The sequence below is a fragment of the Cellulomonas sp. URHE0023 genome, assembly GCF_000688475.1.
Classification (GTDB): Bacteria; Actinomycetota; Actinomycetes; order Actinomycetales; family Cellulomonadaceae; genus Cellulomonas.
Map to the genome: position 1 here is coordinate 1 of NZ_JIAN01000007.1, position 57,671 is coordinate 57,671.

Consider the following 57,671-nt stretch of genomic DNA (forward strand, 5'->3'; position numbering starts at 1 on the left):
TCATATCCGGTATTAGCCACCGTTTCCCGTGGTTATCCCAGAGTGAAGGGCAGGTTGCTCACGTGTTACTCACCCGTTCGCCACTGATCAGACCAGCAAGCTGGTCATCACCGTTCGACTTGCATGTGTTAAGCACGCCGCCAGCGTTCGTCCTGAGCCAGAATCAAACTCTCCGTAAATGTCAACTGGCACCCCACCACCAAAGCAGCAGGGCAACCGACAAAACGAAACGGCTCCACCGGTTCAACCCGGCAAGCCAATCAGATTCGGCTGTTCATGGCATCGCCTTCCACGGAGGTAGAAGAACGACACCGATCTCAACCAAGACCCACCACCACACGCACCCCGAACCAAAGGCCCGAAACACACGAGATAGCGAGCCATATGGCATCGACTATTTGGCACACTGTTGAGTTCTCAAGGAACAGACGCGCATCTCCTCAGGATCTTTCGACCCGTCCGAGAGGCTTTGTCGTTCTGAATCTTACATGGCTCTTCGGCCGCATTCCGCCACCCTCTCGGGCAGCTCGTGCGGGCCTGGAGCCCGTCCCTCGGACGAGTTCGGGCGCGCCTAGCGCGACGAAACCGTTCGAGGGGTGGCCACCCTTGGGGACCAGCCACCGTGGTTCGATCCGCGGTGTCCGTTCCTCCCTCTCGGGGCGACATCGAGAACATTACGCGCGTGTTGCGCCAGGAGGCAAATCCCTGGGCGGTGACGCCGGTCACCACGGCCTCCGATCGAGGTAGACGCCCTGGTCAGATGCACAACAGGACCCCCGAGACGCGCTCGGGGGTCCTGTCGGCGGTGCGGGTCACGCCTGGGCGTCGACCACCGCCAGCGTGCGCTTTCCGCGGCGGAGGACCGCGAAGCGGCCGTGCAGGAGGTCGTCGGCGGTCAGGACCGCGTCCTCAGTGGCGACCCGAACGTTGTTCACGGACGCTCCGCCCTCTGCGATCGCTCGTCGGGCGGCCCCCTTGCTGGTCACGACGCCCGACGCGGCAAGCAGGTCCGCCACGGAGTCGCCGGCCCTGCCCGGTGCGGACGGCAGCTCGGCGACCGCGGCGGCAAGCGTTGCGAGCGAGAGGTCCCCGAGCGAACCACGGCCGAACAGCGCCTGGCTCGCCGCGACGACCTGGTCGGCAGCGGCAGGCCCGTGCACGAGGGCGGTCACCTCGTACGCCAGCGTTCGCTGGGCCTCCCTCGCCGCCGGCGCTGAGGCGACGGCGGCCGCCAGCTCATCGATCCGTGCACGCGACAGGAACGTGAAGACCTTGAGGTACCCGACCACGTCCGCGTCGTCGGCGTTCAACCAGAACTGGAAGAACGCGTACGGGCTCGTCATCTCCGCGTCGAGCCAGACGGTCCCCGACTCCGTCTTCCCGAACTTCGTGCCGTCGGCCTTGGTGATCAGGGGCGTCGTGAGTGCATGCGCCGACACCCCCTCGGCCTTGCGGATGAGCTCGACGCCCGACAGGAGGTTGCCCCACTGGTCGCTGCCGCCCGTCTGGAGGCTGATCCCGTGCCGGCGGTAGAGCTCCAGGAAGTCCATCCCCTGCAGGATCTGGTAGCTGAACTCGGTGAAGCTGATGCCCTGCTCGCTGTTCAGGCGTCGAGCCACGGTGTCCTTGGCCAGCATCGTGCCCAGGCGGTAGTGCTTTCCGACGTCGCGCAGGAAGTCGATCGCGGACATCGGCGCGGTCCAGTCCAGGTTGTTGACCATCGTCGCGGCGTTGGGTCCGTCGAAGCGCAGGAGCGGCTCGATCTGGCGCCGGATCCGATCGACCCACCCGGACACGACCGAGGGGTCGTTGAGGGTGCGCTCCCCCGCCATCTTCGGGTCGCCGATCAGGCCGGTCGCGCCGCCCACCAGGGCGAACGGCACGTGGCCGGCGTCCTGCAGCCGGCGCACGGTGAGGATCTGGACGAGGTTGCCGATGTGCAGGCTGGGCGCTGTGGGGTCGAACCCGCAGTACAGCGACACGGGTCCGGCGGACAGGGCGGCGCGCAGTGCATCGATGTCGGTGGCTTGGGCGATCAGCCCTCTCCACTCGAGGTCGTCGAGGACGTGGTTCATGTGCAGGTCTCCAGGAAAGAGGTAGGCGGGCGCAGCGCCCGGTGGACACGGCGTCAGACGGCCGACGTCGTCGCCCTCAGGAGGCGTCTACCGACGTCGGCGGCCGATATGCCGGCCTGTACGCGGAGACCGTGCGCTCGTCGGTGAGCCAGTAGCGCCAAGGGAACCGGTTCCCCTCGCCGCCTGCACCCGAGACCCCGACGCGCGGACCCGACTTGTGCGTAGGCAGAACCGCAACCTGGTGGCGGTGCAGGACGACATCGCCACCTGCCTCGGTCACGTCCGCACCATTGGCACGCATGTCCAGGCCGAGCGCGACCGCGAGCCGCGCCGGCCCGCGCGCGAGCTGACGCTGAGAGTCGACGACACCGACCGACTCGCGCCGCCTCCAGGCCAGGTCGACACCGTCGACGATCTCTCCCGCGCGCAGCAGCACCGCGGCAGGGCTGCCCGTGGGCTCGGCGACGATGTTCAGGCAGTGGTGCAGGCCGAGGTGCCGGTAGACGTACAGCCGTCCGGGCTCCGCGAACATCACCGCGTTGCGCGACGTACGGCCGCGGTACGCGTGCGAGCCCGGGTCCTCGGCGCCGGCGTAGGCCTCGACCTCGGTGATCCGGAGAGTGACGTCGCCCTCCGAGGAGCGCGACGTCAGGTAGGCGCCGAGCAGGTCGCGGGCGACGGCATGGACCTCGCGGCTGAACCAGACCCGCGCCGGAACCACGAGGAACGCGCGCGGGTCGGAGGCATCCGGCGGCTCGGGGCGGCGTGCGGGCGGTGTGCTCACACGCCCATCTTGCCGTACGGCGCCGGGCTGCCGCTGTCCGAGACCACCCCTCCGAAGGCGTCGAGCCGCACATCGGCGCGCTCGCGCGTGCGCTCCCTGGCGAAGTGCGCCGCCTCGTCGGTCATCCAGGTCAGCCAGTGCTCCCGGGCGTCGGCGCCGTCCCGGGCGAGCCCGCGTTCGAGCCGCAGGTCCGCGGGGGCCTCGACCCAGACGCGCAGCACGGCGATCGCGTCGGCGGCCCGGCGGGCCGAGCCGCACCCCTCCAGGACGAGCACCTCCGGGACCTGGACGTCGACCCACTCGGCGAAGGCACCGGTAGGCCAGTCGTATCGCTGGTACCGCCCCGGGCGGCCGCGTCGCAACGGCTCGAGGACCTGGGCGGACAGGCGCGGCCACAAAGAGCCCTCCAGCCCCGACCAGCCCGCGTAGAGATCGTCGAGGTGCACGACCTCTGCCGTCGCACCCAGTGCTGCGGCATCGCGGGCCACGACGTCGGCGGTGGTCGTCTTGCCCGAGCCGGCCGGACCATCGATCACCACGAGCCGGACCGGGCCCAGACGTGGGGACGCAGCAAGCGCGCGCGACGCGATGCTCACCGGCTGGTCAGGCGGTCCACGTCCGCAGCTCGCCGGCCCGTTCACGTGCCCGGACGAGCTGTTCGGCGACTCTGGCTGGTGCCGTGCCTCCGACGGCGGACCGCGACGCCAGGGAGCCTTCGACCGTGAGCACCGACCGCACCTCGGGCGTCAGGTGCTCCGAGATCGCCGCCAGCTCGTCGTCGGACAGGTCCCAGAGCTCGATCGGAGGCTGGTGCTCCTCACATGCCCGCACGCAGGCCCCCGCGACCTCGTGCGCGACCCGGAACGGCACCCCGTTGCGCACCAGCCACTCCGCGATGTCCGTCGCGAGCGAGAAGCCTTGCGGCGCCAGCGAGGCGAGACGGTCCGTGTCGAACTCGAGGGTGGCGACCATCCCCGCGAACGCGGGCAGCAGGATGGACAGCTGGTCGATCTGGTCGAACACCGGCTCCTTGTCCTCCTGCAGGTCACGGTTGTACGCGAGCGGGAGACCCTTGAGCGTGGTGAGCAGGCCCGTCAGGTCGCCGATGAGTCGGCCGGCCTTCCCCCGCGCCAGCTCGGCGATGTCGGGGTTCTTCTTCTGCGGCATGATGCTCGACCCCGTGGAGTACGAGTCGTGCAGCTTCACGAAGCCGAACTCCTTGGTCGCCCAGAGGATGACCTCCTCCGCGAGCCGCGAGATGTCCACGGCCGCCATCGCGGCGACGAAGGCGAACTCGGCCACGACGTCACGCGAGGCGGTGCCGTCGATCGAGTTCTCGACCGGTCCGTCGAAACCAAGGTCGGCGGCGACCGCGGCCGGGTCCAGGCCGAGCGACGACCCGGCGAGGGCGCCCGAGCCGTAGGGCGACCGGGCCGCGCGCGAGTCCCAGTCCTGCCAGCGCTCGACGTCTCGCAGCAGCGGCCACACGTGCGCGAGCAGGTGGTGCGCGAGCAGGACCGGCTGCGCGTGCTGCAGGTGGGTGCGTCCGGGCATCGGGGCGTCGCCTGCCGCGGATGCCTGCTCGACCAGCGCGTCCGCGACGTCCAGCAGCAGGCCACCGACGAGACGCGCCTGCTCGCGCAGGTACATGCGCACGAGCGTGGCGATCTGGTCGTTGCGGGAGCGTCCGGCCCGGAGCTTGCCGCCCAGGTCGGCGCCCGCACGCTCGATCAGGCCGCGCTCCAGAGCGGTGTGCACGTCCTCGTCGGCGATCACCGGCAGGAAGTCACCGTTGCGCACGTCGACCGCGAGCCGCTCGAGGGCATTCGTCATCCCCGTCAGCTCGTCGTCGGTCAGCAGACCTGCAGAGTGCAGGACCCGTGCGTGCGCGATCGAGCCCGCGATGTCCTGCTGCGCGAGCCGCCAGTCGAAGTGCGTCGACTGCGACAGCGCCTGGAGCGCTTCCGACGGGCCTCCGGCGAACCTGCCGCCCCACAGCGCCGCGGACGGCGTCGAGACGACACCGTCCGCCCGCTTCGCGACCTCGTCAGGCACCGATCCCGCCCTGCGAGCCGAGGTCCACGCCGTTGCCGAACCGCACGTCCCGCGCCGCGGCGAGCTTCGAGCTCAGACCGTAGATCTCGATGAAGCCCTTGGCGGCCGCCTGGTCGAACGTGTCGCCCGTGTCGTAGGTCGCCAGGTTGAAGTCGTACAGGCTGGCGTCCGACCGGCGGCCCGTCACCGTCGCGCGGCCACCGTGCAGGACGATCCGCACGTCGCCGGAGACGTAGCGCTGCGTGTCGTCGACGAAGACGTCGAGCGACTTCTTCAGCGGGGAGAACCACTGGCCGTCGTAGACCAGCTCGGTCCAGCGCTGCTCGACACCGCGCTTGAAACGGGCCTGCTCGCGCTCGACCGTGACGTTCTCGAGCTCCTGGTGCGCCGCGATGAGGGCGATGGCACCCGGTGCCTCGTACACCTCGCGGGACTTGATGCCGACGAGCCGGTCCTCGACGATGTCGATCCGGCCGATGCCCTGGGCGCCCGCGCGGCGGTTCATCTCCTGGATCGCCTGCAGCGGGGTGACGGGCACACCGTCGAGGGCGACGGGGACGCCGGCCTCGAACGTGATGATGACCTCGTCGGCGACCGGCGGGAACGTCGGGTCGTCGGTGTACGTGTAGACGTCCTTGGTGGGCCCGTTCCAGATGTCCTCGAGGAAGCCGGTCTCGACCGCGCGACCCCAGACGTTCTGGTCGATCGAGAACGGGTTGTGCTTGGTCGTCTCGATGGGCAGCGCGTTGCGGGAGGCGAACTCGATCGCCTTGTCGCGGGTCAGTGCCAGGTCGCGAACCGGCGCCAGGCACGTCAGGTCAGGTGCGAGCGACGTGATGCCGACCTCGAAGCGAACCTGGTCGTTGCCCTTGCCGGTGCAGCCATGGGCCACCGTCGTCGCGCCGAACTGGCGGGCGGCGCGGACCAGGTGCTTGACGATCACCGGGCGGGACAACGCCGAGACCAGCGGGTAGCGGTCCAGGTAGAGGGCGTTGGCCTTCAGGGCCGGCATGCAGTACTCGGTCGCGAACTCGTCCCGGGCGTCGGCCACGTAGGCCTCGACGGCGCCGCAGTCGAGCGCACGCTGACGGATGACGTTCAGGTCCTCACCACCCTGGCCTACGTCCACGGCGACCGCGATCACCTCGGCGCCGGTGGCCTCGGCGATCCAGCCGATGCCGACGGAGGTGTCCAGGCCGCCCGAGTAGGCGAGGACGACGCGCTGAGTCATGGAAGGTCTCTCTTCTTGGTGAAGTGGTCGAAGGTCAGTCTGCCGGTCGCGCGCGCGGGGCGGCATCCGGTCGTGCATCTGTGGCGAGGGCAAGGAAACGAGCAGCAAGGGCCGCGCCCGTGTCCCCTTCACGGGCGATCACCAGGACGGTGTCGTCGCCCGCGATCGTGCCGAGGACTGCAGGCAGGATCGAGTGGTCGATCGCGGACGCGAGGAACTGTGCGGCTCCCGGCGGGGTACGCAGGACGACGAGGTTGCCGGACGCCTCCGCCGTCACCAGCAGCTCCGCGCACAGGCGGGCGAGCCGGGACGCGAGCATCTCCTCATCGGGACCCGTCGACGGGGTCGTCCGACCGCCCCCCTCGACCGGGACGGCATAGGCCAGGGCACCCGAGGGAGTACGGATCTTCACGGCCCGCAGCTCGACGAGGTCCCGGCTCAACGTCGCCTGCGTGACGGTGACGCCCTCCTCCGCGAGCAGCTCCGCGAGCTGCTGCTGCGAGTGCACGAGGCCGCGGGTCAGGAGCGACGTGACCAGCGCGTGGCGAGCCGCCTTGGTGTGCGGGACCGACGACGTGACGCTCATGCCTGCTCCAGCAGCCACGTGAGCAGCGCCTTCTGCGCGTGGAGCCGGTTCTCGGCCTCGTCCCAGACCACCGACTGCGGCCCGTCCAGCACCTCGCTCGTGATCTCCATGCCACGGTAGGCCGGCAGGCAGTGCAGGACGATCGCGTCGGCTGCCGCCAGGGCCATGGCCGCCGAGTCGAGCCGGTACGGCACGAACGGTGTCTCACGCTCGGCGGCCTGCGCCTCCTGGCCCATCGACACCCAGGTGTCCGTCGCGACGACGTCTGCGCCGGTCACGGCCTCGGCGAGATCATGCGTCACCGTGACGGAGCCGCCCGTGGACGCGGCGATCCGGGCTGCGTCGGCAAGGACCGCCGGATCGGGCAGGAAGCCGTCGGGTGTCCCGACCCGCACGCGCAGGCCTGCGGTCGCGCCACCCAGCAGGTACGAGTGCGACATGTTGTTCGCACCGTCGCCGAGGTAGGCGAGCGTCTGACCCGCGAGCGCGTCGACGCCGCCGCGGTGCTGCGCGATCGTCATGAGGTCAGCCAGGATCTGGCACGGGTGGAACTCGTCGGTGAGGGCGTTGACCACCGGGACACCCGAGAACGCGGCCATCTGGTCGAGCCGCTCCTGGGCGTGCGTCCGCCAGACGATCGCGGCGACCTGCCGGCCGAGCACGCGCGCCGTGTCGGCGATGGACTCACGCTGGCCGATCTTCGCCAGGTTGCCGTCGACGCTCAGGGGAAAACCGCCGAGCTCGGCGATGCCCGCGGTGAACGAGACCTGCGTGCGCAAGGTCGGCTTGTCGAAGATGACCGCCACCGGCTTGGGACCGGTCAGCGGCGTGCGCACGAAGTGGTCCTCCCTGAAGGCGAGCGCGAGCCGCAGGATGTCCTGCTGCTCCGCGGGCGTCAGGTCGTCGTCACGCAGGAACGAGCGGGTCATGACGCCAGCTCCAGACCTGCGAGGAAGTCGACGAACTGGCCCGCCTGCTCGTCGGTCAGCACGAACGGCGGTGCGAGCCGGATCGTGGACGGGTTGACGGCGTTGACGATGAAGCCGGCCGCCAGAGCGCGCGCGGCAACCTCCGACGACACAGGGGACGCAAGCTGGACACCGATCAGGAGTCCGGCGCCCCGGACGCCGACGACCAGCGGGTTACCCGTTGCGGCCAGGCGAGCACGGAACCGCTCCCCCAGGTCGCTGACGTGGTTCAGCAGCCCGTCGCGCTCGATGACCCCGATCGTCGCGAGACCCGCCGCTGACGCCACGGGGTTGCCGCCGAACGTGGAGCCGTGCTGACCACGGCCCAGGAGGGCTGACGTCTGCGGGCCGAACGCGATGAGCGCGCCGACCGGGAAACCGCCTCCGAGGCCCTTGGCGACCGTCACGGCGTCAGGGACGACGCCCCCGCCGAGGTCCGGGTGGTGGTGCGCCATCCACCTGCCGGTGCGCCCCATGCCGGTCTGGACCTCGTCCAGGATCAGAAGAGCGCCGTGCTCAGCCGTCAGCCTGCGCGCGAGCGCGAGGTAGCCCGGCGGCAGAGGCAGCACGCCCGCCTCCCCCTGGATGGGCTCCACGACGACCGCGGCGACCTGGTCGCCGTTCGCCGCGAAAGCGGCCTCGAGCGCCTCGGAGTCCCCGAAGGGCACGAACTCGACGCCTCCGGGCAGCGGCTCGAACGGCTCGCGGTAGGACGCCTTGTGCGTCAGGGCGAGCGCTCCCATCGACCGGCCGTGGAACGACCCTTCGAGTGCGATGATCCGGGGACGACCCGTCCGGCGGGCCAGCTTGAACGCGGCCTCGTTGGCCTCCGTCCCGGAGTTGGTCAAGAAGACGTGCGATCCGTGCGGGGCGCCCGCGAGCGCGATCAGCCGCTCGGCGAACGCGATCTGCGTCGGGCTGCCGAAGAAGTTGGAGACGTGCCCGAGCGTTCCGAGCTGGGCGCTGATCGCGGCCGTGAGCGTCGGGTGCGCGTGCCCCAGAGAGTTGACCGCGATGCCACCGAGCAGGTCGAGGTAGCGCGTGCCGTCGGCGTCCCAGACATACGCACCCTCGCCGCGGACGAGAACCCGCTGCGGCGCGCCGAACGTGTCCATGACCGCGTGCGTGTAGCGGTCGGTCCAGTCGGCGACGGAGCCGTCGACGGCCGGCACGGGCAGGCTCGCGTCGGGCGAGACGTCGGCCCGGTGACGGGCGCGCTGCAGATCGGTCATCAGTGGACTTCCTGGTCGGGCCGGGACACGACGGGGATCGGCGCCGTGAACGGCGCGTCCACCGGCTCCTCGTCGGGCAGCACCATGGTGCCGATGCCGTCGGAGGTGAAGATCTCGACGAGGATCGAGTGAGGTTCGCGGCCGTCGATGACGTGCGCGCGGCCGACTCCGCCCTCGACGGCCCGCCAGCAGGCCTCCATCTTGGGCCGCATGCCGGCATCGAGGGTCGGCAGGATCGTCGCGAGCTCGGCAGCGCGAAGACGCCGGACGAGCGAGTCCCTGTCGGGCCAGCTCGTGTAGAGACCCTCGACGTCCGTCAGGACGATGAGCTTGCGTGCGCCGAGCGCGACCGCGAGCGCCGCGGCGGCGGTGTCTGCGTTGACGTTCAGGACCTGCGTGGGGTCGTCGAGGTCGGGTGCGACGGTGGACACCACCGGGATGCGGCCGGCGTCGAGCAGGTCGAGGACCGCTCCGGGGTTGACCTGCACCACGTCGCCCACCAGGCCCACGTCGATGCTCTCGCCGTCCACGACCACCGAGCGCCGACGTGCCTGGAACAGCCCGCCGTCCTCGCCCGACAGTCCTACCGCGTGCGGGCCGTGCGCGTTGAGCAGCCCCACGAGCTCGCGGGAGACCTGCCCCGTGAGCACCATGCGCACGACGTCCATGGCCTCGGGTGTGGTGACGCGCAGACCGCCACGGAACTCCGACTCGATGCCGAGCCGGTCGAGCATCGAGTTGATCTGCGGGCCCCCGCCGTGCACCACGACCGGGCGCAGGCCGACCTGGCGCAGGAACACCATGTCCTGCGCGAACGCGCGTTTCAGGTCCTCGTCGATCATGGCGTTGCCGCCGTACTTGACGACGACCAGCGCACCGGCGAACTTCTGCAACCACGGCAGCGCCTCGATCAGCACCTCCGCCTTCTGCTCGGCGCGCAGGTCGGTGCGGGTGTTGAAGACGAACTCGCTCATGTCGAGTACGCGCTGTTCTCGAGGACGTAGTCGTGCGTGAGGTCGTTGGTCCACACGGTGACCACCTCGGAGCCCGCGTGCAGGTCGATCAGCACGTGCACCTCGCGGCTGGCTGCGAGGTCGACGTCGGTCCGCGGCTGGTAGGCGCCGCCCGACTTGCAGACCTGGACGCCGTTGATGGTGACGTCCAGCTGGTCCGGGTCGTAGGGCGCGACGCTCTCCGGGACGGTCCCGACCTGCGCGAGCACGCGACCCCAGTTCGGGTCGTTGCCGAACATGGCCGCCTTGAACAGGTTGGACCGCGCCACCGCGCGCGCCACGGCCAGTCCCGCTGCCTCGGTCGACGCATTCATGACCGTGACGGCGATGTCGTGGCTCGCGCCCTCGGCGTCCGCGATCAGCGCGCGCGAGAGCTGCGCGCAGACCTGCGTCAACGCCGCCGTGAAGCCGGCCGGGTCGGGCACCGCACGGCTCGCACCCGACACGAGCAGCGTCACCGTGTCCGACGTGGACATGCAGCCGTCGGAGTCGATCCGGTCGAAGGTCTGGCTCACGGCGGACCGCAGCGCGGCCTGGGCCGTCTCCACGTCGATGACGGCATCGGTGGTGATCACGCACAGCATCGTCGCGAGGCCCGGTGCCAGCATGCCCGCCCCCTTGGCCATGCCTCCCACGGTCCACTCGCCCTGGTCGCCCGGGACGGTGAGATGAGCGGTCTTGGGGACCGTGTCGGTCGTCATGATCGCGACCGCCGCGTCGTACCCGCCCGTCCGGGACAGCGCCGAGACGGCCACGTCGACCCCGGCGAGCACCTTGCCGATCGGCAGCGGCTCGCCGATCAGGCCTGTCGAGCACACCACGACGTCGCCGGGCGAGAGCTCGAGGACCGCACCCACCTTCTCGGCCGTCCGGTGCACGTCGAGGAACCCGTCCGGTCCGGTGCACACGTTGGCACCGCCCGAGTTGAGCACGACCGCGCTGACCACGCCGTCGGCTACCGCCTGGCGCGACCAGACGACCGGTGCACCCACGACCCGGTTCGTGGTGAAGACCGCGGCGGCGACCTGCGAGGGGCCTTCGTTGACGACGAGTGCAAGGTCGGGACGCCCCGACGACTTCAGGCCTGCGGTGATGCCGGAGGCCCGGAAGCCGGCCGCGGCGGTGACGCCCGGGGACCGCTCAGCGAGCCCGTCGAGGGTCTCGATCGTCATGGTGCTACTCCGTCCAGAGGAAGTCCGAGGGTCTCAGGGAGTCCCAGTGCGAGGTTGAGCGACTGCAGGGCGCCCCCGGCGGTGCCCTTGACCAGGTTGTCGATCGCGGTGACCGTCACGACTCTGCCGACGCGCTCGTCGACCGCCACCTGCACGAGCGCGGTGTTGGCGCCGAGCGTCGCGGCGGTGGTCGGCCACTGGCCCTCGGGAAGCAGGTGCACGAACGGCTCGTCGGCGTAGGTCCGCTCCCAGGCCTCGCGGACCGTGGAGGGATCCGTGCCCGGGACGAGCCTCGCCGTGGCGGTCGCGAGGATGCCGCGGGACATCGGGACGAGCGTCGGGGTGAACGAGATGGTCACGTCGGACGCGCCCGCGGACCGCAGGTTCTGCCCGATCTCCGGGATGTGCCGGTGCGTACCGCCGACCGCGTACGGCTGGGCCGAGCCGAGCGCCTCGCTCGCGAGCAGGTGAGTCTTGAGGGACTTGCCGGCGCCGGAGTAGCCGTTGGCCAGGACCGCGACGAGGTCGGTCGGCTCGATCAGTCCTGCCGCGACTCCGGGTTGCAGGCCCAGCGAGACCGCGGTGACGTTGCATCCCGGGACCGCGATCCGGGTGGCGCCTGCGAGTACCGCACGCTGCGCCGACGCCGTCTGCTCGCCCGCGTGCAGCAGCTCGGGCAGTCCGTACGGCCAGGTCCCGGCGTGCGGGCTGCCGTAGTAGGTCTCCCAGTCGGCGGCGTCCGTGAGCCGGTGGTCGGCGCCGAGGTCGACGACGATCGCACGGTCGCCCCGGGCAGCCAGCTCGGCGGCGACCGCGCCACTTGCTCCGTGCGGGAGCGCGAGGACGACGACGTCGTGACCTGCGAGTGAGTCGACGCCCGTGGCCTCGAGCCTGCGGTCGGCGAGAGAGCGCAGGTGCGGCTGGTGCGCGCCGAGAAGTGTGCCTGCGTTGGAGTGCGCCGTGAGCGTGCCGATCCTCGCCTCAGGATGGGCAAGGAGCACCCGCAGCATCTCCCCGCCGGCGTAGCCGCTTGCGCCGGCGACCGCGACCGTGAACGTCATATGCATGAACATACACGGCGATGCACGAAGATACGAAGCCTTTCGGGAAGAACGCGCGAGCCAGTCGCGTTGCCCTCACGTGCGCGCAATCCAAGCGTCCGCCGCGGGCGGACCCGACGTCCTCACGCTCGTCGACCTCCCCGATCCCACGCCCGGACCCGACGAGGTCCTGGTCCGGGTCGCGGCAGCGGGCATCAACTACATCGACACCTATCGCCGTCGCGGCCTGTACTACTCGGTGTCGTTCCCGCACGTCGTCGGGTCCGAGGGCGCGGGCGAGGTCGTGGCCGTCGGTCCCGACGTCACCGAGGTCGCCGTCGGTGACCATGTCGCCTGGTCGTCCGCGCCCGGGTCGTATGCGGAGCTCGTCCTCGTCCGCGAGTCGCAGGTGCTGCCCGTACCGGTCGGGGTCGACCTGCACGTCGCCGCCGCGCTCCCTCTCCAGGGCATGACCGCGCACTACCTGGTTACCTCGGTGTTCGCCGTGGCGCCGGGCCACGACGTGCTGATCCACGCAGCCGCAGGCGGAGTCGGTCTGCTCCTGACCCAGCTTGCCGTGTCGCGGGGAGCCCGCGTCATCGCCACCGTGGGAACGGCTGACAAGGAGCGACTCGCCCGAGAGGCAGGTGCAGCGGAGGTCATCCGGTACCGCGAGCTGGACGACCTGACGCGTGACCTGCCGGCATCGGTCAGGGCACTCACCGACGGGCAAGGCGTGCACGTCGTCTACGACTCCGTCGGCAAGGACACCTTCGAGGCATCTCTCGCGTCGCTACGCCGCCGCGGGACCATGGTCCTGTTCGGCTCGTCGTCGGGAGCAGCCCCGCAGCTCGACCCGCAGCGGCTGAACAACCTCGGCTCCCTGTTCCTGACGAGACCCACCCTCGGCGACTACACGGCGACGCGCGACGAGCTGCTGTGGAGGTCCCGCGAGCTGTTCGACGCCGTCCTCACCGGCTCGCTGGACGTGCGGATCGGCGGGACGTTCCCCCTGGCCGAGGCGGCCGACGCCCACCGCGCGCTCGAGTCGCGCTCCACGACCGGAAAGGTCCTGCTGCTCCCATGACGACCTCAGCCCCAGACCAGGCCCGCACGCTCACCGTCGAGATCTGGTCCGACATCGCCTGCCCGTGGTGCTACATCGGCAAGAAGCGCTTCGAGACCGCGCTCGCCGACTTCCCGTTCCGGGACCACGTGGAGGTGAGGTGGCGCTCGTACGAGCTGTCGCCGACCACCCCTGCCGGACCCGGTCGGCCCGAGATCGACGCCCTGAGCGAGATGAAGGGCATCCCACGCTCGCAGGCCGAGCGCATGTTCGCCCAGGTCACGGCCGTCGCCGCGGGCGAGGGCCTCACCTACGACTTCGAGAGGACCCTGGCAGTCAACACGTTCGACGGGCACCGGCTGGTGCACCTGGCGGCGTCGGCGGGCCTGGCCGACGCCGTTCTCGAGGCGCTGTACTCGGCGCACTTCGAGCAGGGTGCGGATCTCGGTGAGGACGAGACCCTCGTGCGCGTCGTGGCCGACGCCGGCCTCGACGCGAACGAGGCACGCGCCGTGCTCGCCGGGAACGACCATGCGGACGCCGTCCGCCACGACGAGGCCGAGGCCCGCGCCATCGGCGTCACAGGTGTGCCGTTCTTCGTCGTCGACCGCCGGCTAGGCGTCTCGGGCGCGCAGCCGGCGGACGTGTTCACGCAGCTGCTCGCGGAGGGCTGGAAGGCTGCGAACCCGCTGGCCACGCTGGTCGGCGCCGACCCGTCCGCCCAAGCCTGCCTGGACGACACCTGCGCGATCTGAGCGGGTGTCGGACGGCCGCGCCATGATCAGGACATGACGACCGTCCTGCTCCTGCACCATGCCCAGGGCCTGACACCTGGCGTCGTCGCGTTCGCTGACGCTCTGCGTGAGGCCGGGCACACCGTCCACACCCCCGACGTCTACGACGGGCGCACCTTCGACGACCTCGACTCCGGCATCGCGTACGCGGGCGAGGTCGGCTTCGATGCCGTGATGCAGCGCGGCGTCCGAGCAGCCGAGGGTCTCCCTGCCAAGACCGTCTACGTCGGTCTCTCACTCGGCGTGATGGCTGCCCAGCAGCTCGCGCAGACCCGACCCGGCTGCGCCGGAGCCGTCTTCGTCGGGTCGTGCCTGCCGGTGTCCGAGTTCGGCGGCTGGCCCGATGGGGTGCCCGTGCAGGTGCACGGCAAGGACGCCGACCCGATCTTCGTCGACGAGGGCGACCTCGACGCAGCCCGCGTCCTGGTCGCGTCGGTGGAGGATGCCGAGCTGTTCCTCTACCCCGGCGACGAGCATCTGTTCCTCGACAGCAGCCTGCCGGACTATGACGCTGCGGCGACGGCCGAGCTGACGGCTCGAGTCCTCAGCTTCCTGGCGAGCCCCTAGACGTCCGCAGGGAGGAGGCCCAAGGGCCTCCCCCCTACGTGATGACGTCAGCGCGTGCGGACCGTCACCGGTGCGCTCGTGCTGGGCTTGACGTTCACCGGGTCGTTCGGGACGAACGTCGCCGTGTAGGTGTGCAAGCCCGTGGTGCCTGACGGGACCGTCCCGATCGCGACACCGAGCACCACGTCGAGCGTCCGGACCACCGTGACGCCCTCCTTGATCTGCACCTTGCCGGACGGCGTCCGCCCGTTGTCCTGCCCGACGTTCACCAGCAGGATCGACGGGACGAACAGGAACCCGGGCGTCGCCCTGAGCGACGTCGTCGTGGTGACCTGCTTGACCTCGACCGGAACCGGCGCGGACTGCGACCCCAGCACGGTCGGGTCACCGGCGAACCTCGCTACGACCGAGTAGCTGCCGGCGGGCGTGCTCGCCGGGAGCCGGTACGTCGCAGTCCCGCCGGTGAGCGGAACCGTGGCGAGCACCGTGGACCCCGAGACGAACTCGACGTTGCCACTGACTGGCACGTTTGCCGTGACGGTCGCCGTGAGGAGCACGCGGGTGCTCGAGCCGAACACCTGGCTGGCCGGCGACGCCGTGAGCGTCGTGGTCGAGGACGGCACGGCTGCCACCACCGTGAGTGGAAGCGTCACCGTGGTGCCGCTCGGCGTGGCCACGAGGGTGAGCGTGTGCGGGCCAGCCGCCGTGCCCACCGGTACGGTCACGGACACGCTCGCGTTCCCGTCGGTGACCGGCGCCGACCCGATCGACGAACCGTCGATCCGCACGTCGAGGCTCGTGTTCTGCGGTGCGCCGAGGCTGGTCAGGTCCAGCTTCGTGACCGGGAACGCCAGGGTGTCACCCGCCGTGACCGACGACGGCACCGTCGGGACACCGACCGCCTGCCGGGCGAAGTCGGGCGTCAGCCCGGGGTGCGCCTGCAGGTACGCGATCCAGCCGTCACGGTCGATCAGACCGGAGTCGCGAGCGTCCGACCCTTGGGCCACGATCCGGAAGTTGTCGCCGCCTGTCGTCAGGAACGAGAACGTGCCGATGCGGTAGCTCGCCGCAGGGTCGAGGGGGTGGCCGTCGACCGTGACCGACGTGATGTGCGAACCTCGCGGCGCCGCGGCGTCGTAGGTGTAGGACACGTTGTCGGACAGGCCCAGCTGGAGGTACGGCCGCGACGGGATGGAGCCGTCGAGGTTCGTCTGCCACTGCTGCTCGAGCATCGTCGTGAACTGCTCGCCGGTCAGCGTCGTGGTCCAGAGGTTGTTCACGAACGGCAGGACGCTGTTCGCTTCCGCGTACGTGATCGTCCCGTCCGGTGCGTAGAGCAGCTCGGCCCGAAGACCACCGGGGTTGACCACGCCGATCTGCGCCCCACCGAGGTCCGACGGGGCGAGCGTGTCCCGCAGGGCGTTCGCGACCAGGTCGCCGAGCGCCGACTCGCTGGCTCGGTCATCGCGACCCGAGGTCGGGGTGGGACCGGGGCCGACGTACCCGCCCGGACCGTAGCTGCCGCCCGAGAACGCGGTCGTGATGTCCGCCGTGACCGAGCCGACCGGGTCGTTGCCGACCGTGCTGGCATAGGCCAGGGCGGCGTCGACGATCGTCTTGACCTGCGCGACCCGCGGGTAGGTAGCCACGAGATCCGCGGCGAACGCGGCCTCGGACGTTCCCGTGGGGGGCACCAGGCGCGCGATGTTCGTCTGCGTGTGCGCCACGACTTCGCCGGCCACCGGGTCGTAGGTCAGGACGATCTTGCCGATGTTCTCGCCGTAGGAACCGGTCTGCAGGATCGGGCGGGTCTTGCCTGCCTCACCCGGGACGGGGGCCTCCCACGCGTACGTCTTGTGGGTGTGGCCGGTGAAGATGGCGTCGACCTCGGCAGAGGTGTCGTTGACGATCTCCTCGAACGCACCACCCGCGGCAAGCTCCTGCTCCAGGGTGGCCCCGTCCGGCGTCCCGGCTCCGGCGCCCTCGTGGTACGTCGCGACGAGCACGTCCGCCTCGCCGTTCGACGGGTCACCGTCGGTCAGCTCGCCCGCGACGCGGTTCACGGCGTCGACGGGGTCTCCGAACGAGAGCTGGGTGATGCCGCCCGGGCTGACGAGCGACGGCGTCTCCTGCGTGACGGCGCCGATGATGGCGACCTTGATGCCGTCCATGTCGAGGATCGCGTACTCGGGCAGGGCCGGGGTGGTCGTGCCCGCCAGGTAGACGTTCGCGCCCAGGTAGTCCCACGTGGCGTTCGTCCCGTCGGCGATGATGCGGTCCGTCAGGTCGGAGTAGCCCTTGTCGAACTCGTGGTTGCCCACCGCCGACGCGTTGAGCTGCAGGGCGTTCAGGACGTCGATGGTCGGCTGGTCCTGCTGCACGGCCGATGCGAACAGCGAGGCGCTGACGTTGTCACCGGCGGACACGAACGCGACCGGGCCGCCCGCAGCGACCGCCGCGGCCTTCTCCTTCTCGACGGTCCCGGCGAACTTCACCGTGTTGGCGTCGATGCGACCGTGGAAGTCGTTGATGTCGAGCAGCGTGAGGTCGACGGGCTCGTTGCTGACCGCGCCGTCGTCGAGGCCGACGATCACCGGGTCGTGGTCCGAGGAGCGGTACGGGTCCGCCGCGTAGAACAACGTGCCGTGGTAGTTGTACCGGCTGTACTCCAGCGCGATGGACTCCTCGGCGTTGATCTCCCAGATGTCCGCACCGGTCGACCGCGCGAGCGCCGGACCGTTGAGGAGCACGTGGTCGAGCGACCCGGACAGCCCGCCGAACGAGTACGAGTACTCCCCCGGAGCAAAGTGCGTCCCCGCGTCGGTGTACCCGGCGTCGTAGAGCAGACGCAGCGGGTCCTCCTGGGAGTAGGAGTTGAAGTCGCCGAGGAGGGCGACCGAGTCGGCGTCACCCTGGATCGTCGGCACCCAGTCACGCAGCGCCGTGGCCTGCCGCACCCGGGACTCGTTGGACGCACCCTGTCCGTCACCCGTGTCGACGTCGCCCTCCCACGGACCGGCCGAGCCCTTCGACTTGAAGTGGTTCACGACGACGAGGAACGGTTCTCCACCGCCGGTCGGCGTGAACGCCTGCGCGATGGGCTCGCGAGCGTTGCCGAACGCCTGGTCGTTGCCGCTCTGCGAACCGAGGGCGTGCGACGGGCCCGTCCGGGTCACCGCGGCCGTCCGGTAGATGATCGCGTTGGTGATGACGTCCATCTCTGCTGCCGGCGGCAGGTCGGCCGTGGCCGACGGCACGAAGGCCCACACCGTCGACCCGGCGTCGGCGTTGAGTGCGTCGACGAGCGTTCCCAGTGCCTCGTCGGCAACTCCGTCCACGGTGAGCGAGTTCTCGATCTCCAGGAGGCCGACGACGTCGGCGTCCAGCCCGTTGATCGCCGCGACGATCTTGTCCTGCTGGCGCGTCAGGTCGGCCGGGTCCCACGCCCCGCGTGGGTTGCACGCGCCGTTGACCGTGACCGGGTCACCCGTGCGGTCGTTGAACGACGTGCAGCCTGTGGTCCCGGCGCCGAGCGTCGTGAAGTAGTTGAGCACGTTGAACGAGGCGACCCGCAGGTCGCCGCCGATCTCCGCCGCGTCGGGCGCGGCGGTTCGGTTGTTGGTGAACGCCACCGGCGCCGGACCGCCCGCGACGACCGGCGCGGTCGGGTTGAGCTTCCAGACGTTGTTGCGGAAGTCCACGACGACGGGGGCCGAGAACGTTGCTGCCTCGCCGACCCGCACGGGGTTGGCCAGAGAGACGTACGGCGGCGTCAGGCTCTGGTTGGCCGCGGACAGGAAGTTGGTCGACGCACCGTCGTCAAGGACCACAGCGCGAGCCGCGCCGTCGGCCGCCGCCGCTGCGGCCTGCGCGGAACCCGGTGCCCCGGCCTCGGTGGGCTGGACCAGCGGCGTGCTGCCGGCCGCCAGACCCACCTCGCCGTACTGGTTGGTGCTGAACGTGTTGGAGACCGTGAACGCACCCGTGGGTGAGACGAGCATCGACTCCAGGACCTCGCGAGCGCCGTCGGTCGTCGGCCACCCGACCGTCGCCGGGGTCACGCTCGCCGGGGTGGGCAGCACCTCGAGGCCACCCGCCGCGACGGTGAGCTCCGTGAGTCCGTTGAACTCGCTCACGGCGCCGGTCACGCGGACGTGGTCGCCGACCGCGACCGACCCCACGGTCGCCGACGAGAACACGAAGACCGCGTCGGACGCCGTGTGCGTCGCGTCGAGCGCTCCACCGGTGCCGGGCGTCTGGATGACGTAGCCGTTCAACCCACCGGTCGGGTAGGCCGCCGTGACGACGCCCTCCGTGGTCACGGTCTCTCCGACGAGCGGCGAGGACGCGCCCGAGCCCTGGATCTCGGCGATCGTCCGGGTGGTCGGCGTTCCCGGATCGACCGGCGTCGCGGGGGCCCCCTGCGGCGACGGCGCAGCCGCAACGAAGTCCGCCACGTTGTCGGCCGTGTTGGTGTGCGTCGCGCTGCGCGAGACGGATGTCGAGTTGGACGCGGCCGGCGCCGGGCCGGTGCCGGCGAAGCCCGTCGCGACGGCGCCGTAGGCCACGAGGTCGACGACGGCTGGGTCCGCCGCACAGGTGGCCCCGCAGGCCAGCGCCCCGGTCGAGCTGACGAGCGCCACCTTGCCGGCCGTGCCGCCCATCGCGATCGTGCCGACGACGTCACCGGTCACCGCAGGAGCCGCCGTGTTCGCGCCCTGCGCCTCGGCCACGAGCAGGTAGCCGCCGGCCGCGATCGTCTTGCCGGCCAGCGGGGTCGAGGCCCAGGTCGCGCCGTTCGCCGACGCGTACTGGACGGACCACGCGCTGACGTCCACGGGGGAAGCGCCTGGGTTGTAGAGCTCCACGAAGTCCCGGTCGAACGGTGCGCCGGAGTTGCCGCCACCGCCATACACCTCGTTGATGACCACCGGGGCGGACGGTGCGACCGCAGCCTGCGCGGCCCCCGTCCCCATCACGGACCCCACCAGAATCAGTGCTAGGGCGGCTACGCCCCCGGTGAGCGACTTCAGCGAACGGCGCACGTGGGACGTCTCCTTCGTCGGGGCCTCGGCGGCTCGTCGCCGGCCAGCCCCACCATGGGGGAATGTCCGAAAGGTCGCAACTACTGGGGAGTAACCATTCGGTAAATTCGTCCCATGCTCTCGGTGACTCGGCGAGCGCACCCAGAGGGCGGCCCGAGACACCGCTTTCCGTCGCTCGGCCCCCGGCTACGTGCCGGACGCTCGACTCACGCGCGAAGCGTCGCTCCGAACCTCCGGTTCGCCTCGGCGACCACAGCCTCACGCACTCCGGCCGTCTCCTCCGCGGTGAGCGTCCGGTCGTCCGCGCGCAGCCGCAGGGCGAAGGCGAGCGACGTGTTTCCGGTGCCCACCTGCTCCCCTTCGTAGACGTCGAACAACCGGATCTCCTCGACCACATCGCCTGCGGGGGACGCCGCCGCACCGACCCGGACAGCGTCGAGCACCTCCGCGGCAGGGACCTGCGCGCTGACGACGAGGGCGATGTCCTCCTTGGCCACGGGGAACGTGGAGACCGCCCGGGCCTGGTACGGCTCGGCCGGTGCAGCAGCGAGCAGGGCGTCGAGATCGACCTCGAACGCGACGGCCCGGGCCGGCAGCCCGTGTGCGGCCACGACGTTCGGGTGCAGCTCCCCGGCGTGCCCGACGAGCACGCCGTCGACCGTCAGACGGGCGCAGCGGCCGGGGTGCCACGGCATGTGGTCGGTGTCGGCGGTGACCGTGAGCTCGACCCCGAGCACCTCAGCGACGAGGCGCGCGGACGCGATCGCGTCGAGGTGGTCGACCCGACGCCCGGCGCCCCACCAGCCGGACGGCTCGCGGGCCCCGGCCAGCACCCCGGCCACGCGGCGCGGCTGCGGCGGGACCGCGGCATCGATCGCCGCCAGCTCAGCGTCGGACGGCCGCACGCCGCCGGGAAGCCGCGGTGCCGCGGGAGCGCCGACGACCGGACGCGTGACCAGCCCGATCTCGAAGATCGCCACGTCCGTCGCACCACGTCCGACGTTCCGCCGAGCGGCATCCAGGAGTGTGACCAGCAGGTTCGTGCGCATGAACGGCTGCTCGTCGGACAGCGGGTTGACGAGACGCACCGCGCGCCGACGGGCGTCGTCGGCGGGCAGGCCGAGCGCGTCGAGCTGGTCAGTACCGATGAACGGGTACGTGAGCACCTCGACCAGTCCAGACTCGGCCAGTGCGCGCGCAACCGACCGCCGCGAACGCTGCTTCTCTGTCAGGCCGCGACCACCGGGTGCTGCGGGCAGGATCGACGGGATCTGCTCGTAGCCGTGCAGTCGCGCGACCTCCTCGACCAGGTCGACCGGGACCAGGAGGTCGGGCCGCCAGGAAGGCGGCGTGACCCGCACGGCACCGTCCGACTCGGGCTCGACCAGGCAGCCGATCGACGTGAGCACGGCGCGCACCTGGTCGGCGGTGTACTCGACCCCCACCAGCCGCGCGGGCAGGTCCAGCGGGAGCACGAACGACGGCGCGGGCGCCACGTCGTCCACGTCCGTCACCTCGGCGTCAGCGACACCGCCGCCATACTCGGCGAGCAGCGCGACGACGCGCGCGACGGCCACCCGAGGCAGCTGCGGATCGGCACCGCGCTCGAACCGCTTGGCGGCCTCGGACGGCAGCTTGTGGCGACGCGCGGTGCGCGCCACCGTGATCGGGTCGAAGTGCGCCGCCTCGATGAGCAGGTCCGTCGTGTCGGGGCCGACCTCGCTGTCCCCTCCGCCCATCACGCCCGCGAGCCCGAGCAGGCGCGACGCTCGCTCACCGGCCGGGCTGTCCGTGATGAGCAGGTCCTCGGGGTCGAGCACACGAACGACGTCGTCCAGGGTGCGGATCTTCTCCCCCGCGACGGCACGACGCACGACGATCGGCGCCGCGACCTTGGCGAGGTCGTACGCGTGCAGCGGCTGCCCGAGGTCGAGCATCACGTAGTTGGTGACATCGACGGCGAGGCTGATCGGACGCATACCGGCCTGCTGCAGTCGCTGCTGCATCCAGCGCGGCGACGCGTCGTTGGCTCGCACGCCGCGGACGACCTGCGCGACGAACCTGTCGGCTCCGGGCACCCCGTTGATGGGGGCGGAGTCGTCGATCTCGACGGCGAAGCCGCCGCCTGCCGTGGGCAGGGGGCTCGTCGGAAGACCGTGGTCCGTGAAGCGCGCGCCGGTGGACAGGCTGTACTCGCGGGCGACGCCGCGCATCGAGAAGCAGTACCCGCGGTCGGGCGTCACGTTGATCTCGAGGACCTCCTCGCCGAGCCCGAGCAGCTCACGTGCGTCGGCGCCCGGGGCGGCCTCGATGCCGAGCCGCGACAGCACGATGATGCCGGCGTGGTCCTCCCCCAGTCCCAGCTCGCGCTGGGAGCAGATCATCCCGTCGGACACGTGCCCGTACGTCTTGCGCGACGCGATCGGGAACGGTCCGGGCAGCACGGCACCCGGCAGCGCGACGACGACCGAGTCGCCGACGTCGAAGTTGTGCGCGCCGCAGACGATCCCCCGGGGGGCGCCCCCGGGCTCGTTGTGCTCGGGCCCGACCTCGACCCGGCACCAGTTGATGGTCTTGCCGTTCTTCTGCTCCTCAGGAGTCCGCTCGACGACGAGCCCGACGACGAGCGGACCAGACACGGCCGCCGGGAGGATCGCCTCCTCCTCCAGCCCCACGCGCACCAGGTCGGCGGCCAGCCGCTCGGCGGTGAGGTCCGCCGGGGTCTCGACGTGCTCGGCGAGCCACGTCAAAGGGATGCGGGGCATCAGATCTCCGTCCCGAACTGGGCGGAGAAGCGGATGTCGCCCTCCACCATGTCGTGCATGTCCGCGATCCCGTGCCGCAGCATCAAGGTGCGCTCGATCCCCATGCCGAAGGCGAAGCCCGAGTAGACGTCCGGGTCGATGCCGCAGGCGCGCAGCACGTTGGGGTTGACCATGCCGCAGCCGCCCCACTCGATCCAGCCGGCGCCGCCCTTCTTCTGCGGGAACCAGAGGTCCATCTCCGCGCTCGGCTCGGTGAACGGGAAGAACGACGGTCGAAGACGCGTGCGGGCCTCAGGACCGAAGATGGCCTGCGCGAAGTGGTCGAGGGTGCCCTTGAGGTTCGCCATCGTGAGGCCCTTGTCCACGGCGAGGCCTTCGACCTGGTGGAACACGGGCGTGTGCGTCGCGTCGAGCTCGTCGGTGCGGAACACCTTGCCCGGGCACGCGATGTAGACCGGCAGGTCGCGCTCCAGGAGCGTGCGCGCCTGCACGGGCGAGGTGTGGGTCCTGAGCACGAGTCCGGGGGTGTCGACGAAGAACGTGTCCTGCATCTGGCGCGCCGGGTGGTCGACGCCGAAGTTCAGCGCGTCGAAGTTGAACCACTCGGACTCGACCTCGGGACCCTCGGCGATCTCCCAGCCCATCGCGACGAAGATGTCCGCGATTCGCTCGGACAGCGCCTCGAGCGGGTGCCGGGCTCCCCGGGAACGGCGGTCGCTGGGCAGCGTGACGTCGACGGTCTCCTCGACGAGGACGCGCGCATCACGTTCGGCCTCGAGCTCGGCCTGCCGGTCGGCCAGCGCACGTCCGAGGCGCGCCTTGGCCTGCCCGAGCAGCTTGCCCGCGGTCGCCTTGTCGGCGGGCTCGAGCCCGCCGATGGCACGGTTCGCCAGTGCGATCGGGCTGCGCTCCCCCACGTGCTCGAGGCGGGCGGTCTTGAGTGCGTCCAGGTCCGACGCGGCGTCGAGGGCCTTGAGCGCGGCCTCCACGGCAGAGTCGATGCCGGACGCATCGAGCGGGGACAGGGCGGTGTCGTCGGACATCCTGACCTTCCAAGGTGGTCTGTGGCAGCCGGGCATGCTGCACGGCGGTCAACCGGCACGGCTGTCGGCCGGGACGCGAGCGCGACCGGGCCGGCGGACAAGTCTAGAGGCGCCCGATCCGGGGTGAGCGGCCCGTCCAGCGATGGACAGCCTGCTCAGTGCACGTCAGCGACGCGGCCCGGGAACGGGCCGGGGAAATCGGCGACCACCGGCCGCCTCCGCACGCGCTGTCATGGAGCCATCCTGCCACGCGTGCCCAACGCGAATCGCTCGACGACCTCGTAGAGGGGCCCGCCCCCACGACCGGCACCCGGCTGGGACGACATCAGCAGGATCTCCCCCACCTCCCAGCGCGGACCCTCGTACACGGCGAGCGCCCGCACGATGCCCGCCGCCACATCCATCTCGTGCTCCGGATCGGGTCCGGGACGGCCGCGTCCGTTCGTCCTCGACCCCCGTCGCGGCGGCCCCTTGCCCGGACGCACCCGGCCGACCGTCAGGTGTGAACGCTCGCGCGCGCGATGGTCCGGGACACCGCCTGCCTCGATGCAGCCGACGCTCACTGCGCGCTGGGCATCGACGTCGCCACCGACGCCGACCCAGAGCGTCCGGTGCGAGAAGACTCCCGCGCCGCGCAGCGCCAGCTCGTACGGCTCGATACCTGCCGCCAGCTCAGCCAGCTCCGCGGCAAGACCCGGCACCGCACCGTCGGGACGTTCGCCGTAGAACGCGGTGGTCAGGTGCCACGTCTCGCGGGCCGACCAGCGGACCGCCTGCGACAGACCCGACGGCGCACCGCGGACGGCGCCCAGCGCGACGTCGAGGTGGTCGAGCACATGCTCCGGAGGCCAGACCGCCGCGAAGAGCCTCATCGGTGCGCCCGAGAGCTCGCGTACAGGCAGACAGTCGCGGCGGTCGCGAGATTCAGCGACTCGGCGCGACCCCGGATGGGCACGCGCACCACGGCGTCGGCCAGCGCACGGTCCTCGTCGCGGAGCCCCCACGCCTCGTTGCCGAACAGCCACACGGTTGGTCGGCTCAGGTCCGGCACGCCGTCCTGCGTGGAACCCGCCACGTCGAGCAGGTCGTCGAGGTCGAAAGTGCCGGCGCCGTCCGCCGCCAGGACCAGCATCCCGGCCGAGCGGAGCTCGTGGAGCGTCGCCGCGAGGTCCACGCCGGTGACCACCGGAAGGTGGAACAGCGAGCCGGCGGTCGACCGGACGACCTTGGGGTTGTGGACGTCCACGCTCTCGCTGGTGAGAACCGCAGCGTCCGCTCCGGCCGCGTCCGCGGCGCGGATCACCGTGCCCGCGTTCCCGGGGTCGCGAACGTTCGCGAGGACCGCGACGAGCCGAGGGTCGACGAGCTCGCGCAGGTTGTGTGTGGTGAGCGCCGCGACCGCCACGACCTGCTGACCGTCCGCGCTCATGGCATCGAGGACCTCGACGGTTCCGACCGACACCCGGATGCCCCGATCCTGGGCGCCGACGACGATCTCGGGATACCGCTGCGCCGACTCAGCCGTGACGTAGACGTCCTGCACGTCGGCGCCGGCCAGCACCGCCTCGCGGACGGACTGCGGCCCCTCCACGAGGAACCGCCCGGCCCGCTTGCGCACGGCCCGCTCGCTCAGCGCCCGGACAGCCTTGACCCGCTCTGCGCGGGGATTGCTCAAGACATGATCCGATCCATGCCGGAACGCCCGCTCGTCAGCCACGGGGGCAATCATGCCTCTACCCACGTGGCCCCCCGGGCATGCCCCAAGGCTCGCAACGCACCCACGAGGTGATCGGTCAGATGCCAGATCTGGTCGATCGCCTCCCCGCCGGGAGCCAGGAACTGGCGCAGTGTCTCGACGTCGTCGGAGACCTGGCCAATCGTCGGCTCCAAACCGTCGTGGTCGACGTCGAACAAGCGCTCCGCGCCGAGATGCCAGTAGTAGTCGACGCCGACCTCGACGGACGGGCCCGAGTCGCGCTCGATCGCGTCGAGGATGCGGTTCACGACGTCACGAACATCGCCCACCGAGATGGCCACTGGATCGTTCATGTGTGAAGCATGTCCTAGACCGCAGGAGTGCCGAGGCCCGGCCACAGGCGCCCGTCGGGGACGACGAAGCCCCCGGCGGTCTCGAGGACCTCGGGGGCTTCGGGTACACCGACCCGCCGCCCGGCTCCGGTGAGGGAGCTCTGGGCGGGCGGGCTCAGCGAACGAGGGTCACGCAGCCTTCGGCGCGTTGACGTCCTCGGGCAGGGCAGCCTTGGCGGCGGCCACGAGCGTGTTGAACGTCGCGGCGTCGTTCACGGCGAGGTCGGCCAGCACGCGGCGGTCCACCTCGATGCCCGCGAGCTTCAACCCCTGGATCAGGCGGTTGTAGGTCAGGCCCTGCTCGCGCGCCGCAGCGTTGATCCGCTGGATCCACAGCTTGCGGAAGTCCTGCTTGCGGACCTTGCGGTCACGGTAGGAGTAGACGAGGGAGTGGGTGACCTGCTCCTTCGCCTTGCGGTAGAGGCGCGAACGCTGCCCGCGGTAACCGCTGGCGCGCTCGAGGGTTGTCCGGCGCTTCTTCTGGGCGTTTACCGCCCGCTTCACGCGTGCCACGTGATGCTCCTTGCTGGTCTCAGGCTCGGGATGGGTGACCGGGGCGCTGGTGCGCCCCCGCGATCACTTACCGAGCAGCTTCTTGATGCGGGGGGCGTCGGCAGGAGAGACGACGAGGTCGCCGGCGATGCGGCGGGTGCGACGGCTCGACTTGTGCTCGAGCAGGTGGCGACCGCCGGCCTGCTCACGCATGACCTTGCCGGTCCCGGTGACCCGGAAGCGCTTCTTGGCACCGGAGTGCGTCTTGTTCTTCGGCATGGCTGCCGTGTCTCCTTGTCGTTACATCGCACGGGATCGTGCGACTCGTCTGGTGCGGTCCGACCGGTGGGTCAGCCCGTCCGTTCGTTCGGGTTCAGCTGGCCTCTTCCGAGGCCTTCGTGCTGGTCTGTGCCTTTGCCGGGGCGGCCGGGCCGGGACGCGGCGCGGGGCGCGGCGTGCCGGTCGGCTTCGGCGTGGCCGACTTCGCGGCCGCCGTCGAGCCCGCGGAGGCGGGGCTCGGCGTTGCGGGCGACGGAGCGGCGGTCGTGGTCGGCTTGGGGGCCGAGGTCGTGCTCGGGCGTGCGGCGGCCGCGGGACGCGGTGCAGCAGCCGGACGTGGGGCCGACGTGGCCGGACGCGGCGCCGACGCTGCCGGACGCGTCGCCGCGGCCGGTCGGGGTGCGGAGGACGGCCGAGCAGCGGCCGGTGCGGCCGGGGTCTCGACGACCTCGGGCGCAACGGCCTCGACCGTCTCGACATCCGCCGCAGCGGTCGCCACGACGGGGGCCTCGACAGCTGCCGGCGTCTCGACGACCGGTGCCTCGACGGCGGCCGGAGCCTCGACGGGCGCCTCCGCAGCAGCGGGAGCTGCCTTCTGGGCGGCGGCGGCGGCGTTCGCCTCGCGCTGGGCGGCGGCCTGCGCCGCACGACGCTGCTCGAGCTTCTGGTCGGCCTTCTTCTTGTTCGGGCCGAGCACCATGACCATGTTGCGGCCGTCCTGCTTCGGCATGCTCTCGATGAATCCGAGCTCCGAGACGTCGTCGGCAAGCCGCTGCAGCAGGCGCACGCCCATCTCCGGGCGTGACTGCTCGCGGCCACGGAACATGATCATGACCTTGACCTTGTCGCCGGCCGTGAGGAACCGCTCGACGTGGCCCTTCTTGGTGCCGTAGTCGTGCGGGTCGATCTTCAGCCGGAAGCGGATCTCCTTGAGGACCGTGTTGGTCTGGTTCCGCCGGGCCTCACGGGCCTTCATGTCTGCTTCGTACTTGAACTTGCCGTAGTCCATGATCTTGCAGACGGGCGGACGAGCGTCAGGTGCCACCTCGACGAGGTCGAGGTCAGCGTCCTGAGCCAGGCGCAGGGCGTCCTCCACGCGCACGATCCCGACCTGCTCGCCGTTGGGGCCGACCAGGCGGACCTCGGCTACGCGGATCCGATCGTTGATGCGGGGCTCGCTGATGTGGTGCTCCTCAGGTTCGTGGTGTGGACCGCCAGGAACGAGGAAGGCCCCCGTCCTGGTCACAGGAGGAGGCCTCGACAGATCCGCTACGCGAGCGCGGCGTCAGCCATGCTCACGCGACCGGGAGCGGCACATGCCGTCCGGTGCGGACCGTGACCCGGTCTCTGTCGCCGACGCGCGGTACTGCCGCATCGAGCTGTCGAGGCCAAGGTGGGAGAGGACTCCACTTGTGGTCCCGGGACACCAACGATCGGCGGCCCAGGTCAGTCAGCGGTCAAGACTACCAGAGCCTCGAGCTCGCTCCCAATCATGCTGGCGCGGGCGTCGTGCCGCGCACGGCACGGGCGCCGAGCGTCAGGCCGCGATGAGACGATCTCCTCATGTCGCAGAGCACCGACCCCACAGCCGACGCAACCCGGGACATCGCCGACGTCGCCGCCGTCGAGGTCATCACCACGGCCGCCGTCCACCTCATGAGCGCCGCAGCAGTGAAGTGCGGGCTCGCCGAGGACGGTCCCTCGGGCGCCGGCGCCGAGTACCTCGACCTCGACGAGGCGCGCAAGCTCATCACGGCGCTCGCCGCACTGGTCACCGCGTCCGCGCCCGACATCGGCAACCAGCACGCACGGTCCCTCCGGGACGGGCTGCGATCTCTGCAGCTCGCGTTCCGTGAGGCGTCGCCGTTCCCCGACGCGCCGGGCGACGGACCCGGCGAGAAGTTCACCGGCTCGGTCGTCTGACGCTCCCCGCACGGGCCGTGTCGCGCACCCGCCTGTGGCCGGCGCGCACGCGCATGCCGCGACGGACGGAGTGGCGGTGCGGGTCGGCGGACACAGACCGCGGCAGGGGTGGCGGCTCGACGGGCCGAAGCTCGGCGACCGCGAACGCGACGGCGGGCGCGACCGCGGGCGCCACGACCGACGCACGGCCCCGGCCGACCCGCAGGACCAGCAGGCCGGCCACGGCGATGCCGCCACCGACGACGGCCGCGGTGAGGAATCCCGCACCGGATGCGGACCGGTCGATCACGGCACCGCACAGTGGTGCCCCGAGGGCGTTGCCGACGGTCGCCATGGTCCCGCTCCACCCCATGACCTCACCGCGGCGACCCTCCGGCACGAGCCGGACCAGCGTCGCGTTGATGGAGGACAGCGCGGGCGCGCACGGCACGCCCGCGACGACGACGGCGACCGCGAGCCACGCCTGACCGTGCACGACGGCGGCGGGCAGGGTGGCCAGCGCGAGGATGGCAACGAGCAGCAGAGGGGACGGCGAGCGCCGGGCCGTCCCGTGGATCAGGCCACCGATCACCGAGCCCCCGGCCCACAGGGCGATCATCCAGCCGACGTCCTGCGGGCGTCCTGCCTCGTTGAGCGCAGCGACGAGCGACACGTCCGTGCCGACGAGGACGAACGCGGCTGCGACCCCGGCGAGCAGCACCACGAGCAGCGCAGGTGTCAGCAGGCGCCCGAGCGTGGTGTCCTCGACGACGCGTTCCGTCGCCACCGACCGCGTCGGCGGATCCGCCCACATCAGCAGGAGGCCGGCAAGGACCGTCAGCGATCCGACGACGGTCAACGCGACCGACGTCGTCGCCTGCGTGGCCAGGAGCACCCCGATGACGGGCGAGAGCATGAAGGTCAGCTCGACGGCGACCGAGTCCAGCGCGAACGCGGGCCGCTGGTGCTGGATCGGCACCAGGACGGACAGCGACTGCCGCGACACGGAGAACACCGGAACCAGGAACAGGCCACCGAGGAACACTGCCGCGATCAGCGCCTCGTACGAGAGGTGCGGCGCAGCGAACCAGACCGCCGACTCGACGACGACCGACGGCGCGATCGCGCGGCGCAGGCCGAACCGGTCGACGAGCCGACCGCGCCACGGCGCCCCGAGCGCCATGCCGACCGTTGCCGCACCCACGACGACGCCCGCCTGCGCATAGCCACGGCCGAGCCCCGTGACCACGTGGAGGGTGAGGACGATGCCGATCATCGCCGCCGGGATGCGGGCGATGAAGGACACGACGAAGAGCCGCGCGACGCCGGGCAGGCGCAGCACAGCTCCGTAGGTCGTGGTGGGCATGCTCACGAGTGTGCGGGGCGTCCCGGTGACCCCGGGACCGATTTCGGCACGACCCGGACATCGAGGTTCGGTCGTGTGGGCAAGGCCACACGGCCTGGGCTCCTATTCTGGGCTGATGCCGCCTGACGACCCGAGCCCGAGCCCGAGCCCGAGCCCGAGCCCGAGCCCGAGCCCGAGCAACGATCCGGTGCCGACGTCCCCGGACCCGGCGTGGGCCGAGGTTCCCTCGCCGGAGCAGCCCTCTCCCCCCGCGCCCAGGCGTCGGCCGGCTGCAGTCGTCGCGCTCTCCATCGTGCTGGTGCTCGTGCTCGTCTGCTCGGGACTGCTCCTGGCACGGATGTTCGCGACGACGCGCGCCTGGGAGGAATCGAGCGCGGACTGGCAGCGCCTCGCACACCAGGGCGCCGACGACCTGGCGATCACCCAGGGCCAGCTCGCGACCACGCAGGCACAGCTCGACGCGACCAACGCCCAGCTCGCCACGGCGCAGGCGCGGATCACGGACCTCGCCAACGAGAAGGCACAGCTGGGCGACACGAACGCGACGCAGCAGGAGCTTGCCGACTACCAGTCCCGGGTCTCCCAGGCGGCGGGCCAGGTGGCGACGGCGCTCGCCGCCTGCATCGCGGGCCAGCAGCAGCTGATCGGCTACCTCGGAGAGGCACAGAACTACGACGCGGGTCAGCTGGCTCAGTTCGAGCGGGACGTCGAGACGCTGTGCGACCAGGCCACGGACGCGAACACCTCGCTGCAGGCCGAGCTGAAGCGATGATCACCCGAGGACGTCGTCGAGGGGCTGGTCGGGGAGATGTCCGACGACTCGCCGGTGCCGCCCTCGCGATGGGGCTGCTCGCGGGATGCAGCGCGCTGCCGGCGATGCCCGACCCCGTCCCCACCCTCGTCGAGCCGTCGATCCCGCCCGCGCCCGCGCCCAGCTCGTCCGGCAACCTCTCACCCGACGGCTTCGACACCGCGCAGAGGATCGCTGTCCGGATCCGCAACATCGGGTGCGGGGCGCTGTCGACGGGGTCCGGCTTCGCGATCGACGACCACACCGTCATCACCAACAAGCACGTCGTCGCCGACACGTCGACGCTCCAGGTGAGCACCTACGACGGGCGCGACGTGACGGCGAACGAAGCGGCCACGGCGGGACTGGCGGACCTCGCGATCGTGCGCACGGCCGAGACCCTGCCTGCGGCTCCGGCGCTCGCCGATGCAGACGCCGACATCGGCGACGCCGTGACGGTCGTCGGCTATCCCCTGGGCAGGACACTCACCGTGACCCCCGGGCACGTCGTGGCGCGCCACACCGATCCCCTGAACGAGACCCTCGGCGAGGTCCTCGTGACGGACGCGCCGGTCGAGCCGGGCAGCTCCGGCTCGGCGGTCCTGGACGCCGACGGGCGCGTGGTCGGGGTCGTCTACGCGAAGGACCAGAACGGGCACAGCTTTGTGGTGCCCGTGAGCACTTTGCGGTCCATGCTGGACGACGACACGGCATTCACCCCGTTGACTCCCTGCACGAGCTGACCCACCGGAGGACGACCATGGCCACCGAGCGCTTCGACCCGTCGAGCCTGACGAACGCCGCCAACGAGTCGTTCACGGTGCGACGCGTGTTCGGGGAGGCCTACGAACGGGCGGGCACCATTGTCATCCCGGTGGCGCGCGTGTGGGGCGCCACCGGCTCGGGCTCCGGCGGCGGCGAGATGGCACTGCCCCACCACGGCGAGGACGGTGCCGAGGACAAGGCCGGCAGCGAGGGCCACGGAGGCGGCGGCGGGTACGCCACGCACGTCAAGGCGGTCGGCGTCTTCGTCGTCGACGACACGGGGACCCGCTGGCAGCCGACCCTCGACGTGAACCGCGTGATCCTGGGGGGTCAGCTCGTCGCGGCCGCCGTGCTCACCGTGTTCGCGCTGGCGTGGGCGGTCAAGCGCCGCTAAGACTTCCCAGGCGCCCGCCGTTCGATCCCCGTCAGCGAGCGGAGCGCGGCTTGAGCTCGAGCGAGTCGACCCGGGCGGCGACGAGCTCGACGCCTCCGAGCGCACGGTTGACGTCGCCGAGCACCGAGTCCAGCCCCACGCGGTCGAGGCCAGGAACGAGGTCCACGACGACCGCGACCTCCGCACGCGTGCCGGCCACCGCATCGACCGCCACGACCCCGCGCACCGTGGAGAGCGCCGCGACGATCGCCTCGCGGACCTCTGCGTCCACGCCTGCCGGACCGACGGCCGGCAGCCACGGCTGCTGCTGCGCGAGCGCCCAGACCGCAGGCCTCGGGAGCAGGACGGTGGTCGGCCCGCCGGGGTCGACCACCAGGATCTCCCAGCCCTCGGTCACCGCGGACAGCGCCGCACGGGCGACGTCCGACGGCACCGGCCGGGCATCCGCGCGCCACGCGCTCATCGTGGCGACGGAGGTGAAGACCGGCAGCGCCGTCCGTCCGTCGGGCGCCTGCAGGGCCACGATGCCGGCCGAGGCCTCCTTGTCCACGGTGTGTGCGTGGCCGGCGTGCACGACGACGTCCTCGACCTCGACCTCGGCGAGCACCGGGACCAGGACCCGCGTCCCGTGCAGGGCGTCGACGACACCTGCGACCGAGCCGGTCCCGGCAGCCAGGGCCTCGAGGGCCGCAACGACCTGGTCGTCGGCGGCGCCGTCGTCGCCGGCGAAGGGCGACGACGGCGGCAGCTCACGTCCCGCCATCGTCACGGCCTGCCGGCGACGTCCAGAGCCTCGGGCAGCGTGAAGGCCCCCGCATAGAGCGCCTTGCCCACGATGGAGCCCTCGACGCCGAGCGGCACGAGCGTCCGCAGGACGCGGATGTCCTCGAGGCTCGACACGCCGCCGGACGCGACGACCGGGGCGTCGGTCTTGGCGCACATCTGCTTGAGCAGCTCGACGTTCGGACCGTTGAGCATGCCGTCCTTGGTCACGTCCGTGACCACGTAACGCTCGCAGCCGACGTCCTCCAACCGGGAGAGCACCTCCCAGAGGTCTCCCCCGTCCTTCGTCCAGCCGCGAGCCGCCAGGGTCGTGCCGCGCACGTCCAGGCCGACCGCGATCTTGTCGCCATGGGCCCCGATCATCCGCGCCGTCCACGACGGGTTCTCGAGGGCGGCCGTGCCGAGGTTCATCCGGGTCGCGCCGGTCGACAGCGCCCACTCCACCGAGGCGTCGTCGCGGATGCCGCCCGACAGCTCGACCTTGACGCCCTTGCCCGACAGCTCGGTGGTGACCTCGGCGAGCAGGGCCGAGTTGGACCCGCGGCCGAAGGCGGCGTCGAGGTCCACCAGGTGGATCCACTCCGCACCGCCCGCGTGCCAGTCGAGCGCGGCCGACAACGGGTCGCCGTAGCCGGTCTCCGTGCCGGCGGCGCCCTGGGTCAGCCGGACGGCCTGACCTCCCGCGACGTCGACGGCGGGCAGCAGCTCGAGGCGATCGCTCATTCGTTCTTCTCCAGACTCAAGGACGAGACCCAGCGGGTCAGGACGGTGGCACCCGCATCGCCCGAGAGCTCGGGGCGCAGCTGCAGGGCGGTCAGGGGGCCGTTCTCGACCGCGGCGACGAACGGGTCGTCGTGCTGCGCCCAGACGACCAGCGGTGCGTTCATCCGGGTGTCGGCAGGCCAGGACTCGAGCAGCGGGAACCTGCGGGCCGCGTACGCGTGCGCGAACCGGAAGGGCGCGTCCTGCAGGCCGGCGAACAGGACCGAGTTCTCGGGGACGACGACCGTCGACCACCCGTCGTGCACGTGCTCCTCGACGGTGCCGGGCCACTCCTCCAGGCCGTCGGCGCCGGGCCCGGTGAACATCGCATGCAGGCCGACACCCACCGCGAGCACCGCACGGCCACCTGCGAGCCGGCGGTCGATCACCTGATCGGCGCCGACGGTCCGCAGACCCGACATCAGGTCGGACAGGTCGCCGTCGCCCACGACCACGAGCCCGTCCGCGTCGAGCGCGGAGCGCTTGTCGGCGGTCAGCGTCACGGAGGCACCCGCCCGTTCCAGCGCTGCCGCGAACCCGGCGAAGTCACCTGTGCCGTGGTCGAGCACGACGACGCGAGGAGCGGACACCCGGCAACGGTACCCGCGTCCCCACGAGGGTCCGCCGGGGTGCCGGTCCGCGAGACGGACGACTACTTCTTCGGCTTGCCCGCGCTCGTGATCATGCGCAACGCCTTCCAGCGCGAGATTCCGTCCGTGGACACGACACCGTCGAGGGAGTCGACCTCGACCGAGCCGAGCAGCAGGTCCTCGAGCACCGCGGGCGCGTCGGAGAGCACGAGGCCGGGGGGCAGGTCGTCCCCCTGCTGCGCGCCGGCCATCCACCGCGTCGCCGTGATCTGCCCCTCGCGACGCTCGAGCAGCACGATCGGCAGCTGACGCAGGAGCCGAGAGACGGCCGACGCTGCCGCCCGCGACGCCGAGCGGTCGCGCAGGACCGCGATCGCACCGACGTCCGAGAGCACGACGTCGGCGCCGACCTCCGCGATCACGCACGTCGCGGCGAGGGGCGCTGCCGCCGCCACGGGGGTCAGGAGCAGAGCCACCGAGGGCTGCTCGGTGCCGCCCTCGAGCAACGACGACAGGTCGTCGGGTACCACGAAGTCGTCGGGAATCTCGTCGTCGCTCACAGGTCCTCCTCCGTCCGGACGCGTCACAGCGCGCCCTTGGTCGACGGGATCCCGTCGACCCTCGGGTCCAGCTCGACGGCGAACCGGAGCGCCCGCGCCAGCGCCTTGAACTGAGCCTCGACGATGTGGTGCGGGTCGCGTCCGGCCAGGACACGGACATGGATGCTGAACGCTGCGTGGTGCGCGATCGACTCGAGCACGTGCCGTGTCAGGGAACCGGTGAAGTGCCCACCGATCAGGTGGTACTCCTGCCCGGGCGGCTCGCCCGTGTGCACGAGGTACGGCCGGCCGGACACGTCGACGACCGCCTGCGCGAGCGCCTCGTCCAGCGGAACCGTCGCGTCCCCGAACCTGGAGATGCCCCGCTTGTCCCCCAGCGCCTCGCGCAGCGCCTGCCCGATCGTGATGGCCACGTCCTCGACCGTGTGGTGCGCGTCGATGTCGGTGTCGCCCGTCGCCTTGACGGTCAGGTCGATCAGCGAGTGCTTCCCGAGCGCGGTGAGCATGTGGTCGTAGAACGGGACGGTCGTCGAGATGTCGGTGCGGCCGGTCCCGTCGAGGTCCAGCTCGACGAGCACGCTCGACTCGCTCGTCGCACGCTCGATGCGCGCCGTCCGGGCAGTCGTCTTCGGGCTCACAGCGAGGCCACCTCCGTCAGGGCGTCCTTGAACGCCTGTGTCTCCTGCGGGGTGCCGACCGACACCCGCAGCCATCCGGCCGGGCCGACCTCACGGATCAGGACGCCTCGGTCGAGCAGACCCTGCCAGATCGCACGCCGGTCGTCGAACACCCCGAACAGCACGAAGTTCGCGTCGGAGTCGGCGACGGTCAGCCCGCGGTCGCGCAGCCAGGTCACCAGGGCGTCGCGCTCGTCGCGCAGCGACCCGACCTGCGCCATGAGCTCTGGGGCGTGCCGCAGCGCGGCGCGGGCGGTCGCCTGCGTCACCGCGGACAGGTGGTACGGCAGCCGGACCACGGTCAGGGCGTCGACGAAGGCGGTCGATGCCGCCAGGTAGCCGACGCGCGCACCGGCGAGGCCGAACGCCTTGGACATCGTGCGGCTGACGGCGAGGTGCGGGTGGTCTGCCAGGAGCTCGAGCGCCGACGGTGTCCCGGTGCGGCGGAACTCGCCGTAAGCCTCGTCGACGACGACCACGCACCCGCCCGGCACGCGCGCCGCAGCATCGAGGACGGCCAGGACGGTGCTCGCCGGCAGGGCGGTGCCGGTGGGGTTGTTGGGGCTGGCCAGCAGGACCACCGACGGGGTGTGCTGCGCGATCGCGGCGACCGCGGCGTCCGGGTCCAGCCCGAAGTCCTCCTCGCGGCGTCCGGCCACCCACGCGGTGTTGGTGTCCCGCGCGTACTCCGGGTACATCGAGTAGGTGGGTGCGAACGACAGCGCCGTCCGGTCCGGTCCACCGAACGCCTGCAGGATGTGGAGCATGACCTCGTTGGACCCGTTCGCGGCCCACACCTGCGCGGGCTCCACCGAGACACCGGACTCGACCAGGAGGTAGTCGGCGAGTTCGGTGCGCAGGGCAGTGAAGTCCCGGTCGGGGTAGCGGTTGAGGCCCGAAGCGACCTCAGCCACGGCCGCGGCGATGTCGGCGACGACCTCGGGCGACGGGCCGTACGGGTTCTCGTTGACGTTGAGCACGACCGGCACGTCGAGGTGCGGTGCGCCGTACGGCGAGATCCCCTCCAGCTCGGGGCGCAGCGGGAGCCGCGGGCCGAGCACAGCGGGTGCAGGACGGGCTTGAGCAGTCACGTGCCGAGTCTAGGGAACGCGCGTGTCGCGCTCCGCGGCGGTCCAGGACGCGAGCCGGACGAGTCCTTCCTCGATGGTCACCGCTGGGGTCCAGCCCAGCGCCTCCCGGGTTCGGCGCTGGTCGAACCAGTGCGCCGTCGAGAGCTGCTCGGCCGTGAACCGGGTCAGCGGAGGCTCCCCGTCCAGCGGCAGACGCGCCCAGGCCAGGTCCAGCAGACCACCCACCGCGCGGGCCGCGGCGGCCGGGACGTGCCGGCGAGGCGTCGGGACACCGGAGGCGGAGCAGATGCCCCTGAGGAGCTCCAGCACCGGGCGCGGCTCGCCGTTGGTGACCACGTACGGCTCTCCGCACGCGGAGTCGTCGGCGTGCAGCGCGGCGACCAGGGCGTCCACGGCGTTGTCGACGTACGTGGTGTCGATCAGCGCGGCGCCTGCGCCGAGCACAGGCAGGCGCCCCGACCGGGCGCGGTCGACGACCCGGCCGACGAGCTGCGTGTCCCCGGGTCCCCACACCACGTGCGGCCGCACGACGACGACCCGCATGCCGCCGGGCTCGTCGGCCGCGAGCGCGATCAGCTCGGCGGCCGCCTTGGTCCGCGCATAGTGACCGCGAGCGCGGTCGGGGTCTGCGGGTCCGGCGCCCGCCCCGGCGAGGGACGTCCCGAGGTGCGCGACCGACGGCGACGAGACGTGCACGAACCGCCTGACACCCGCAGCGGCGGCCGCGGTCAGGACGCGCTCGGTCCCCCGGACGTTCACCTCGACGTACTCGGCGAGCGGCCCTGTGATGGCGGCCTTGGCCGCGAGGTGGACGACGGCCTCCCGATCGTGCACGGCCTCCGCGACCGCTGCCGGATCGGTCACCGAGCCGCGCACGTCGGTCGCGACGCCGGACGCACGACGCTGCAGGGTGCGGACGTCATGCCCGTCCGCGACGAGCCGCGCGGCGACCCCACGACCGAGCATCCCGCTCGCACCCGTGACCAGGATGCGCGTCACAGACGCGCCCGCCGCCCGGCGAGCACCTTCTCGGCCCAGGTGCCGACGCGCGTGCGGTCGACCTTCGAGTTGTGCCGGACGTCGGTGGGCAGGGCGGCCGTGACCAGGACGGCCGCGACGCGGGTCGGCCTCAGCACGTCGCGCACAGCTTCCGCCAGCACCGGCTCGGCGAGGACCGTCGCAGGCTCGTCGGTCTCGACGACGACGACGACCTGCTGCGTGCCGGCAGGCCCGACCCCGACGACGGCTGCAGCACGGACGCCGTCGACCGACTGCGCCAGCGACTCGAGCCCCACCGGCGTGACGGGACCCGCGGACGTGGCGAGCACGTGCGCGAGCCTGCCCTCGATCCACAGCCGACCCTCGGCGTCGAGGTGCCCGACGTCGCCGGTCCGGTGCCAGCCGGCATCGCGCGCCGAAGCCTCCTGCGTGAGCCAGAGGGCGTCGTAGCGCTCCTTGACGTGGGGCGCGGACACCAGTACCTCACCCGTGACCCCAGGCGCCGTCGAGGGCGCGCCGATGGCCCGACCGTCGGGCGCGAGCGCGCTGATCGCCAACCGAGCGGCCGCCACCGGTCGCCCGACGCAGACCCCGTTGCCTCCGCCCACCGCGCGGAGCTCGTCCAGGGACACGTCGCTGACCAGCAGCGACTCGGTCATGCCGTAGGGCGTGTGCGCCTGGGCGTTCGGCATGAGCGCGACCGCCTGCTCGAGCAGCCCGGGCCGCACGGGTGCACCGGCCGACAGGAACAGCCGGACGCCTGCGAGTGCCGCGCGGTCCGCCTCGCGCAGCCCGTCACCGGTTCGGACCGCGTTGGCCAGTGCGGCGGGCGACGCGAACACCACCGCACCGTCGATCGCCCGGACCGCCTCCGCGAGCGCTGACGCGGTGAGCGTCCCGGGTGCCGTCACGTCCATGTCCGGGCTCACGCTGGGAGCGCCGAGCGCCGGTCCGAGGAGCACGAACGGCGCGAACGCTGCGACGAGCGGGCTGTCGGGCCCGATCCCGTAGGTCGTGCCGACCGCGTCCCGGATCGCGGCCAGTCTGCGGTGCGTGTACACGACACCCTTGGCCGGTCCGGTCGACCCCGAGGTGAACAAGATCGCCGCGTCCTCGTCCGGCGCAGGCCAGGGCAGCTCTTCCTCCCAGGAACGGCCGAGCGCAGCGACGTCGTCGAGGGAGGCAGCGACGCCCAAGGCCCGACGCACACCGGGCCGCAGCGGACCGGCGCTGATCAGGGTGGGCGCCCAGCGCAGCGAGCGCGCCGCGACCAGGGCGCGTTCGATGCCGATCACGACGGTCGGCTCGGCGGCCCGGACGGCACGGGTGAGGCCCCGGACACCGAGGCCCGCGTCGGCGACGACGACGACGGCCCCCAGCCGCAGGCACGCGTACAGGATCGCCGTCAGGTCGACCCCGGGCGGAACGAGCAGCGCCACACGGTCACCCGCCGCGATCTCGTACGCCGCGAGCCCCCGGGCCAGCTCGTCCGTCCTGGCCGCGAGGGCCCGCCAGCTGGCCCGACGCGCATCCGCGCCGAGCTCGACGATCGCCGTGCTGTCGTCGTCGGACCGCTCGGTGAGCGTCGCACCGAGCGGACGGTAGGGCGCCTCGACGACTGTCGACGCCGGCACCTGGTCCGCTCCCTCGCCCAGTCCGCGCACATCCAGCCAGCGCAGCACTGCTCCGGCGACGTCCCGGTCCTCCACCACGAGGTGGCCGGCCCCCTCGAACCGATGCACGTCGGCGTGCGGCAGCCGCTCGCGCAGGTCGCGCAGGTGGCGCGCCGTGAACACCGGGTCACGCGGGCCCCACAGGAGCAGAGCCGGGACCTCCAGCTGCGCGGTGCCCCGGGCGATCCGCTCGAGCTCGGGACGGCTCGGGTGGTCGGCGGCCGCAGGGATGTCCGCGACGAAGCCGCCGATCCCGTCGCGCCGCGCGGCAGACCGGTACGGCGCGCGGAAGCCGTCGACGACCACGGGATCCAGACCCGGGTGCGCGATCGCCAGCGTGGTCTCCAGGAACGCCGGGGTCGTGACGGTGCCGAGCGGTCGGACGGCCGGCGCCATCGCGAGCCGCAGGACCGGTGGTACCGGTTCGTCGACGGGCTGGTACACCGCCGTGTTCGTGAGCACCAGGCCCACCAGCAGATCCGGGTGGTCGATGGCCCAGCCGAGGCTGACGAGGCCACCCCAGTCGTGGCCTACGGTCACCACGGGACCCTGCAGGCCGAGCGAGTCGGTCAGCGCTCCCAGGTCGGCAACCCGGTCGGCGAGCCGGTGCGTCTGCCCTGTCCGCTCGGAGAAGCCCATCTCGAGCTGGTCGACCGCGATCACCCGCCATGGCCGCTCTGCCCGGGCACCTGCCGCGACGACCCGGCGCCAGAGGTAGGACCACGTCGGGTTGCCGTGCACGCACAGCAGGGTGCCGACGGGCTCCGCCTCGAGCGTCCCGCCGTTGTCGAGCAGGTGCCAGCTGCGGCTCGGGGAGCCCGGGACGTCCACCACGCGCGACCAGCGGGGGTCGATGCCTCCGGCGTCGAGCAGCGCCCGAGGGGGCGAGAACGCGACCGTCGGGGTGGGTCGGACCGTCACCAGATGATCTCGGCCATGGCCGTGTGCAGGCCGGACCCGACCCCCATGCACAAGACCCGGTCACCGGAGCGGAGCGAGTCGGCCTGCTCGGCGAGCGTCATCGGCAACGCAGCCGGTCCGACGTTGCCCCAGCGTGGGAACGTCGTCGGGACCTTCTCGGGGTCGAGGGCGATCGCGTCGATGATCGAGCGCGTGTGCACCGAGGACACCTGGTGCGTGACGACGCGGTCGACACCGGACCAGTCCCAGTCCTCCTGGGCCTCGTTCCAGGCGTCCACGACGAGCTCGAGGCCGCCCGCGAGGAGACCCCCCGGGTCGGTCTTCATCCCGTCGACGCCACCGACGCACAGCTCGTGGTGCTGGGTGGCTGACCGCGAGATGCCACCGAGCAGCCGGTGCGCACCGGGATGCTGCCGGGCGGGGCCTAGGACCGCAGCCGCCGCGCCCGCACCGAGCGTCAGCGTCGCGAACTCCTCGAGGAACTGCTCACGCGTGCTGTCGGGGCCGGACAGTCGTTGGATCGTCGCCTCCTGGGTCGGCCGTGGGTCCTCCCCGTTGACGATGACCGCGTACTGCACCTGCCCGGCGTCGATGAGCTGCGCCGCGAGCGTCATGCCGTTGACGAAGCCCAGGCAGGCATTCGTCAGGTCGAAGCCGAGCGCGCTCGACGGCAGCCCGAGCCCCGAGTGGATCCGCGACGCGACCGACGGCTCGAGGAACGTGCGCGTGACCGAGGTGTTGATCAGCAGGCCGACGTCGCCTGCGTCGATACCGGCCTCGGCAAGTGCCTTGGCACCCGCCGCCGTCGCTGCGTCGTCGAACGTCATCTTGTCGTCCCACCACCGGCGCTCGTGCACCCCGGCCACGCGGGAGAGCAGTCCCTTCGGCAGGTGCAGCCGCTTCAAGGTGGGCGCCAGCCGCTCGTCGAACACCGTGGACGGGACCACGACCGGTGCCTCGATGCCGACCACGGCGAGCAGCGCGACGTCACGGTGCCGGAACGTCGCGTTGCCCGTCACAGGCGGTCCTCGTTTCTGCAGGGGAACTGGATCAGGGCACGGGTTCGGTACGGCAGGGTGATCAGAATCGCGCTCGCACCGCCTCGCCGTGCGCGGGCAGCCCTTCGGCGTCCGCGAGCGCCACGATGCGGTCGGCGATCTCGGCCAGCGCGTCCGCGCCGTACTCGATCACCTGGACGGCGCGCAGGAACGAGTGCACACCGAGCCCGCTGGCGAAGTGCGCGCATCCGCCCGTGGGCAGGACGTGGTTCGAGCCGGCCATGTAGTCCCCTAGGGAGACCGGCGAGTACGGACCGACGAAGATCGCCCCGGCGCTCGTCACGCGTTCGGCAAGCTCGGCGGCGCCGACCGTCTGGATCTCCAGGTGCTCCGCGCCGTAGGCGTTCACCACCTCGAGCCCCTGCTCGAGGTCGTCGACGAGGACGATCGCCGACTGCTTGCCGCTGAGCGCGGTCATCACCCGGGTGCGGTGCTCGGTCGACTCCACCCGGGCGTCCAGCTTGGCCTCGACCGAGCCCGCGAGCTCGACGGACGGCGTGACCAGGACAGCAGCCGCGAGCGGGTCGTGCTCCGCCTGCGAGACGAGGTCGGCGGCGACGTGCGACGCGTCAGCGGAACCATCCGCGAGGATCGCGATCTCCGTCGGTCCTGCCTCGGCATCGATCCCCACCACGCCGCGCACGAGCCGCTTGGCGGCCGCGACGTACACGTTGCCCGGGCCTGTGATGACGTCGACGGGCTCGCACAGCACCACGCCGTCCACGTCCTCGCTGCCGTCCGCGCCGTAGGCGAACATCGCGACGGCCTGCGCGCCGCCGACCGCGTAGACCTCGTCGACGCCCAGCAGCGCGCACGTGGCCAGCACCACAGGGTCGGGCAGGCCGCCGTCGTTCTTCTGCGGCGGGGAGGCCACGGCCAACGAGCCGACACCGGCCTCCTGCGCCGCGACGACGTTCATCACGACCGACGACGGGTACACCGCAAGCCCTCCGGGCACGTACAGGCCGACGCGCCGCACGGGGACCCAGCGCTGCCGGACCTGCGCACCGGGCACCACCTCGACGGTGAAGTCCGCCGGCCGCTGGGCGGCGTGCACGAGCCTGACTCGCCGGATCGTCTCGTCGAGCGCCGCCCGCACGTCCGGGTCCAGCGCACCGACCGAGGCCGCGATGACGTCTGCGGGCACCCGCAGGTGCACCGGACGCACACCGTCGAACCGTTCGGCCAGGTCACGCAGCTCCGCGGCACCACGCTTGCGCACGTCGGCCAGGATCGGCGCGACGATCTCGGCCGCGTGCTCGACGTCGACCTCGGCCCGCGGGAGCTCGTCGAGCAGCTCGCGACGCGTCAGGGTGCGACCTCGCAGGTCTATGCGGGTGATCACGAGCCGAGTCTATGACCGAGGCGGATCTGGGGCCTGACCACGTCCGACGAGCGGGCACACCCTGCGCCACACTGGTGCCATGACCAGCGTCCCCATCTCCGACGACTCCATCCGGCTCGGGCAGTTCCTCAAGCTCGCCGACCTCGCCGACTCCGGTGCGCACGCCCGGGCGCTGCTCGAGGACGGCGCGGTGACGGTCAACGGGGAGGACGAGACCCGTCGTGGTCGCCAGCTCGTCAAGGGAGACGTCGTCGAGGTCGACCTGCCCGCCGGTTACAAGGAAGCAACGGTCGCCTGAGGGTTCGGGACCTGGCACGAGTGCCGACGACCTGCCGGTTCCGGTCGACGACGGCTCAGCCGAGCACCTGACCGGGCTGGGTCAGCCGACGCCGCGATAGGCGGGCAGAGCGGCGTCGAACAGCTCCGTCCACGACCGCACCGGCCTGACGGCGACGTGGTCGTCGAGCTGGTCCAGCGTCGCGTGCCAGCCGCCGCCGTAGCCACGCGCCGCCGACTCGGTGAGCACCTGGTGCTCCAGGACCAGGACGGCACCGTCGTCGGCGGCCCGGATCCGGACCTCGAGGAGCGTCGGCTGCTCGCCGGGGAACGACCAGGTGAGCACGAGCCGGTGCGGCTCGTCGCACTCATGGACCTCGCCGGTCGCATTCTGCTCGACCGACGGCAGGTCGTCGCCCATCCGCAGCTCGTACCGGCGGCCCGCTCCGAGATACACCGGTCCGAGCCAGCGGGCCAGGCGTTCGGGGTCGGTCACAGCGGACCACAGGTCGGCCGGGGTCGTCGCGTACGCCCGCTCGAACCGCACGGTGACACCGTCGTCGCCCGGGATCAGCACACCCCTCGGATCAGCCATCGGTCTCGCGCCTCCCTCGGGCGATCTCTGTGTCGAGCGCGTCGAGCCGGCTGGCCCAGAACATCTTGATCCCCCGCGCCCATGCCTCGAGCTCGTCGAAGGGTTCCGGTCGCACCGCGTACAGGCGACGCTGCCCGCGAGGAACCGACTCGACGACGCCGGCGTCGCGGAGCACCCGCAGGTGGCGAGACGTCGCGGGCTGGCTGATCCCGAACTCACCACCGACCGCGTCAGCGAGGTCACCCGCCGAACGCTCGCCCGAGGCGAGCATCTCCACGAGCCGTCGTCTGACCGGATCCCCCAGCGCATCCATCGTGTGCATGGGACCGATATTTCCACCGCGCGTTATATAACGCAAGCGTTAGAGATCAGGAGGTCAAACAGCTCGGTCCCAGCAACGCCTTGAGGTCGCCGAACAGGGACGGTGACCGCTGTACACGCAGGCCGTGGTCGAGCCGCATGACGGTCGCCCGACCCGGGCTGGTGAGACGCAGGTGCACCTCCGTCACACCAGGGTGAGTGGCGAGCACCTCGCGCAGCCGCTCGACGACCGGTGGCGTGCACCGGGCCACGGCCATCGACACGACGACCGGTGCGTCGGCCGCCTGCGAGACGTCAGGCAGGGAGACCTCCATAGCCTGCAGCTGCATCGTCTCGTCGCGGCGCCGCACCCGGCCGCGGATCACGACGACCGCGTCCTCTGCCAGTGCCGTCGAGTAGGCCAGGTAGGTCTCGCCGAAGAACATGATCTCGACCGACCCCTCCATGTCCTCGATCGTGACCGCGGCCCAGGGGTTGCCCTGCTTGGACATCTTGCGCTGCAGCGACGTGATCAGGCCGGCGACCACGACGGTCGAGCCGTCCGGGCGGGCTTCGTCCGCGAGGAGGGTCGCGATCGAGACGTCCGCGGCCGCAGCAAGTACGTGCTCGAGGCCGGACAGCGGATGGTCCGACACGTAGAGGCCGAGCATCTCCCGCTCGAACGCGAGCCGCTGCTTCTTGTCCCAGTCCGGCAGGTCCGGTACGACGACCGCGAAGCCCTGCGTGGCGTCGTCACCGCCCATGAGGTCCGCGAAGAGGTCGAACTGACCCTCGGCCTCCTTGCGCTTGACGCCGATGACGGAGTCGACGGCCTGCTCGTGGACGAGCAGCAGCGCGCGCCGCGGGTGCCCCAGCGAGTCGAACGCGCCGGCCTTGATGAGCGACTCGATGGTCCGCTTGTTGCAGACGACGGCCGGCACCTTGTCGAGGAAGTCGGTGAACGAGGTGAACTCGCCCTTCTCCTCGCGCGTCCGCACGATCGCGTCGACCACGTTGGCGCCGACGTTGCGCACCGCCGTGAGGCCGAACCGGATGTCCTTGCCGACGGCCGTGAAGTTGGCTGACGACGAGTTCACGTCGGGCGGCAGGACGGTGATGCCCATGTGCCGCGCTTCGCCCAGGTAGAGGGCCGACTTGTCCTTGTCGTCGCGGACGCTGGTCAGCAGCGCAGCCATGTACTCGGTCGAGTAGTTGGCCTTGAGGTACGCCGTCCAGTAGGAGATGACGCCGTACGCCGCCGAGTGCGCCTTGTTGAACGCGTAGTCCGAGAACGGCAGCAGGATGTCCCACAGCGTCTTGACGGCGTCCATCGAGAAGCCGCGCTCGACCATGCCGCCCGAGAAGCCCTCGAACTGCTTGTCCAGCTCCGACTTCTTCTTCTTGCCCATCGCGCGGCGCAGGATGTCGGCCTGACCGAGCGAGTACCCGGCGACGCGCTGGGCGATCGCCATGACCTGCTCCTGGTACACGATCAGGCCGTAGGTGGTGCCCAGGATCTCGGCGAGCGGCTCCTCGAGCTCTGCGTGGATCGGGGTCACCGGCTGCGCGCCCGTCTTGCGCAGGGCGTAGTTGGTGTGCGAGTTCGCACCCATCGGGCCGGGCCGGTACAGCGCGCCGACGGCCGAGATGTCCTCGAAGTTGTCGGGGCGCATGAGCCGCAGCAGAGAGCGCATGCCGCCGCCGTCGAGCTGGAACACGCCCAGGGTGTCACCGCGGCCGAGGAGCTCGTAGGTGGCCCGGTCGTCCAGCGCGAGGTCCTCGAGGACCACCGGCTCCTTGCCGTTCATCACGATGTTCTCGAGCGCGTCGTCGAGGATCGTCAGGTTGCGCAGCCCGAGGAAGTCCATCTTGATCAGGCCGAGGCCCTCGGACGTCGGGTAGTCGAACTGCGTGATGACCGCGCCGTCCTGGGGGCGCCGCATGATCGGGATGATGTCGATGAGCGGGTCGCTCGACATGATGACGCCGGCCGCGTGCACGCCCCACTGGCGCTTCAGGCCCTCGATGCCCTTGGCGAGCTCCACCACGCGCTGCGCCTCGGGGTCCGCCGCGTGGACCTGGCGGAACTCCTCGGCCTCGTTGTACCGCTTGTCGGCCGGGTCGAAGATGCCGGTGAGCGAGATGTCCTTGCCCATGATCGCGGGCGGCATCGCCTTGGTGAGCTTCTCCCCCATCGCGAACGGCATACCGAGCAGCCGCGCGGAGTCCTTGAGGGCCTGCTTGGCCTTGATGGTGCCGTAGGTGACGATCTGCGCGACGCGGTCCTCGCCGTACTTCTCCGTGACGTACCGGATCACCTCACCGCGACGACGCTCGTCGAAGTCGACGTCGAAGTCGGGCATGGAGACGCGGTCGGGGTTGAGGAACCGCTCGAAGATCAGGCCGTGCTGCAGCGGGTCCAGGTCCGTGATCCGCATCGCGTACGCCGCCATCGAGCCGGCGCCAGAACCACGGCCGGGCCCGACACGGATGCCGTTGTTCTTGGCCCAGTTGATGAAGTCGGCGACCACGAGGAAGTACCCCGGGAAGCCCATGCCCGTGATGACCTCGGTCTCGAACTCCGCCTGCTTGCGCACCTCGTCGGGGATCCCGTCCGGGTACCGCACCCGCAGCCCGGTCTCGACCTCCTTGATGAACCAGCTGGTCTCGTCCTCCCCGGCCGGGACCGGGTAGTTCGGCATGTAGTTGGCCGACGTGTTGAACGAGACCTCGCACTGCTCCGCGACGAGCAGCGTGTTGTCGCACGCCTCCGGGTGCTCGGACCAGATCTGGCGCATCTCCTGCGCGGACTTCACGTAGAAGCCGTCGCCGTCGAACTTGAACCGGTCGGGATCGGTCAGGGTCGACCCGGAGTTGATCGCGAGCAGGGCGTCCTGCGATCCACGGTCCTCCCGCTTCACGTAGTGCAGGTCGTTGGTGGCCAGCAACGGCGCGCCGATGGTCTCGGAGAGTCGCAGCAGGTCCTTGATGACCCGGGTCTCGATGTCGATCCCGTGGTCCATCAGCTCGACGTAGAAGTACTCCTTGCCGAAGATGTCCTGCAGCTCACCGGCCACCCGGACGGCCTCGTCCCACTGGCCCAGACGGAGGCGCGTCTGGATCTCGCCGGACGGGCAGCCGCTGGTCGCGATCATCCCCTTGCCGTAGCGCTGCAGCAGGTCGCGGTCCATCCGGGGCCACTTGCCCATCTGGCCCTCGAGGGAGGCGAGCGAGCTCGCGCGCATGAGGTTGTGCAGGCCCTCGTTGTTCCGGGCCAGCAGAGTCATGTGGGTGTACGCACCACGCGCCGAGACGTCGTCCTGCTCCTGGCCCTGCTGGCCGAAGCGCACCCGCGTCTGGTCGAACCTGCTCGTGCCCGGCGTGACGTAGGCCTCGATGCCGATGATCGGCTTGATCCCGGCCGACGTCGCCTTGGACCAGAAGTCGAACGCACCGAACAGGTAGCCGTGGTCGGTCGTCGCGATCGCCGTCTGGCCGAGCCGCTCGACCTCGGTGAACAGGTCACCCAGCCGGGCCGCTCCGTCGAGCATCGAGTACTCGGTATGGACGTGGAGGTGAACGAAGTCTGAGCCTCCAGCAGGTGCCATGCGGGCGATCCTACGTCGCCGCACCGACACCCTGAGGGCGCCGTCGGCGTGTCCGGTCGCTACTCCGAGGACGTGTCGGTCACACGCACGACCTTGAGCGCATCCCGGTGCCAGATGTTCTCGGACAGGTACCGATCGGGCCGGGCGACGTAGCCCAGTCGGGCGTAGAAGCCGAGAGCCTGCTCCTGCGCGCTGAGCTCGACAGCCACCGTGCCGTCGACGCCGAAGCGCTCGAGCGCCGCCGCCTCGAGAGCGGCCATGAGCCGGGCTCCGACGCCCAGCCCGCGGGCCGCGGCACGGACCGCGACGCGGCCGATGTGCGCCGGCTCGCCGCTGTGGTGCGGCGGCAGGAGGCGGGCAGTGCCGAGCGCACTCCCGTCGTCGTCGAGCGCCACGACGTGCAGCGTGGCCGGGTCGTCGTCGAGCTCGTCCAGCTCGACCTCTGGGTCGACGCCTTGCTCCCCCACGAAGACGGCCATCCGGATCTCGTTCATCGCGGTGCGCAGCTCATCGCTGTCCACGGGGACGACCCGGATCACGAGTGGCCGTCCGCGCACACGGCCAACCCCGCGCCCACGCCGTCCAGCACCGGGTGGGCAGCGTCGAGGTGGCCGTCGTCGGGTCCTCCAGCAGATGGCATGCGGGCGACCTTACGACGTCGGGCTGTCCGCGTCGGGCACGGGCCACAACCGCAAGGCGACGGTTTTCACCCGCGAGATCAGGACATACTGGTTGATTCCCGACCTTTAGGGCCGACAGTCTCGGTGGGAGCAGGGCGGCGTCGCCCTGCACCAACCACAGGGGGCTCCGCAATGCATGCCACGCCACCCCACGTCCGTCGCCCCCACGCTCCGCATGCGCTCGCGCGCGTGGCCGCCGCTCTTTCGGGCCTGACGCTCATGAGCGTCGCCGTGCTCGTCGCCAGCCCGGCGAGCGCAGCGCCGCCCCAACCCACCTGCGGCTCGACGCTGACAGTCGACACAGCGCTCCAGGCCGACCTCTGGTGCGAGGACTCCAGCGGGCTGACGCTCGCACCAGGCGTCGACCTCAACCTGCGTGGGCACACCCTGGGCTCGAGCAGCGGCGCGTTCGGTTTCGGCGTGGCGGTCCCCGCAGTGGGAGACACGACGATCCGCAACGGCACCCTGGCCGGCTGGGGAGCGGGCGTGACCAACTACGGCGTGCGAGGCGACCGAGGCGTCCTCGTCATCCAGAAGGTGGCATTCGTCAACAACGAGCTGGGCGTCGACGCCTCCAGCGAGGACACGGGCTTCAACAACAAGCCCACAACCATCACCCGATCCTCGTTCACGGGCAGCGGGCGTTCCGGGATCCGCGCCGTCTACGCCGACCTCACCGTCGACCACACGACGTTCACCGAGAACCAGACCGCGGTGTTCAGCGGCGCCGGCACCCTTCAGGTCACAGCCTCGCAGTTCGCGCGAAACGACACGGGACTGAGCCTCACGGAGAACCACACGACGGTCGATCGCTCGACGTTCACGAGCAACCCTCACGCCGTGGTCACCAACCGCGAGAACTGGCTCGCGGTCACCGCCAGCCGCTTCACCGGCTCCGACGTCGCTGTCGACGTGAACGGCGCGGGATACGGAACCATCGACATCTCAGGGTCGACGTTCCTCGCCAACACCACCGCCGTGATCCTGCCCCACTTCGGCGGATCACTCGTGAACAACACGTTCCGTGCCAACCACACGACCGTGACGCTGTCCGAGACCCCGGAGTCGGCGGTTCTCATCCAGGGCAACACCTTCCGGCTCAACGCCGACGGCCTCCTGCTCGAGAACGCCAACGCGCTCGTGAGCATCGGTGGCAACGAGGCGAGGCGCAACACGGGCTGGGGAATCAGTGCCCCCGGTGCGACTGACCTGGGCGGGGACACCGCCGCGGGCAACGGCAACGACCCGCAGTGCGTGGGAGTCGTGTGCGGGGCACCCCGGCAGTCGTGACCGGCGTCATCCGCCAGCACTCGCACCAGGGGCACCCGGTCCGCATCCTGACCCCGGCTCCGTTCGACAACCGCTCGAGACGCACAACCCGGAGGTTCCCATGCGCGTGACCACGATCGTCGCCTGCCTCGTGCTCTCGAGCTCGAGCATCCTCGTCGCGACCCCGGCGAGCGCGGATCCTCCACCTGCCTGCGGCTCGACGCTCACCGTCGACACCGTGCTGCGGGCCGACCTCGTCTGCGCCGGTCCGGGGCTGCTACTGGCGCCCGGCGTCGACCTCAACCTGAAGGGCCACACCGTGAAAGGGACAGCTGGCGGCGTCGGGGTGTCTGTCGCTTCCGCCGGCGACGCGACCGTGAAGAACGGCACACTGACCGGGTGGGACACCGCGTTGGGCGTCTATGCGGCCACCGACATGGGCCACGGTCCGCTCCACGTCGAGAAGGTGTCGTTCCGTGACAACGGCACCGGCCTGAATGCGTCCGACCCTGACAACGGGACCTTGCACACCAAGGACGTCACGATCACCGGCTCGACGTTCACCGGCAGCAGGGAGTTCGCGCTCGTCTCCGCCTTCCTTCCCGAGTTCGACATCAGCAGCACGACGTTCATGGACAACAGGACAGCCTTGTCCGGCGGAACCTCGACACTGACGAACACGCGCTTCGTGCGCAACGGTGTCGCGATCTCCGTGGCCGAGAGCCGCGCGACCGTCGTACGGTCGACGTTCATCGACAACCCCGTGGCTGTGGACGCCAGCTGGTTCTCCTTCGGCGAGCTCGCGATCACCGACAGCACGTTCACCGGGTCCGACGTGGCCGTCCGCAGCGAGACCGTTCACGCCGACATCTCGGGGTCGATGTTCGTCGGCAACACGACCGCCGTGACGATCGGCATCGCCGGGGCGACAGTCGTCGGGAACACGTTCCGCGCCAACGGCACGACCCTGCGGCTCGTCGAGGAGGAGTTCAGCCCCACCCTCGTGCAGGACAACACGTTCCGGCTCAACGGAGACGGTCTGGTGCTCGCCGTCACGTCGGGCAGCGTCGTGAGCGTCGGAGGCAACGACGCCCGCCGCAACACGGGGTGGGGCATCAACGTCTCGGGCGTGAGCGACCTGGGAGGCAACACCGCGCGCGGTAACGGCAACGAGCCGCAGTGCGTCGGAGTGGTCTGCACGCCGTAGCGCGCTCACCGCGTCGCATGGCTACGCGTAGCCGTCCTGGAGGGTTGCGAGCGCCCGCGCCAAGTCGTCCGGGTACTCACTCGTCAGCTCGAGCCAGTCACCGGTGCTCGGGTGGTGGAAGCCCAGTCGCATGGCGTGCAGCCACTGACGGGACAGTCCGGCGCGCGCGGAGAGCGTCGGGTCCGCGCCGTAGGTGATGTCGCCGACGCACGGGTGCCGCAAGGCCGCGAAGTGCACACGGATCTGGTGCGTGCGTCCTGTCTCCAGGTGCACCTCGACCAACGACGCGGCCGGCAGCATCTCGAGCACTTCGTAGTGCGTCACCGACGGCTTGCCGCCCGCGACGACCGCGAACTTCCAGTCCGAGCTCGGGTGACGTCCGATCGGCGCGTCGATCGTGCCGGTCGTCGGCTCGGGATGACCCTGGACGAGCGCGTGGTAGACCTTCTCGACCGTGCGCTCCTTGAACGCCCGCTTGAGCACCGTGTAGGCGTGCTCGCTCTTGGCGACGACCATCAATCCCGACGTGCCCACGTCGAGCCGGTGCACGATGCCCTGCCGCTCAGCAGCTCCGGACGTCGAGATCCGGTAGCCGGTGGCCAGCAGTGCGCCGACGACGGTCGGGCCGGTCCAGCCCGGCGACGGGTGGGCGGCGACACCGACAGGCTTGTCGATGACGACCACGTCGTCGTCGTCGTACACGACCGTCATTCCCGGCACGGGCTCGGCGACGATCTCGATGGTTGCGGCGGGGGCGACGTCCGGGATCTCGACCTCGAGCCACCCGCCCGCCGCGAGTCGGTCGGACTTGCCGAGCTCCTTGCCGTCGAGGTGCACCCCGCCGGCCTCGGCGAGCTCAGCGGCGCGCGTGCGCGACAGACCCAGGAGGCGTGACAACGCGGCGTCGACGCGTTCGCCCACGAGCCCGTCGGGCACGGGCATGGCGCGGGTCTCAGGCATTCTGCTCTGTCGTGCTGTGCGAACCCTCGGTGATCTCGGATGTCGATGTCGCCGAGGAACCGGGGTCGGTCACTGGCGGTTCGTCCTCCCCAGCCGCGGAGTCGACGTCTGCGTCGGCGTCGGCGACTGCGACTGCATCGTCGCTCGAGTCGTCCGAGGGCTCGTCGTGACCGTCCCGCGTCCCGTCGATGTGCACGCCGGTCGCCGCCAGGATGACGATCATGATCGCCGCGACGACGATCGCGATGTCGGCGACGTTGCCGACGAACACGTTCCAGTAGGCGATGAAGTCGACCACCTCGCCTCGCGCGAACCCGGGCGCACGGAACAGTCGGTCTCCGAGGTTCCCGAGCGCCCCGCCGAGCAGCAGTCCGAGGGCGATCGCCCAGCCGCGTGACCCGATCCGTCGGCTGGCCCGGACGATGAAGACGATGACCGCCACCGCGACGACCGTGAGGACCCAGGTCATCCCCGTGGCGATCGACAGGGCCGCGCCGGGGTTGAACACCAGCTGCAGGCCGAGCAGGTCACCGACGAGGACGCGGCGCGCATGCTCCTCGAGGTTGTCCAGCGCCCACACCTTCGACAGCTGGTCGAGGACCAGCACGACGACCGTGATCGAGGAGAGCAGGATCAGGAGCCGACGCCGGCGAGGGTTCGCCGACGGCGCGACAGCATGGTCGTCCGAGGTGGTGGGCACCGCAGGAGTCTACGTGCGCGTCAGCGACGTTCCTCGCGCTGCTTGCACTCGACGCAGAGGCTGGCCCTGGGGAACGCCTGCAGGCGCGCCTTGCCGACCGCGCGACCGCAGGACTCGCACGCCGCGAACGTGCCGTTGGCGATCCGCGCGAGTGCCCGCTGCGTCTGGGACAGCAGGTCGCGCGTGTTGTTCACGAGCGTCAGCTCCTGCTCCCGCTCGAGCGCAGACGAACCGGAGTCCGCCTGGTCGTCGCCCGCGCCGTCCCCGGAGTTGCGCAGCAGGTCCGACAGCTCGGCATCGGCCGCGGCGAGCTCGCTGGTCAGGCGGTCGATGTCGCTCGTGAGCTCTTCGGCGATGTCCTTGATCTCGCGTGCCGTCCACGCCTTCTCGCCGTCACGAACGGGGAGGCCCCGAACGATCTTGGCCAGGTCCTTGGCGTCGGAGGTCACGTCGATGGCGCTGAGTGCGTCGTTGATGGCCACTGATGGGCCCCCTGTCCTCGAAGTCACGTGACTGTATGCGGGTGTCGGACCGGACACAACACACCACGCCGGGTGAATCCTGGCACTCCGCTCATAGCGGACGCGCTGGACGAAACCCGGCGTGGTGTGTGACGGCGAACCCGACCTGACCTGTGGAGATACCTGTGGCGAACCTGTGACGCGAACCGGACGGGTGGCCGTCAGAGGTTCTGTGCGTCTCCGACGGGCTGCGGCTGGCCCGAGCGCGGCGGAAGCGCGTTGCCCCGGTTGTCGAGGTCGCCGAGCAGGTTCTCGAGGTAGCTCTTGAGGCGCGTGCGGTAGTCCCGCTCGAAGACCCGGAGCTCGTCGATCTTGCGCTCCAGGAGCGACCGCTCCTGCTCGAGCTGGCCGAGCGTGCGCTGCGACGTCTCCTCCGCCTCGCGAACGATGCGGTTCGCCTGGCTCTTGGCCTCGCCGACCAGTCGATCCGACTCCTCCTGGCCGCTGCGCACGTAGTCGTCGTGCAGCTTCTGGGCGAGTGCGAGCATGCCCGTGGCCGACTCCGGCTCGCTGCTGCGAGGAGCATCGGAGACGGGCGCGACGACGGGTGCCGGAGCAGCGACCGGGGCCGCGAGGACGGGCGCGGGCGCCGGGACCGGCTCCGGCGTGGGCTCGGGCTTCGGGGCGGGCGCTGCCTGCTGCGCACCTGCTCGGCTCAGCTCGGCGATCCGGCGCTCAGCCGCGGCAAGCTTGGTCTTGAGGTCCTCGTTCTCCCCCTGGAGGTCCCGGAGGGTGTTCACGACCTCGTCGAGGAAGTCGTCGACCTCGTCCTGGTCGTACCCCTCGCGGAACTTCGTGGCCTGGAACTTCTTGTTCAGGACCTCGTCTGCAGTCAGCAGCGCCATCGTCGTCACCTCTGTCGGTAGAGCTTGTCGGTCGAGTCAGCCGGTCCGGCGGCAGTCCACCCGACCGCCACGGGCCACGGTATCGGAGAATGTCGTCGGCGCACGCCCCGACGACACGCCCACGGATGGGTGGTTCAGAGCGATCCGAAGACCCGCATCAGGATCAGGCACAGGATGAATACCACCATGAACGCCAGGTCCAGCTGGATCGAGCCGATGCGGATCGGCGGCAGAATCCGCCGCAGCGCCTTCAACGGCGGGTCCGTCACCGAGTAGGTCACCTCGGCGACGACCAGCGCGAGACCCGTCGGATGCCACTCACGTGCGAAGAACTGGACCCAGTCCAGAACAAGACGAACGAGCAGGATCAGGAAGAAGACCAGAACGACGAAGTACAGGACCGATCCGATGAGGTGCACGCGTCAGCTCTGGTCGTAGAAGCCCGTGCGCGCCGGCTGCTCGGCCGGAGCCGCAGTCTCTCCGGCCACCTCGACGTGTGCCGGCGACAGCAGGAAGACCTTGCTGGTCACACGCTCGATCGCGCCGTGCAGCCCGAAGATCAGACCCGCCGAGAAGTCGACCAGACGCTTGGCGTCGGCGTCGTCCATGTCCGTCAGGTTCATGATCACGGGCGTCCCCTCGCGGAACGCCTCACCGATCTTGCGCGCGTCGTTGTAGGAGCGCGGGTGGATCGTCGTGATCCGCCGCAGCTCTCCTGCGGGGGCGGGCGTGTGGACGTGCACGCTCGCCTGGGTCGGCACGGCCGACCGGTTCGGACGGTGCAGCGGTGTGACCTGGGCCTCGTACTCGGTCGGCACGGCGACCTCCCCGTCGTCATAGTCTTCGACGTAATCCTCGTGCTCGGCCCTGTCATCGGCCAGGCCGAGGTACAGCATCGTCTTGCGCAGCGCTCCGGCCATCGCCTTGGCTCCCTCCCCGCATCTCTGCGGACCACCCCGGAGCCCGGCGCCCGACCCCGCAGGGGTCGCTAAGACGCTGATGGGCTCCCTCTGCCGGTCACGCTAGCAACGCGTGTGCGCCGATCGCGTAGCGACACGCCCGCTTGCACGAGCGTTCGCCTCGTTCGGGTCCGGACGGTCACGCAACGGTGCGCACCACTCCCGCGAACCGCCCTGTGCGCGCGGAACGTCGATACGAGAACAGGTCGCCGTCCGTGTACGTGTCACGGTCGGAGGCGTACGCGACACGCACCCCCAGCCGGCGCAGGACCGCGCCGACGCCCGCCGGCAGGTCGAGCGCCGGAGTCCCCCACGACGTCGTCGCGAACGTCTCGGGCACCACAGCGACGACCTCGTCGCGAAGCTCGGCCGGAACCTCGTACGAGCGACCGCTGATCGCAGGGCCGATGGCGGCGCGGATGTGCTCGACCTCCGCACCCGCGCCGGCCATCGCAGCCAGGGCAGACTCCAGAACACCGGACACCAGCCCCCGGCGGCCTGCGTGGACGGCCGCCACGACTCCCGCGGACGCATCGGCGAGCAGGACCGGGACGCAGTCCGCCACCAGGACGCCGACCGGGACGTCGGGCGACGTCGACACGAGAGCGTCGGCCTCCCCTGGGTCTAGGTCTGCCGGCCGCGACAGGACCACGACGCCGGTGCCGTGCACCTGGGTCGCGTAGACCACGGGTGCACCGACCCAGTCGTCGAGCACCTCGCGGTTGCGCGCAACGGTCGTCGGGTCGTCACCGACCGCGAGCCCGAGGTTGAGCGAGTCGTACGGCGCCGCGCTGAACCCACCGCGCCGGGAGGTGAAGCCTGCCCGGATGCCGTGACCGAGGTCGACGCCGTCGACGAGCACGCGATCTACTTCAGGAAGTCCGGCACGTCCAGCTCGTCGCGCTCCCGGTCGCGGCGCGGCGCGTCCTCCGTGAAGATCCGCGGGACCTCGAGCGCACCGGTGATCGGCGTGGGCTCCGCCTCCGTCGAGAGGAACGCCGGCACTCCCGGCTGACCGGCCGTGCCTGCATAGGCGCCGACCGGGACCGGCAGCTCGTCGCGCTCGACGACCGGGCGGGGCGAGGGGACCTGGGCGGGCGTCGGGGCCGGGCGGGCAGCAGCGGCGGTGCTCCCCGAGACCTGACCCAGCGCGCGGGCATCGCGACGCACGGTCGGCGAGCCGCTGTCGAACCCGGCAGCGATGACCGTGACGCGCACCTCGTCTCCGAGCGCGTCGTCGATCACGGCTCCGAAGATGATGTTGGCCTCCGGGTGCGCAGCCTCCTGGACCAGACGGGCAGCCTCGTTGATCTCGAACAGGCCGAGGTCCGAACCTCCCTGGATGGACAGGAGCACGCCGTGCGCGCCGTCGATGCTCGCCTCGAGCAGCGGTGATGAGATGGCCATCTCGGCCGCCTGCACCGCGCGGTCGTCGCCTCGGGCGAAGCCGATGCCCATCAGCGCCGAACCCGCACCCTGCATGACGGACTTCACGTCGGCGAAGTCCAGGTTGATCAGGCCGGGCGTGGTGATGAGGTCCGTGATCCCCTGGACGCCCGAGAGGAGCACCTGGTCGGCGGAGTGGAACGCGTCCAGAACCGAGACGGACCGGTCCGAGATCTGCAGCAGTCGGTCGTTGGGGATGACGATCAGCGTGTCGACCTCGGCTCGCAGCGCCTCGATCCCCGAGTCGGCCTGCACCGAGCGGCGCCGGCCCTCGAACGTGAACGGCCGGGTCACGACGCCGATGGTCAGCGCTCCGAGCGAGCGGGCGATCCGGGCGACGACCGGGGCGCCACCGGTGCCGGTTCCGCCGCCCTCGCCAGCCGTCACGAACACCATGTCCGCACCGCGAAGGACGTCCTCGATCTCGTCCTTGTGATCCTCGGCGGCCTTCTTGCCGACCTCGGGGTCGGCGCCGGCACCGAGGCCGCGCGTGAGCTCGCGCCCGATGTCGAGCTTGACGTCCGCGTCCGACATGAGGAGCGCCTGCGCGTCCGTGTTGACGGCGATGAACTCGACACCCTTGAGGCCGACCTCGATCATGCGGTTGACGGCGTTGACGCCGCCACCTCCGATGCCGACGACCTTGATGACCGCCAGGTAGTTCTGCGGAGCTGCCACGGTGGGTGCCTCTCGTTCTGCGCTGTGCGTGATGTGCCTGCGTGCTGCGCCTGCTGCCAGTTGCGGCACGGGCCGCGAGAGCCGTCCGGGCGACACGCCGCGGCTGGCTTTCAACCTTCACCCTCTAGTTGAGGGTTATAGTTATGTCAGGTTCTGTTGTCAGGCGTGACGCTAGGTGCCGCACCGGGCACGATCAACGACCGCGCCGCGCGTGTCGGGACTTGCCGACGAATCTCGCCCGCCCTACTTCGTGATGGGCAGCCGCGGAGCCGACACGTCGATGACCGTCGCGCCCGCCGCGGCAGGCGACGCCCGCAACGCGTTGAGCACCGCGCTCTTCAGAGGCGTCTGGTGCGCGTTCCCCCAGTCGACCCGGACGCCGTCGCGCAGCTGCATGGTCACCGTGTCCTGCGTGTGCGCCGAGACACCCTCCACCTGTGCGAGCAGGTCGGCCGGCAGCTCGTGCAGCACACCCAGCACCGCAGCCAGGGTCCGCTTGTCGCCCACCGGGACGTCCACCGCGGGGAGCCCTGGCGGGGCAGCGTCGACCCGCCCGACCTGGACACCGTCCTCGTCGAGGAGCGCGAATCCCGCACCGGACGAGGCGTCCGGCACCGCAGCCACGGGCTCTCGGGCCACGAGGGTCACCGACAGCCCGGCCGGCCAGGATCGCGTCACCCTCGCCTCACGAACGCCCGGGACGTCGAGGATCTCGTCCCGCAAGGACACGGTGTCGAGGCGAGGCAGCGGTGTCCGGGCGTGCGCTGCCACGACGGCCTGGACCTGGTCGACCGCGACCACCGTGCCGGCACCCCGGACAACGACCTTTGCCGTGTCGAGCGCGAGCACGGGCGACACGAACAGCAGCCACCCGAGACCGACGACGGCGACGACGACCGCACCGGTCAGGAGCATCTGCCGGCGCGCGAGGTTGCGGCGCGCGCGAGCCCGCTCGGCGAACCGGGCGATCGAGCTCGTCGACAGCACAGGCGGCGAGACCGGCCCGCCGTACGCGCGGGCCCGTCCCGCGGAGTAGGTGGTCACCACCCGGCCGAAGGAGTCGACGCCGGCAGGCGGAGTCGGCACGGGCTGCTCGGGAGCTCGCTCGGGGACCGGCGTGCTCACCGGCCTCGTGGGTGCGGGTCGGGTGCGCGTCGGACGGCTCGAGGCTGGCTCGCGTGGCACCGTGGGCCGCGACGGGCTCACGCCGACTCCCCGGAGAGCTCGTCCAGCACGACGGACGCCAGGAGCGTGACGTCGCCGGCACCGACCGTCAGCAGCAGGTCCCCCGGCCGGGCCGCTCGCGCGACCGCGCGCGCCGCGTCCAGCCGGTCGGGGACGAACGTCGCCTTGCCCTGCGTAGGCACCCGCTCGACGATCAGGGCGCCGGTTACGGCAGGATCGGGATCCTCGCGCGCGGCGTAGACATCGGTCACCACGACCACGTCGGCAAGGTCGAACGCGACGCCGAACTGGTCGGCGAACGTCCGGGTGCGCGAGTAGAGATGCGGCTGGAACAGGACGATCACCCGCCCCTCCGCGGCGACGGACCGCGCCTGCCGGAGCAGCGCGGCAACCTCGGTCGGGTGGTGGGCGTAGTCGTCCACCACCCGCACGCCAGCGGCGCTTCCCCGGTCCTCGAAGCGTCGACCGGTC

General features: G+C 71.1%; 55 protein-coding genes and 1 rRNA gene (1 of these 56 running past the window's edge). 10 read left to right on the plus strand and 46 right to left on the minus strand.

Annotated elements, in window-relative coordinates:
* The 12 genes from N553_RS0113065 to argC form a co-directional block, all read right to left on the minus strand.
* Positions 1-179: ribosomal RNA gene (locus N553_RS0113065) — 16S ribosomal RNA — on the minus strand; the annotation flags it as partial.
* Between the two features lie 633 nt (positions 180-812).
* Entirely contained in the window at positions 813-2,075 is a 1,263-nt protein-coding gene (tyrS, locus tag N553_RS0113070) for a tyrosine--tRNA ligase (RefSeq protein ID WP_028046891.1), read from the minus strand.
* 76 nt (positions 2,076-2,151) lie between these two features.
* Positions 2,152-2,859, minus strand: coding sequence for a DNA-3-methyladenine glycosylase (locus tag N553_RS22660; protein ID WP_034622414.1), 708 nt, complete (start codon positions 2,857-2,859; stop codon positions 2,152-2,154).
* The gene (locus N553_RS22665; RefSeq protein WP_156043839.1) at positions 2,856-3,455 is read right to left on the minus strand and encodes a uridine kinase; all 600 of its coding nucleotides are present in this window, start codon (positions 3,453-3,455) and stop codon (positions 2,856-2,858) included. The genes N553_RS22660 and N553_RS22665 overlap by 4 nt, the downstream gene beginning before the upstream one ends.
* Before the next feature lie 7 nt (positions 3,456-3,462).
* Positions 3,463-4,914 carry an argininosuccinate lyase gene (gene argH, locus N553_RS0113085; protein ID WP_028046892.1) on the minus strand — a complete coding sequence of 484 codons (1,452 nt, stop codon included), beginning with the start codon at positions 4,912-4,914 and terminating at the stop codon, positions 3,463-3,465.
* The gene (locus N553_RS0113090; RefSeq protein WP_028046893.1) at positions 4,907-6,145 is read right to left on the minus strand and encodes an argininosuccinate synthase; all 1,239 of its coding nucleotides are present in this window, start codon (positions 6,143-6,145) and stop codon (positions 4,907-4,909) included. The genes argH and N553_RS0113090 overlap by 8 nt, the downstream gene beginning before the upstream one ends.
* A 34-nt stretch (positions 6,146-6,179) precedes the next feature.
* Positions 6,180-6,731 carry an arginine repressor gene (locus N553_RS0113095; protein WP_028046894.1) on the minus strand — a complete coding sequence of 184 codons (552 nt, stop codon included), beginning with the start codon at positions 6,729-6,731 and terminating at the stop codon, positions 6,180-6,182.
* Positions 6,728-7,660, minus strand: a complete 933-nt coding sequence (gene argF / locus N553_RS0113100) for an ornithine carbamoyltransferase (protein WP_028046895.1) — start codon at positions 7,658-7,660, stop codon at positions 6,728-6,730. Before argF ends, N553_RS0113095 begins: the two co-directional genes overlap by 4 nt.
* Entirely contained in the window at positions 7,657-8,931 is a 1,275-nt protein-coding gene (locus N553_RS0113105) for an acetylornithine transaminase (protein WP_081844580.1), read from the minus strand. Before N553_RS0113105 ends, argF begins: the two co-directional genes overlap by 4 nt.
* Positions 8,931-9,905 (minus strand): acetylglutamate kinase, encoded by a 975-nt coding sequence (argB, locus tag N553_RS0113110; RefSeq protein ID WP_028046897.1) that lies wholly within the window; start codon positions 9,903-9,905, stop codon positions 8,931-8,933. Before argB ends, N553_RS0113105 begins: the two co-directional genes overlap by 1 nt.
* Positions 9,902-11,116, minus strand: a complete 1,215-nt coding sequence (argJ, locus tag N553_RS0113115; RefSeq protein WP_028046898.1) for a bifunctional glutamate N-acetyltransferase/amino-acid acetyltransferase ArgJ — start codon at positions 11,114-11,116, stop codon at positions 9,902-9,904. The genes argB and argJ overlap by 4 nt, the downstream gene beginning before the upstream one ends.
* Positions 11,113-12,177, minus strand: a complete 1,065-nt coding sequence (gene argC, locus N553_RS0113120) for an N-acetyl-gamma-glutamyl-phosphate reductase (RefSeq protein ID WP_197030081.1) — start codon at positions 12,175-12,177, stop codon at positions 11,113-11,115. The genes argJ and argC overlap by 4 nt, the downstream gene beginning before the upstream one ends.
* Positions 12,178-12,256: 79 nt before the next feature.
* On the opposite strand from argC, the gene N553_RS0113125 reads away from it, so the two are divergent.
* From N553_RS0113125 to N553_RS0113135, 3 genes are read left to right on the plus strand one after another with little or no spacing between them, the layout of a single operon-like run.
* Positions 12,257-13,243, plus strand: coding sequence for a quinone oxidoreductase (locus tag N553_RS0113125; protein ID WP_028046900.1), 987 nt, complete (start codon positions 12,257-12,259; stop codon positions 13,241-13,243).
* Positions 13,240-13,977, plus strand: a complete 738-nt coding sequence (locus tag N553_RS0113130) for a DsbA family oxidoreductase (protein ID WP_028046901.1) — start codon at positions 13,240-13,242, stop codon at positions 13,975-13,977. The genes N553_RS0113125 and N553_RS0113130 overlap by 4 nt, the downstream gene beginning before the upstream one ends.
* Positions 13,978-14,010: 33 nt before the next feature.
* Positions 14,011-14,583 carry a dienelactone hydrolase family protein gene (locus N553_RS0113135; RefSeq protein ID WP_028046902.1) on the plus strand — a complete coding sequence of 191 codons (573 nt, stop codon included), beginning with the start codon at positions 14,011-14,013 and terminating at the stop codon, positions 14,581-14,583.
* A 47-nt stretch (positions 14,584-14,630) separates the two neighbouring features.
* Here the strand turns inward: N553_RS0113135 and N553_RS0113140 are convergent, their stop codons facing one another.
* The 9 genes from N553_RS0113140 to infC all read right to left on the minus strand — a co-directional run bounded on the left by N553_RS0113140 (position 14,631) and on the right by infC (position 27,541).
* The gene (locus N553_RS0113140; RefSeq protein WP_028046903.1) at positions 14,631-19,628 is read right to left on the minus strand and encodes an ExeM/NucH family extracellular endonuclease; all 4,998 of its coding nucleotides are present in this window, start codon (positions 19,626-19,628) and stop codon (positions 14,631-14,633) included.
* 206 nt (positions 19,629-19,834) lie between these two features.
* Entirely contained in the window at positions 19,835-22,393 is a 2,559-nt protein-coding gene (gene pheT, locus N553_RS0113145) for a phenylalanine--tRNA ligase subunit beta (RefSeq protein ID WP_028046904.1), read from the minus strand.
* A complete protein-coding gene (locus N553_RS0113150; RefSeq protein WP_028046905.1) occupies positions 22,393-23,436 on the minus strand; it encodes a phenylalanine--tRNA ligase subunit alpha in 1,044 nt (347 codons plus the stop codon). Before N553_RS0113150 ends, pheT begins: the two co-directional genes overlap by 1 nt.
* A 230-nt stretch (positions 23,437-23,666) precedes the next feature.
* Positions 23,667-24,308: an RNA 2',3'-cyclic phosphodiesterase gene (gene thpR, locus N553_RS0113155; RefSeq protein WP_028046906.1), complete on the minus strand. Its 642-nt coding sequence runs from the start codon at positions 24,306-24,308 to the stop codon at positions 23,667-23,669.
* Entirely contained in the window at positions 24,305-25,165 is an 861-nt protein-coding gene (locus tag N553_RS0113160; protein ID WP_051640170.1) for an RNA methyltransferase, read from the minus strand. Before N553_RS0113160 ends, thpR begins: the two co-directional genes overlap by 4 nt.
* Positions 25,162-25,485, minus strand: coding sequence for a hypothetical protein (locus tag N553_RS0113165; RefSeq protein WP_156043840.1), 324 nt, complete (start codon positions 25,483-25,485; stop codon positions 25,162-25,164). The genes N553_RS0113160 and N553_RS0113165 overlap by 4 nt, the downstream gene beginning before the upstream one ends.
* Positions 25,486-25,653: 168 nt before the next feature.
* Complete coding sequence (rplT, locus tag N553_RS0113170) at positions 25,654-26,037, minus strand: 50S ribosomal protein L20 (RefSeq protein ID WP_028046909.1); 384 nt, start codon at positions 26,035-26,037, stop codon at positions 25,654-25,656.
* Positions 26,038-26,100: 63 nt separating this feature from the next.
* On the minus strand, positions 26,101-26,295 hold the full coding sequence (rpmI, locus tag N553_RS0113175) for a 50S ribosomal protein L35 (RefSeq protein WP_028046910.1): 195 nt from the start codon (positions 26,293-26,295) through the stop codon (positions 26,101-26,103).
* A gap of 94 nt (positions 26,296-26,389) precedes the next feature.
* The gene (gene infC / locus N553_RS22670) at positions 26,390-27,541 is read right to left on the minus strand and encodes a translation initiation factor IF-3 (RefSeq protein ID WP_081844584.1); all 1,152 of its coding nucleotides are present in this window, start codon (positions 27,539-27,541) and stop codon (positions 26,390-26,392) included.
* Between the two features lie 317 nt (positions 27,542-27,858).
* Between infC and N553_RS0113185 the strand changes: the two genes are divergently transcribed.
* A complete protein-coding gene (locus N553_RS0113185; RefSeq protein WP_028046911.1) occupies positions 27,859-28,218 on the plus strand; it encodes a DUF1844 domain-containing protein in 360 nt (119 codons plus the stop codon).
* Here the strand turns inward: N553_RS0113185 and N553_RS22675 are convergent.
* Positions 28,199-29,563, minus strand: coding sequence for an MFS transporter (locus N553_RS22675; protein WP_081844586.1), 1,365 nt, complete (start codon positions 29,561-29,563; stop codon positions 28,199-28,201). The genes N553_RS0113185 and N553_RS22675 overlap by 20 nt on opposite strands.
* A 115-nt stretch (positions 29,564-29,678) precedes the next feature.
* On the opposite strand from N553_RS22675, the gene N553_RS0113195 reads away from it, so the two are divergent.
* Genes N553_RS0113195 through N553_RS22680 form a run of 3 tightly spaced genes read left to right on the plus strand, consistent with a single transcriptional unit; the run spans position 29,679 to position 31,512 of the window.
* Entirely contained in the window at positions 29,679-30,335 is a 657-nt protein-coding gene (locus N553_RS0113195) for a hypothetical protein (RefSeq protein ID WP_231505274.1), read from the plus strand.
* Positions 30,332-31,096, plus strand: a complete 765-nt coding sequence (locus N553_RS0113200; protein WP_028046913.1) for a S1C family serine protease — start codon at positions 30,332-30,334, stop codon at positions 31,094-31,096. The genes N553_RS0113195 and N553_RS0113200 overlap by 4 nt, the downstream gene beginning before the upstream one ends.
* Positions 31,097-31,113: 17 nt before the next feature.
* The gene (locus N553_RS22680) at positions 31,114-31,512 is read left to right on the plus strand and encodes a spore germination protein GerW family protein (protein WP_051640171.1); all 399 of its coding nucleotides are present in this window, start codon (positions 31,114-31,116) and stop codon (positions 31,510-31,512) included.
* Between the two features lie 31 nt (positions 31,513-31,543).
* On the opposite strand, the gene N553_RS0113210 is transcribed toward N553_RS22680, so the two are convergent.
* The 10 genes from N553_RS0113210 to hisD all read right to left on the minus strand — a co-directional run bounded on the left by N553_RS0113210 (position 31,544) and on the right by hisD (position 41,971).
* Complete coding sequence (locus tag N553_RS0113210) at positions 31,544-32,275, minus strand: SseB family protein (protein ID WP_028046914.1); 732 nt, start codon at positions 32,273-32,275, stop codon at positions 31,544-31,546.
* Positions 32,276-32,277: 2 nt separating this feature from the next.
* Positions 32,278-33,018 carry a bifunctional 1-(5-phosphoribosyl)-5-((5-phosphoribosylamino)methylideneamino)imidazole-4-carboxamide isomerase/phosphoribosylanthranilate isomerase PriA gene (gene priA / locus N553_RS0113215; protein WP_028046915.1) on the minus strand — a complete coding sequence of 247 codons (741 nt, stop codon included), beginning with the start codon at positions 33,016-33,018 and terminating at the stop codon, positions 32,278-32,280.
* A complete protein-coding gene (locus N553_RS0113220; RefSeq protein WP_028046916.1) occupies positions 33,015-33,647 on the minus strand; it encodes a hypothetical protein in 633 nt (210 codons plus the stop codon). The genes priA and N553_RS0113220 overlap by 4 nt, the downstream gene beginning before the upstream one ends.
* A gap of 62 nt (positions 33,648-33,709) precedes the next feature.
* Positions 33,710-34,207 carry a hypothetical protein gene (locus tag N553_RS0113225; protein WP_028046917.1) on the minus strand — a complete coding sequence of 166 codons (498 nt, stop codon included), beginning with the start codon at positions 34,205-34,207 and terminating at the stop codon, positions 33,710-33,712.
* A 23-nt stretch (positions 34,208-34,230) separates the two neighbouring features.
* Positions 34,231-34,845 (minus strand): imidazoleglycerol-phosphate dehydratase HisB, encoded by a 615-nt coding sequence (gene hisB, locus N553_RS0113230; RefSeq protein WP_028046918.1) that lies wholly within the window; start codon positions 34,843-34,845, stop codon positions 34,231-34,233.
* Positions 34,842-35,975, minus strand: a complete 1,134-nt coding sequence (locus tag N553_RS0113235) for a histidinol-phosphate transaminase (RefSeq protein WP_028046919.1) — start codon at positions 35,973-35,975, stop codon at positions 34,842-34,844. Before N553_RS0113235 ends, hisB begins: the two co-directional genes overlap by 4 nt.
* Before the next feature lie 9 nt (positions 35,976-35,984).
* Positions 35,985-36,974, minus strand: coding sequence for an NAD(P)-dependent oxidoreductase (locus N553_RS0113240; RefSeq protein ID WP_028046920.1), 990 nt, complete (start codon positions 36,972-36,974; stop codon positions 35,985-35,987).
* A complete protein-coding gene (locus tag N553_RS0113245; protein WP_231505275.1) occupies positions 36,971-39,568 on the minus strand; it encodes an alpha/beta fold hydrolase in 2,598 nt (865 codons plus the stop codon). The genes N553_RS0113240 and N553_RS0113245 overlap by 4 nt, the downstream gene beginning before the upstream one ends.
* Positions 39,565-40,587, minus strand: a complete 1,023-nt coding sequence (locus N553_RS0113250; RefSeq protein ID WP_028046922.1) for a 3-oxoacyl-ACP synthase III — start codon at positions 40,585-40,587, stop codon at positions 39,565-39,567. The genes N553_RS0113245 and N553_RS0113250 overlap by 4 nt, the downstream gene beginning before the upstream one ends.
* A gap of 61 nt (positions 40,588-40,648) precedes the next feature.
* A complete protein-coding gene (gene hisD / locus N553_RS0113255; RefSeq protein WP_028046923.1) occupies positions 40,649-41,971 on the minus strand; it encodes a histidinol dehydrogenase in 1,323 nt (440 codons plus the stop codon).
* Positions 41,972-42,050: 79 nt separating this feature from the next.
* Here hisD and N553_RS0113260 point away from each other — a divergent pair, with 79 nt between their 5' ends.
* Positions 42,051-42,269: an RNA-binding S4 domain-containing protein gene (locus tag N553_RS0113260; RefSeq protein ID WP_034622432.1), complete on the plus strand. Its 219-nt coding sequence runs from the start codon at positions 42,051-42,053 to the stop codon at positions 42,267-42,269.
* An 81-nt stretch (positions 42,270-42,350) separates the two neighbouring features.
* Here the strand turns inward: N553_RS0113260 and N553_RS24355 are convergent, their stop codons facing one another.
* Genes N553_RS24355 through N553_RS22695 form a run of 4 tightly spaced genes read right to left on the minus strand, consistent with a single transcriptional unit; the run spans position 42,351 to position 47,271 of the window.
* Positions 42,351-42,842 carry an SRPBCC family protein gene (locus N553_RS24355; protein ID WP_051640172.1) on the minus strand — a complete coding sequence of 164 codons (492 nt, stop codon included), beginning with the start codon at positions 42,840-42,842 and terminating at the stop codon, positions 42,351-42,353.
* On the minus strand, positions 42,835-43,164 hold the full coding sequence (locus N553_RS22690; protein ID WP_034622433.1) for a helix-turn-helix transcriptional regulator: 330 nt from the start codon (positions 43,162-43,164) through the stop codon (positions 42,835-42,837). Before N553_RS22690 ends, N553_RS24355 begins: the two co-directional genes overlap by 8 nt.
* Positions 43,165-43,210: 46 nt before the next feature.
* Positions 43,211-46,750 (minus strand): DNA polymerase III subunit alpha, encoded by a 3,540-nt coding sequence (dnaE, locus tag N553_RS0113275; RefSeq protein WP_028046925.1) that lies wholly within the window; start codon positions 46,748-46,750, stop codon positions 43,211-43,213.
* A 59-nt stretch (positions 46,751-46,809) separates the two neighbouring features.
* Positions 46,810-47,271 carry a GNAT family N-acetyltransferase gene (locus tag N553_RS22695; RefSeq protein ID WP_156043841.1) on the minus strand — a complete coding sequence of 154 codons (462 nt, stop codon included), beginning with the start codon at positions 47,269-47,271 and terminating at the stop codon, positions 46,810-46,812.
* Between the two features lie 348 nt (positions 47,272-47,619).
* Here N553_RS22695 and N553_RS0113285 point away from each other — a divergent pair, with 348 nt between their 5' ends.
* Both N553_RS0113285 and N553_RS0113290 read left to right on the plus strand, forming a co-directional pair.
* Complete coding sequence (locus tag N553_RS0113285; protein ID WP_028046926.1) at positions 47,620-48,720, plus strand: right-handed parallel beta-helix repeat-containing protein; 1,101 nt, start codon at positions 47,620-47,622, stop codon at positions 48,718-48,720.
* A 100-nt stretch (positions 48,721-48,820) separates the two neighbouring features.
* The gene (locus N553_RS0113290) at positions 48,821-49,906 is read left to right on the plus strand and encodes a right-handed parallel beta-helix repeat-containing protein (RefSeq protein WP_028046927.1); all 1,086 of its coding nucleotides are present in this window, start codon (positions 48,821-48,823) and stop codon (positions 49,904-49,906) included.
* Positions 49,907-49,927: 21 nt separating this feature from the next.
* Here the strand turns inward: N553_RS0113290 and N553_RS0113295 are convergent, their stop codons facing one another.
* From N553_RS0113295 to murC, 10 genes are all read right to left on the minus strand, one after another.
* Complete coding sequence (locus N553_RS0113295) at positions 49,928-50,866, minus strand: RluA family pseudouridine synthase (protein ID WP_028046928.1); 939 nt, start codon at positions 50,864-50,866, stop codon at positions 49,928-49,930.
* Complete coding sequence (lspA, locus tag N553_RS22700; RefSeq protein WP_081844588.1) at positions 50,859-51,566, minus strand: signal peptidase II; 708 nt, start codon at positions 51,564-51,566, stop codon at positions 50,859-50,861. The genes N553_RS0113295 and lspA overlap by 8 nt, the downstream gene beginning before the upstream one ends.
* A gap of 20 nt (positions 51,567-51,586) precedes the next feature.
* Positions 51,587-52,048 carry a TraR/DksA family transcriptional regulator gene (locus N553_RS0113305; RefSeq protein WP_028046929.1) on the minus strand — a complete coding sequence of 154 codons (462 nt, stop codon included), beginning with the start codon at positions 52,046-52,048 and terminating at the stop codon, positions 51,587-51,589.
* A 200-nt stretch (positions 52,049-52,248) separates the two neighbouring features.
* A complete protein-coding gene (locus tag N553_RS0113310; RefSeq protein WP_028046930.1) occupies positions 52,249-52,932 on the minus strand; it encodes a DivIVA domain-containing protein in 684 nt (227 codons plus the stop codon).
* Between the two features lie 134 nt (positions 52,933-53,066).
* Entirely contained in the window at positions 53,067-53,351 is a 285-nt protein-coding gene (locus tag N553_RS0113315; protein ID WP_028046931.1) for a YggT family protein, read from the minus strand.
* A gap of 3 nt (positions 53,352-53,354) precedes the next feature.
* On the minus strand, positions 53,355-53,852 hold the full coding sequence (locus tag N553_RS0113320; protein WP_028046932.1) for a cell division protein SepF: 498 nt from the start codon (positions 53,850-53,852) through the stop codon (positions 53,355-53,357).
* Positions 53,853-54,030: 178 nt separating this feature from the next.
* Positions 54,031-54,753 carry a peptidoglycan editing factor PgeF gene (pgeF, locus tag N553_RS0113325; protein ID WP_028046933.1) on the minus strand — a complete coding sequence of 241 codons (723 nt, stop codon included), beginning with the start codon at positions 54,751-54,753 and terminating at the stop codon, positions 54,031-54,033.
* Between the two features lie 5 nt (positions 54,754-54,758).
* Positions 54,759-56,015, minus strand: coding sequence for a cell division protein FtsZ (gene ftsZ / locus N553_RS0113330; protein WP_028046934.1), 1,257 nt, complete (start codon positions 56,013-56,015; stop codon positions 54,759-54,761).
* 243 nt (positions 56,016-56,258) lie between these two features.
* A complete protein-coding gene (locus N553_RS0113335) occupies positions 56,259-57,140 on the minus strand; it encodes a cell division protein FtsQ/DivIB (protein WP_231505276.1) in 882 nt (293 codons plus the stop codon).
* Positions 57,141-57,217: 77 nt separating this feature from the next.
* A protein-coding gene (murC, locus tag N553_RS25920) for a UDP-N-acetylmuramate--L-alanine ligase (RefSeq protein WP_034622439.1) crosses the window boundary here: on the minus strand, positions 57,218-57,671 show its final stretch. The gene runs 2,114 nt beyond the window's last position; the window shows 454 of its 2,568 coding nt (coding positions 2,115-2,568); its start codon lies off the right edge, out of view — the gene reads right to left on this strand; the stop codon is at positions 57,218-57,220.

Coding starts and splice junctions, on each gene's coding strand:
- pheT (WP_028046904.1), bottom strand. CDS start 22,393: ATGCCCCGCATCCCTTTGACGTGGCTCGCCGAGCACGTCGAGACCCCG.
- N553_RS0113090 (WP_028046893.1), bottom strand. CDS start 6,145: ATGACTCAGCGCGTCGTCCTCGCCTACTCGGGCGGCCTGGACACCTCC.
- N553_RS0113295 (WP_028046928.1), bottom strand. CDS start 50,866: ATGCCTGAGACCCGCGCCATGCCCGTGCCCGACGGGCTCGTGGGCGAA.
- N553_RS0113095 (WP_028046894.1), bottom strand. CDS start 6,731: ATGAGCGTCACGTCGTCGGTCCCGCACACCAAGGCGGCTCGCCACGCG.
- N553_RS0113200 (WP_028046913.1), top strand. CDS start 30,332: ATGATCACCCGAGGACGTCGTCGAGGGGCTGGTCGGGGAGATGTCCGA.
- priA (WP_028046915.1), bottom strand. CDS start 33,018: ATGAGCGATCGCCTCGAGCTGCTGCCCGCCGTCGACGTCGCGGGAGGT.
- N553_RS22680 (WP_051640171.1), top strand. CDS start 31,114: ATGGCCACCGAGCGCTTCGACCCGTCGAGCCTGACGAACGCCGCCAAC.
- N553_RS0113320 (WP_028046932.1), bottom strand. CDS start 53,852: ATGGCCGGAGCGCTGCGCAAGACGATGCTGTACCTCGGCCTGGCCGAT.
- N553_RS0113160 (WP_051640170.1), bottom strand. CDS start 25,165: ATGATTGCCCCCGTGGCTGACGAGCGGGCGTTCCGGCATGGATCGGAT.
- argC (WP_197030081.1), bottom strand. CDS start 12,177: ATGACGTTCACGGTCGCGGTCGCCGGCGCAAGCGGCTACGCCGGCGGG.
- argF (WP_028046895.1), bottom strand. CDS start 7,660: ATGACCCGCTCGTTCCTGCGTGACGACGACCTGACGCCCGCGGAGCAG.
- N553_RS24355 (WP_051640172.1), bottom strand. CDS start 42,842: ATGGCTGATCCGAGGGGTGTGCTGATCCCGGGCGACGACGGTGTCACC.
- argB (WP_028046897.1), bottom strand. CDS start 9,905: ATGAGCGAGTTCGTCTTCAACACCCGCACCGACCTGCGCGCCGAGCAG.
- N553_RS0113210 (WP_028046914.1), bottom strand. CDS start 32,275: ATGGCGGGACGTGAGCTGCCGCCGTCGTCGCCCTTCGCCGGCGACGAC.
- N553_RS0113195 (WP_231505274.1), top strand. CDS start 29,679: ATGCCGCCTGACGACCCGAGCCCGAGCCCGAGCCCGAGCCCGAGCCCG.
- N553_RS22690 (WP_034622433.1), bottom strand. CDS start 43,164: ATGCACACGATGGATGCGCTGGGGGATCCGGTCAGACGACGGCTCGTG.
- N553_RS0113260 (WP_034622432.1), top strand. CDS start 42,051: ATGACCAGCGTCCCCATCTCCGACGACTCCATCCGGCTCGGGCAGTTC.
- N553_RS0113135 (WP_028046902.1), top strand. CDS start 14,011: ATGACGACCGTCCTGCTCCTGCACCATGCCCAGGGCCTGACACCTGGC.
- N553_RS0113310 (WP_028046930.1), bottom strand. CDS start 52,932: ATGGCGCTGCTGACTGCAGACGAGGTCCTGAACAAGAAGTTCCAGGCC.
- N553_RS22675 (WP_081844586.1), bottom strand. CDS start 29,563: ATGCCCACCACGACCTACGGAGCTGTGCTGCGCCTGCCCGGCGTCGCG.
- thpR (WP_028046906.1), bottom strand. CDS start 24,308: ATGAGGCTCTTCGCGGCGGTCTGGCCTCCGGAGCATGTGCTCGACCAC.
- argJ (WP_028046898.1), bottom strand. CDS start 11,116: ATGACGATCGAGACCCTCGACGGGCTCGCTGAGCGGTCCCCGGGCGTC.
- N553_RS0113185 (WP_028046911.1), top strand. CDS start 27,859: ATGTCGCAGAGCACCGACCCCACAGCCGACGCAACCCGGGACATCGCC.
- N553_RS0113165 (WP_156043840.1), bottom strand. CDS start 25,485: ATGAACGATCCAGTGGCCATCTCGGTGGGCGATGTTCGTGACGTCGTG.
- N553_RS0113290 (WP_028046927.1), top strand. CDS start 48,821: ATGCGCGTGACCACGATCGTCGCCTGCCTCGTGCTCTCGAGCTCGAGC.
- N553_RS0113150 (WP_028046905.1), bottom strand. CDS start 23,436: ATGTCCGACGACACCGCCCTGTCCCCGCTCGATGCGTCCGGCATCGAC.
- N553_RS0113105 (WP_081844580.1), bottom strand. CDS start 8,931: ATGACCGATCTGCAGCGCGCCCGTCACCGGGCCGACGTCTCGCCCGAC.
- tyrS (WP_028046891.1), bottom strand. CDS start 2,075: ATGAACCACGTCCTCGACGACCTCGAGTGGAGAGGGCTGATCGCCCAA.
- N553_RS0113130 (WP_028046901.1), top strand. CDS start 13,240: ATGACGACCTCAGCCCCAGACCAGGCCCGCACGCTCACCGTCGAGATC.
- rpmI (WP_028046910.1), bottom strand. CDS start 26,295: ATGCCGAAGAACAAGACGCACTCCGGTGCCAAGAAGCGCTTCCGGGTC.
- dnaE (WP_028046925.1), bottom strand. CDS start 46,750: ATGGCACCTGCTGGAGGCTCAGACTTCGTTCACCTCCACGTCCATACC.